General features: G+C 71.6%; 49 protein-coding genes and 5 tRNA genes (2 of these 54 cut by a window edge). 20 read left to right on the forward strand and 34 right to left on the reverse strand.

Translation table 11 applies throughout. From position 1 onward, the window contains the following. Both rsmD and recG read right to left on the reverse strand, forming a co-directional pair. A protein-coding gene (gene rsmD / locus ACFCXS_RS04735) for a 16S rRNA (guanine(966)-N(2))-methyltransferase RsmD (protein ID WP_376641642.1) crosses the window boundary here: on the reverse strand, positions 1 to 398 show its 5' portion. Its footprint begins 190 nt before the window's first position; only the first 398 of its 588 coding nucleotides appear in the window; its start codon is at positions 396 to 398; the stop codon falls past the left edge of the window. A 112-nt stretch (positions 399 to 510) separates the two neighbouring features. Then, the gene (gene recG / locus ACFCXS_RS04740; protein WP_376641643.1) at positions 511 to 2,739 is read right to left on the reverse strand and encodes an ATP-dependent DNA helicase RecG; all 2,229 of its coding nucleotides are present in this window, start codon (positions 2,737 to 2,739) and stop codon (positions 511 to 513) included. Between the two features lie 187 nt (positions 2,740 to 2,926). Here recG and ACFCXS_RS04745 point away from each other — a divergent pair, with 187 nt between their 5' ends. After that, on the forward strand, positions 2,927 to 4,765 hold the full coding sequence (locus ACFCXS_RS04745; RefSeq protein WP_376641988.1) for an HSP90 family protein: 1,839 nt from the start codon (positions 2,927 to 2,929) through the stop codon (positions 4,763 to 4,765). Further along, positions 4,762 to 7,737, forward strand: a complete 2,976-nt coding sequence (locus ACFCXS_RS04750) for a tetratricopeptide repeat protein (protein ID WP_376641644.1) — start codon at positions 4,762 to 4,764, stop codon at positions 7,735 to 7,737. The genes ACFCXS_RS04745 and ACFCXS_RS04750 overlap by 4 nt, the downstream gene beginning before the upstream one ends. A 100-nt stretch (positions 7,738 to 7,837) precedes the next feature. On the opposite strand, the gene ACFCXS_RS04755 is transcribed toward ACFCXS_RS04750, so the two are convergent. After that, complete coding sequence (locus tag ACFCXS_RS04755) at positions 7,838 to 9,673, reverse strand: DAK2 domain-containing protein (RefSeq protein WP_376641645.1); 1,836 nt, start codon at positions 9,671 to 9,673, stop codon at positions 7,838 to 7,840. Between the two features lie 267 nt (positions 9,674 to 9,940). Here ACFCXS_RS04755 and rpmB point away from each other — a divergent pair, with 267 nt between their 5' ends. Further along, a complete protein-coding gene (gene rpmB, locus ACFCXS_RS04760) occupies positions 9,941 to 10,126 on the forward strand; it encodes a 50S ribosomal protein L28 (protein WP_004924906.1) in 186 nt (61 codons plus the stop codon). Positions 10,127 to 10,312: 186 nt separating this feature from the next. Here rpmB and thiD read toward each other — a convergent pair whose 3' ends face one another. Then, positions 10,313 to 11,110, reverse strand: a complete 798-nt coding sequence (gene thiD / locus ACFCXS_RS04765; protein ID WP_376641646.1) for a bifunctional hydroxymethylpyrimidine kinase/phosphomethylpyrimidine kinase — start codon at positions 11,108 to 11,110, stop codon at positions 10,313 to 10,315. Then, positions 11,107 to 12,072, reverse strand: a complete 966-nt coding sequence (locus ACFCXS_RS04770) for a thiamine-phosphate kinase (RefSeq protein ID WP_376641647.1) — start codon at positions 12,070 to 12,072, stop codon at positions 11,107 to 11,109. The genes thiD and ACFCXS_RS04770 overlap by 4 nt, the downstream gene beginning before the upstream one ends. Before the next feature lie 206 nt (positions 12,073 to 12,278). Between ACFCXS_RS04770 and ACFCXS_RS04775 the strand changes: the two genes are divergently transcribed. Then, a complete protein-coding gene (locus ACFCXS_RS04775) occupies positions 12,279 to 12,512 on the forward strand; it encodes an Lrp/AsnC family transcriptional regulator (protein WP_376641648.1) in 234 nt (77 codons plus the stop codon). Positions 12,513 to 12,532: 20 nt separating this feature from the next. After that, positions 12,533 to 13,051, forward strand: coding sequence for a DUF3515 domain-containing protein (locus ACFCXS_RS04780; protein WP_376641649.1), 519 nt, complete (start codon positions 12,533 to 12,535; stop codon positions 13,049 to 13,051). 82 nt (positions 13,052 to 13,133) lie between these two features. Here ACFCXS_RS04780 and ACFCXS_RS04785 read toward each other — a convergent pair whose 3' ends face one another. From ACFCXS_RS04785 to ACFCXS_RS04795, 3 genes are read right to left on the reverse strand one after another with little or no spacing between them, the layout of a single operon-like run. Continuing rightward, complete coding sequence (locus tag ACFCXS_RS04785; RefSeq protein WP_376641650.1) at positions 13,134 to 14,291, reverse strand: D-alanine--D-alanine ligase family protein; 1,158 nt, start codon at positions 14,289 to 14,291, stop codon at positions 13,134 to 13,136. Positions 14,292 to 14,350: 59 nt separating this feature from the next. After that, the gene (locus tag ACFCXS_RS04790) at positions 14,351 to 15,361 is read right to left on the reverse strand and encodes an NAD(P)H-dependent glycerol-3-phosphate dehydrogenase (RefSeq protein WP_376641651.1); all 1,011 of its coding nucleotides are present in this window, start codon (positions 15,359 to 15,361) and stop codon (positions 14,351 to 14,353) included. Further along, a complete protein-coding gene (locus tag ACFCXS_RS04795) occupies positions 15,358 to 16,149 on the reverse strand; it encodes a lysophospholipid acyltransferase family protein (protein ID WP_376641652.1) in 792 nt (263 codons plus the stop codon). Before ACFCXS_RS04795 ends, ACFCXS_RS04790 begins: the two co-directional genes overlap by 4 nt. A gap of 158 nt (positions 16,150 to 16,307) precedes the next feature. On the opposite strand from ACFCXS_RS04795, the gene cofC reads away from it, so the two are divergent. Beyond that, positions 16,308 to 16,946, forward strand: coding sequence for a 2-phospho-L-lactate guanylyltransferase (gene cofC / locus ACFCXS_RS04800; protein WP_376641653.1), 639 nt, complete (start codon positions 16,308 to 16,310; stop codon positions 16,944 to 16,946). A gap of 9 nt (positions 16,947 to 16,955) precedes the next feature. Further along, positions 16,956 to 17,159, forward strand: coding sequence for a hypothetical protein (locus tag ACFCXS_RS04805; RefSeq protein ID WP_104781455.1), 204 nt, complete (start codon positions 16,956 to 16,958; stop codon positions 17,157 to 17,159). 80 nt (positions 17,160 to 17,239) lie between these two features. Here the strand turns inward: ACFCXS_RS04805 and ACFCXS_RS04810 are convergent, their stop codons facing one another. From ACFCXS_RS04810 to leuC, 4 genes are all read right to left on the reverse strand, one after another. After that, positions 17,240 to 17,881 (reverse strand): HU family DNA-binding protein, encoded by a 642-nt coding sequence (locus ACFCXS_RS04810; RefSeq protein WP_030851950.1) that lies wholly within the window; start codon positions 17,879 to 17,881, stop codon positions 17,240 to 17,242. A gap of 136 nt (positions 17,882 to 18,017) precedes the next feature. Continuing rightward, positions 18,018 to 18,248 (reverse strand): hypothetical protein, encoded by a 231-nt coding sequence (locus ACFCXS_RS04815; RefSeq protein ID WP_053668772.1) that lies wholly within the window; start codon positions 18,246 to 18,248, stop codon positions 18,018 to 18,020. 276 nt (positions 18,249 to 18,524) lie between these two features. Beyond that, the gene (gene leuD, locus ACFCXS_RS04820; protein ID WP_376641654.1) at positions 18,525 to 19,118 is read right to left on the reverse strand and encodes a 3-isopropylmalate dehydratase small subunit; all 594 of its coding nucleotides are present in this window, start codon (positions 19,116 to 19,118) and stop codon (positions 18,525 to 18,527) included. Between the two features lie 6 nt (positions 19,119 to 19,124). Then, the gene (gene leuC / locus ACFCXS_RS04825; RefSeq protein WP_376641655.1) at positions 19,125 to 20,549 is read right to left on the reverse strand and encodes a 3-isopropylmalate dehydratase large subunit; all 1,425 of its coding nucleotides are present in this window, start codon (positions 20,547 to 20,549) and stop codon (positions 19,125 to 19,127) included. Positions 20,550 to 20,744: 195 nt separating this feature from the next. On the opposite strand from leuC, the gene ndgR reads away from it, so the two are divergent. Beyond that, complete coding sequence (ndgR, locus tag ACFCXS_RS04830) at positions 20,745 to 21,461, forward strand: IclR family transcriptional regulator NdgR (RefSeq protein WP_003993203.1); 717 nt, start codon at positions 20,745 to 20,747, stop codon at positions 21,459 to 21,461. 178 nt (positions 21,462 to 21,639) lie between these two features. On the opposite strand, the gene ACFCXS_RS04835 is transcribed toward ndgR, so the two are convergent. From ACFCXS_RS04835 to ACFCXS_RS04890, 12 genes are all read right to left on the reverse strand, one after another. Next, positions 21,640 to 21,712, reverse strand: a tRNA-Glu gene (locus ACFCXS_RS04835). A 28-nt stretch (positions 21,713 to 21,740) separates the two neighbouring features. Next, positions 21,741 to 21,812, reverse strand: a tRNA-Gln gene (locus ACFCXS_RS04840). Between the two features lie 20 nt (positions 21,813 to 21,832). Then, positions 21,833 to 21,905: transfer RNA gene (locus ACFCXS_RS04845), tRNA-Glu, on the reverse strand. A 55-nt stretch (positions 21,906 to 21,960) separates the two neighbouring features. Further along, positions 21,961 to 22,033: transfer RNA gene (locus tag ACFCXS_RS04850), tRNA-Glu, on the reverse strand. Positions 22,034 to 22,054: 21 nt separating this feature from the next. After that, positions 22,055 to 22,126, reverse strand: a tRNA-Gln gene (locus ACFCXS_RS04855). Between the two features lie 89 nt (positions 22,127 to 22,215). After that, positions 22,216 to 22,947, reverse strand: coding sequence for an HAD family hydrolase (locus ACFCXS_RS04860; protein ID WP_376641656.1), 732 nt, complete (start codon positions 22,945 to 22,947; stop codon positions 22,216 to 22,218). Positions 22,948 to 22,976: 29 nt separating this feature from the next. Beyond that, positions 22,977 to 23,231, reverse strand: a complete 255-nt coding sequence (locus tag ACFCXS_RS04865; RefSeq protein ID WP_376641657.1) for a hypothetical protein — start codon at positions 23,229 to 23,231, stop codon at positions 22,977 to 22,979. Further along, complete coding sequence (locus tag ACFCXS_RS04870) at positions 23,228 to 23,791, reverse strand: hypothetical protein (RefSeq protein ID WP_376641658.1); 564 nt, start codon at positions 23,789 to 23,791, stop codon at positions 23,228 to 23,230. Before ACFCXS_RS04870 ends, ACFCXS_RS04865 begins: the two co-directional genes overlap by 4 nt. Further along, positions 23,755 to 24,474, reverse strand: a complete 720-nt coding sequence (locus ACFCXS_RS04875) for a hypothetical protein (protein WP_376641659.1) — start codon at positions 24,472 to 24,474, stop codon at positions 23,755 to 23,757. The genes ACFCXS_RS04870 and ACFCXS_RS04875 overlap by 37 nt, the downstream gene beginning before the upstream one ends. A gap of 175 nt (positions 24,475 to 24,649) precedes the next feature. Next, entirely contained in the window at positions 24,650 to 26,134 is a 1,485-nt protein-coding gene (gene gltX, locus ACFCXS_RS04880) for a glutamate--tRNA ligase (RefSeq protein WP_376641660.1), read from the reverse strand. Beyond that, a complete protein-coding gene (locus ACFCXS_RS04885; RefSeq protein ID WP_376641661.1) occupies positions 26,118 to 26,894 on the reverse strand; it encodes a fumarylacetoacetate hydrolase family protein in 777 nt (258 codons plus the stop codon). The genes gltX and ACFCXS_RS04885 overlap by 17 nt, the downstream gene beginning before the upstream one ends. 217 nt (positions 26,895 to 27,111) lie before the next feature. Then, the gene (locus ACFCXS_RS04890) at positions 27,112 to 27,303 is read right to left on the reverse strand and encodes a hypothetical protein (protein WP_376641662.1); all 192 of its coding nucleotides are present in this window, start codon (positions 27,301 to 27,303) and stop codon (positions 27,112 to 27,114) included. 603 nt (positions 27,304 to 27,906) lie between these two features. Here ACFCXS_RS04890 and ACFCXS_RS04895 point away from each other — a divergent pair. From ACFCXS_RS04895 to ACFCXS_RS04930, 8 genes are all read left to right on the forward strand, one after another. Beyond that, on the forward strand, positions 27,907 to 31,809 hold the full coding sequence (locus ACFCXS_RS04895) for a nitrate- and nitrite sensing domain-containing protein (protein WP_376641663.1): 3,903 nt from the start codon (positions 27,907 to 27,909) through the stop codon (positions 31,807 to 31,809). Between the two features lie 9 nt (positions 31,810 to 31,818). Then, positions 31,819 to 32,232: a roadblock/LC7 domain-containing protein gene (locus ACFCXS_RS04900; protein ID WP_031138073.1), complete on the forward strand. Its 414-nt coding sequence runs from the start codon at positions 31,819 to 31,821 to the stop codon at positions 32,230 to 32,232. A 110-nt stretch (positions 32,233 to 32,342) separates the two neighbouring features. Then, positions 32,343 to 32,738 carry a DUF742 domain-containing protein gene (locus tag ACFCXS_RS04905; protein ID WP_030851927.1) on the forward strand — a complete coding sequence of 132 codons (396 nt, stop codon included), beginning with the start codon at positions 32,343 to 32,345 and terminating at the stop codon, positions 32,736 to 32,738. Continuing rightward, positions 32,719 to 33,294 (forward strand): ATP/GTP-binding protein, encoded by a 576-nt coding sequence (locus tag ACFCXS_RS04910; RefSeq protein ID WP_104781463.1) that lies wholly within the window; start codon positions 32,719 to 32,721, stop codon positions 33,292 to 33,294. The genes ACFCXS_RS04905 and ACFCXS_RS04910 overlap by 20 nt, the downstream gene beginning before the upstream one ends. 376 nt (positions 33,295 to 33,670) lie before the next feature. After that, on the forward strand, positions 33,671 to 36,976 hold the full coding sequence (locus ACFCXS_RS04915) for a nitrate- and nitrite sensing domain-containing protein (RefSeq protein WP_376641664.1): 3,306 nt from the start codon (positions 33,671 to 33,673) through the stop codon (positions 36,974 to 36,976). A 10-nt stretch (positions 36,977 to 36,986) separates the two neighbouring features. Further along, entirely contained in the window at positions 36,987 to 37,400 is a 414-nt protein-coding gene (locus ACFCXS_RS04920; RefSeq protein ID WP_003993185.1) for a roadblock/LC7 domain-containing protein, read from the forward strand. Positions 37,401 to 37,494: 94 nt separating this feature from the next. Beyond that, complete coding sequence (locus tag ACFCXS_RS04925; protein ID WP_029181511.1) at positions 37,495 to 38,073, forward strand: DUF742 domain-containing protein; 579 nt, start codon at positions 37,495 to 37,497, stop codon at positions 38,071 to 38,073. After that, complete coding sequence (locus ACFCXS_RS04930) at positions 38,054 to 38,635, forward strand: ATP/GTP-binding protein (protein ID WP_014675207.1); 582 nt, start codon at positions 38,054 to 38,056, stop codon at positions 38,633 to 38,635. The genes ACFCXS_RS04925 and ACFCXS_RS04930 overlap by 20 nt, the downstream gene beginning before the upstream one ends. Positions 38,636 to 38,812: 177 nt before the next feature. Here ACFCXS_RS04930 and ACFCXS_RS04935 read toward each other — a convergent pair whose 3' ends face one another. The 4 genes from ACFCXS_RS04935 to ACFCXS_RS04950 form a co-directional block, all read right to left on the reverse strand. Next, the gene (locus tag ACFCXS_RS04935) at positions 38,813 to 39,007 is read right to left on the reverse strand and encodes an acyl-CoA carboxylase subunit epsilon (protein WP_030851540.1); all 195 of its coding nucleotides are present in this window, start codon (positions 39,005 to 39,007) and stop codon (positions 38,813 to 38,815) included. A gap of 35 nt (positions 39,008 to 39,042) precedes the next feature. Beyond that, a complete protein-coding gene (locus tag ACFCXS_RS04940; protein ID WP_376641665.1) occupies positions 39,043 to 40,626 on the reverse strand; it encodes an acyl-CoA carboxylase subunit beta in 1,584 nt (527 codons plus the stop codon). A 154-nt stretch (positions 40,627 to 40,780) separates the two neighbouring features. After that, positions 40,781 to 43,153: a polysaccharide lyase 8 family protein gene (locus ACFCXS_RS04945; protein WP_376641666.1), complete on the reverse strand. Its 2,373-nt coding sequence runs from the start codon at positions 43,151 to 43,153 to the stop codon at positions 40,781 to 40,783. Positions 43,154 to 43,438: 285 nt separating this feature from the next. After that, positions 43,439 to 44,296, reverse strand: coding sequence for an SDR family NAD(P)-dependent oxidoreductase (locus ACFCXS_RS04950; protein ID WP_376641989.1), 858 nt, complete (start codon positions 44,294 to 44,296; stop codon positions 43,439 to 43,441). A 362-nt stretch (positions 44,297 to 44,658) separates the two neighbouring features. On the opposite strand from ACFCXS_RS04950, the gene ACFCXS_RS04955 reads away from it, so the two are divergent. From ACFCXS_RS04955 to ACFCXS_RS04965, 3 genes are all read left to right on the forward strand, one after another. Continuing rightward, entirely contained in the window at positions 44,659 to 45,261 is a 603-nt protein-coding gene (locus ACFCXS_RS04955) for a YceI family protein (RefSeq protein ID WP_376641667.1), read from the forward strand. A 219-nt stretch (positions 45,262 to 45,480) separates the two neighbouring features. Beyond that, positions 45,481 to 46,266 (forward strand): trypsin-like serine protease, encoded by a 786-nt coding sequence (locus tag ACFCXS_RS04960; protein ID WP_376641668.1) that lies wholly within the window; start codon positions 45,481 to 45,483, stop codon positions 46,264 to 46,266. A 465-nt stretch (positions 46,267 to 46,731) separates the two neighbouring features. Next, positions 46,732 to 47,904: a Cmx/CmrA family chloramphenicol efflux MFS transporter gene (locus ACFCXS_RS04965; RefSeq protein WP_376641669.1), complete on the forward strand. Its 1,173-nt coding sequence runs from the start codon at positions 46,732 to 46,734 to the stop codon at positions 47,902 to 47,904. Positions 47,905 to 48,241: 337 nt separating this feature from the next. Here ACFCXS_RS04965 and ACFCXS_RS04970 read toward each other — a convergent pair whose 3' ends face one another. Further along, positions 48,242 to 49,579, reverse strand: a complete 1,338-nt coding sequence (locus tag ACFCXS_RS04970) for a hypothetical protein (RefSeq protein WP_376641670.1) — start codon at positions 49,577 to 49,579, stop codon at positions 48,242 to 48,244. A gap of 112 nt (positions 49,580 to 49,691) precedes the next feature. On the opposite strand from ACFCXS_RS04970, the gene ACFCXS_RS04975 reads away from it, so the two are divergent. Beyond that, positions 49,692 to 50,378 carry an SLATT domain-containing protein gene (locus ACFCXS_RS04975; protein ID WP_376641671.1) on the forward strand — a complete coding sequence of 229 codons (687 nt, stop codon included), beginning with the start codon at positions 49,692 to 49,694 and terminating at the stop codon, positions 50,376 to 50,378. A 40-nt stretch (positions 50,379 to 50,418) separates the two neighbouring features. Here ACFCXS_RS04975 and cimA read toward each other — a convergent pair whose 3' ends face one another. The 5 genes from cimA to ureA all read right to left on the reverse strand — a co-directional run. Further along, positions 50,419 to 52,023, reverse strand: coding sequence for a citramalate synthase (cimA, locus tag ACFCXS_RS04980; RefSeq protein WP_376641672.1), 1,605 nt, complete (start codon positions 52,021 to 52,023; stop codon positions 50,419 to 50,421). Positions 52,024 to 52,384: 361 nt separating this feature from the next. Then, positions 52,385 to 52,984 (reverse strand): TetR/AcrR family transcriptional regulator, encoded by a 600-nt coding sequence (locus ACFCXS_RS04985; protein ID WP_376641673.1) that lies wholly within the window; start codon positions 52,982 to 52,984, stop codon positions 52,385 to 52,387. Positions 52,985 to 52,993: 9 nt separating this feature from the next. Continuing rightward, positions 52,994 to 54,070 carry an agmatine/peptidylarginine deiminase gene (locus ACFCXS_RS04990; RefSeq protein WP_376641674.1) on the reverse strand — a complete coding sequence of 359 codons (1,077 nt, stop codon included), beginning with the start codon at positions 54,068 to 54,070 and terminating at the stop codon, positions 52,994 to 52,996. 9 nt (positions 54,071 to 54,079) lie between these two features. Further along, positions 54,080 to 55,792, reverse strand: coding sequence for an urease subunit alpha (locus tag ACFCXS_RS04995; protein WP_376641675.1), 1,713 nt, complete (start codon positions 55,790 to 55,792; stop codon positions 54,080 to 54,082). Beyond that, positions 55,789 to 56,119, reverse strand: the final stretch of a protein-coding gene (gene ureA, locus ACFCXS_RS05000; RefSeq protein WP_376641676.1) for an urease subunit gamma. Its footprint extends 374 nt past the window's final position; the window shows 331 of its 705 coding nt (coding positions 375-705); its start codon lies beyond the right edge, outside the window; its stop codon occupies positions 55,789 to 55,791. Before ureA ends, ACFCXS_RS04995 begins: the two co-directional genes overlap by 4 nt.

Below are 56,119 nucleotides of genomic sequence, written 5' to 3' on the forward strand. Positions count from 1 at the left end.
AGATCGTCGTCCGTGACGGCGTAGGGCGGGTCGAGGAAGACGAGGTCGTACGGGTCGCCGGGGGGTGCCGTGCGGATGATCTGTTCCGCTTTGCCCGATCTCACCTCGGCGCCGGGGAGTCCGAGGTTCTTCACGTTCTCGCGGACCGTGCGGACGGCTTTGGCGTCGGCCTCGACGAGGAGGGTGTGGCCGGCGCCCCGGGAGAGGGCTTCCAGGCCCACGGCTCCTGATCCCGCGTAGAGGTCGAGGACGCGTTCGCCGTCCAGGGGGCCGCCGAGGAGGGACTGCCAGGTGGAGAAGAGGCCTTCGCGTGCGCGGTCGGAGGTGGGGCGGGTGCCGGTGCCTGGGGGTACCGCCAGGCGACGTCCACCGGCTACGCCGGCGATCACGCGGGTCATCTTCGGTCCTTGGTCGTGGGCGGCTTCAGGTCCATTGTGGCTGGTCGCGGCCGCGCGGCGGTAGCCGCATATGAGTTAAAGCCCCGCGCCCCTGAAAGAGGGTCAGTCCCCCTCACCCCTTTTCCAGGTACTGCTCCCGCTCCTCGTCCAAGAGGGCGTCCAGAGCCGTGCGGAGAGCGGGAAGACGGGTCAGCTCCGGGTCGGCGGCCACGACAGCCGTCGCCTCCTGCCTCGCCTCCGCGATGATCTCCTCGTCCTCGATGACGGCGAGGACCTTCAGGGAGGTCAGGGCTCCGGACTGGGCCTGGCCCAGGACGTCGCCCTCACGGCGTTGTTCCAGGTCGATGCGGGAGAGTTCGAAGCCGTCGAGGGTGGAAGCCACCGCGCCCAGGCGCTGTCGGGCCGGGCTCGCCTCGGGCATCTCGGTGACCAGGAGGCAGAGGCCGGGGGCCGAGCCTCGGCCCACGCGGCCGCGCAGCTGGTGGAGCTGGGAGACGCCGAAGCGGTCCGCGTCCATGATCACCATGACCGTGGCGTTGGGGACGTTGACGCCGACCTCGATGACCGTCGTGGCGACCAGGACATGGGTCTCACCGGCCGCGAAGCGGCGCATGACGGCGTCCTTGTCGTCGGGGTGCATCCTGCCGTGCAGCACCTCGACCCGAAGGCCCCGGAGGGGGCCCTTGGTGAGCTGGTCGGCCACGTCCAGGACGGCGAGGGGCGGGCGCTTCTCCGCCTCGTCCTCCGGGGACCTCTTCTTGGCGGACTTCTTCGGGTCGTCCTCCTCGTCGCCGATGCGGGGGCAGACCACGTAGGCCTGGTGGCCGCTCTCCACCTCCTCGCGGACCCTTTCCCACGCGCGGGACAGGAAGTGGGGCTTGTCGGCGGCGGGGACCACATGGCTGGCGATCGGCGAGCGGCCGGCCGGGAGCTGGTCGAGGACGGAGGTCTCCAGGTCGCCGAAGACGGTCATGGCGACCGTGCGCGGGATGGGCGTGGCGGTCATGACCAGCAGGTGCGGGGGCTGTTTGCCCTTGCCGCGCAGGGCGTCGCGCTGCTCGACGCCGAAGCGGTGCTGTTCGTCGACCACGACCAGGCCCAGGTCGTGGAACTGCACCTTGTCCTCGATCAGCGCGTGTGTGCCGATGACGACGCCGGCCTCGCCGGTGGTGAGGTCGAGCAGGGCGTGCCGCCGGGCGGCCGCCCCCATGGAGCCGGTGAGCAGCACGACCTTGGTGGCCTGCTCGGCCCCGCCCAGCATGCCGCCCTCGGCCAGCTCGCCCATCATCTCGACGACGGACCGGTGGTGCTGCTGCGCGAGCACTTCGGTGGGCGCGAGCATGGCGGCCTGCCCGCCCGCGTCGACCACGGCGAGCATGGCGCGCAGCGCGACCATTGTCTTCCCGCTTCCGACCTCTCCCTGCAACAGCCGGTGCATCGGATGGTCGGTGGCCAGGTCGTCGAAGATCTCTCTGGAGACGCGCTGCTGGCCGTCGGTGAGGGTGAAGGGGAGGCGGGCGTCGAAAGCGGTGAGGAGACCGTCGGGGGCGGGCTTGCGGGGGACGGCGGGGAGTTGGGCGTCCGCGTGGCGGCGGCGGGCCAGGGCGACCTGGAGGACGAAGGCCTCGTCCCACTTGAGGCGGGAGCGGGCGTCCTCGATGTCGGCTTTGGTGTGCGGGCGGTGGATCTTGAGGAGGGCTTCGGGGAGCGGGACCAGGCCGCGGCCCTGGCGCAGGGAGTCCGGGAGCGGGTCGACGGCCTCCTGGGCGGTGGGCAGGACCGTCTGGATCGCCTTGCCGATCTTCCAGGACTCGAGCTTGGCGGTGGCGGGGTAGATCGGGATCAGTGCGCCCGCCCAGGCCTCGACGGACTCCGCCGGATCGTCGTCGGTGCCGCGGAGCAACTCGTAGGCCGGGTGGGCCAGTTGCAGTCGTCGGTTGAACACGGAGACCTTGCCGGCGAACATCGCGCGGGTGCCCGGCAGGAGTTCCTTGTGGGGCTTGTGGACGCCCGCGCCGAAGAAGACCAGTTGGAGCCGGCCGCTGCCGTCCGTGATCGTGACCTCCAGCCGCTGGCCCTTGCCGCGGGGGGCCTTGGCGGAGGCGAACGTGTGCAGGCGGGCGTCGGCGACCTGCGCGACCACCGTGACGTGCTCGTCCATGGGGAGGTCGGCGAGGTGGGTGAGCTGGCCGCGCTCCTCGTATCTGCGCGGGTAGTGGTGCAGGAGGTCGCCGACGGTGAGCAGGCCGAGGTGCTCGGCCATCACCTTCGCGGTGGCGGGGCCGAGCACCGACTTCAGCGGTTGGCGCAGGGGTTCTTCCAGTGCGGGCACGAGATCCATTGCACACCACGCCACTGACATCGGCTTCCAGGCCCGCGGCCGGATCGTCGTAAAGATCCCGGAAACCCCTGGTCAGGCGGCTCGCCAGGGCCTTAGGATGACGCGCTCCCGGCCCCCTTCGCGGTCACCGCCCCACCGGGACCGCCCGACCCCGCGCCGTCGCGAGTCACCCACCGGCGCCGTGATGATGGACGCCCAGACCTCACAGCCCTCCCCGGCACCCCATTCGCCCCCGCCACCTCATACGTTCCAGGTCGACCTGCGTGGTCTGGTGGACCTGCTCTCCCACCACCTCTACTCCAGCCCCAGGGTGTATCTGCGCGAACTGCTGCAGAACGCCGTGGACGCCGTCACGGCCCGGCTGGTGGACGAGCCGAACGCCCCTGCCCGGATCCGGCTGCACGCCGAGGGCGGGGCCCTGCGCGTCGAGGACACCGGCGTGGGGCTCACCGAGGAGGACGTGCACAGCCTGCTGGCCACCATCGGGCGCAGTTCCAAGCGCGCCGAGGGGCTGGAGGAGGCCCGGTCCGGCTTCCTGGGGCAGTTCGGCATCGGGCTGCTGGCCTGTTTCGTCGTTGCCGAGCGGATCCGGGTCGTCAGCCGCAGCGCCCGTACGCCCGGGGCGCCGCCGGTGGAGTGGACGGCGTCCGACGACGGTTCGTACACCGTGCGGACGCTGCCGGACGCCGAGCGGCCCGAACCGGGCACGACCGTGCATCTGGTGGCCCGGGCCGGTGCCGCGGAGTGGCTGACGCCCGAGCGGGTCGAGAGGCTGGCCCGGGACTTCGGGTCCCTGCTGCCGTACGACGTCCGGGTCGGCGACGAGGCGGTCACCGACCTTCCGGCGCCCTGGGACCGGCCGTACCCGGGTCCGGCCGCGCGCCGGGTCGCCCTCGCCCGGCACTGCCACGACCTGTTCGGCTTCACTCCGCTGGACACCGTCGACCTGTCCGTGCCGCTGGCCGGCGCCCGCGGGGTGGCGTACGTGCTGCCGTCGGCGGTGAGCCCGGCCCGGCGCGCCGGTCACCGGGTGCACCTCAAGGGCATGCTGCTGACCGAGCGGGCCGAACAGCTGCTGCCCGACTGGGCGTTCTTCGTGCGCTGCGTCCTCGACACGGACAGTCTGCGGCCCACGGCGTCACGCGAGTCGCTGTACGAGGACGAGACGCTGGCCGGTGTGCGGGAGGCGCTGGGCGAGCGGATCCGTGCCTGGCTGACGGGGCTGGCGGCCGGTGATCCGGACCGGCTGGCCGCGTTCCTGTCGGTGCACCACCTGGGCGTGAAGTCGCTGGCCCGGCACGACCGGGAGATGCTGCGCACGATGCTGCCGTGGCTGCCGTTCGAGACGACCGACGGGCGGCTTTCCCTGGAGGAGTTCGCGCAGCGGCACCCGATGGTGCACTTCACGCGGACCGTCGAGGAGTACCGGCAGGTCGCGCCGATCGCGTCCGCGCAGGGCATCGGCGTGATCAACGGCGGTTACACGTACGACAGCGAGCTCGTCGAGGCGCTGCCGTCGGTGCGGCCGGGCACCGTGGTCGCCGAGCTGGACGCGGAGACGGTGACCGCGCACCTGGACGCCGTCGACCCGGCCGAGGAGCTGGCCCTGTCGGGCTTCCTGGCTGCGGCCCGGGCCCGGCTCGATCCGCTCGGCTGTGACGTCGTGCTGCGGGCCTTCCACCCGCTGTCCGTGCCCGCGCTGCACCTCGACGACCGGGACGCCCGGCACGAGCAGTCCCGGGCGGACGCCGAGGCGCAGGCCGACGATCTGTGGGCGGGCATCCTCGGCTCCCTGCGCGGCAGCGCACCCCGCGCGCGGCTGGTGCTCAACCATCTCAACCCGCTGGTGCGGCGGATCAGCGCGCTGCCCGACCCGGAGCTGATCGGCACCGCCACCGAGTCGCTGTACGGGCAGGCGCTGCTGATGGCGCAGCGTCCGCTGAGGCCTGCCGACTCGACGCTGCTCAACCGCGCGTTCATCGGCCTCCTGGAGTGGGCCACACACAGCGAGGGCGGTCAGGCATGAGCGAGATCACGGACTTCGACGCCCTGCGCGAGGCGATGGCGGAGAACTCCGGCCGGCCGGAGGGGCCGGCCCGCAACGCCCGCGCGGAGGAGCTGCTGACGGCGGCCGAGAAGCTGGGCACCCCGCTCGCCGTGATCGAGGCACTCGGCCACCAGCTGAAGGTCTACAACTACAGCTCCGAGAAGGGGAAGATGTTCGTCCCCTTCGCGCGGCTGCTGCGGATGTGGGACGAACGGCCCGAGGACTTCGACGAGTACGAGACCCACTCGCTGCACTGGGTCTTCAAGTGGGTCTCGGCGGGCATGCTCGACCAGCCGCACATCCCGCTCGCGTCGATCGAGAAGTGGCTCGGCGAGATGGAGCACCGTTACCGGCTCGCCGGGCACTCCGAGCGGGCCGTGCGCAGCGCCGAGCACAGTGTCGCCGCGCATGTCGGCGACGTGGCGCGGGCCGAGCGGGCGTACGCCGCGTGGCTGGCCGCCGAACCGGACACCATGGCGGACTGCCACGCCTGCGAGTTGCACGGGCAGGGCTGGTGGCAGGCGGAACTGGGCCGGGACGCCGAGGCGCTCCGGCTGTGGCGGCCGGTGCTGGAGGGCGAGTACACCTGCGCCCACGAGCCCCACACGGCCTTCGCGTCCTCCCTGGTGCCGCTGCTGCGACTGGGCCGCCTGGACGAGGCCCGGGCCAACCACCTGCGGGGCTTCCGGCTCGTCCGGGCGATGGAGAGCATGCGCGCTGCGTACGCGGAGCACGTGGAGTTCTGCGCGCTGACCGGCAACGAGGCCCGGGGCCTGGAGCTGCTCGCGGAGCGGCCGGCGTACTTCACCGACGACGGGCATCCGCAGAGCAGACTGGACTTCCTGAGCGTGGTGGCCCTGCTCATGGACCGGCTGACCGTGCTGGGGCTGGGCGAGCGGCAGGTGCCGGGTCCGGCCGGGCGGGAGTGGACCGCCCGCGAACTCGCCGCGCACGCGCGCGGGCAGGCCCTCGCCCTGGCCGCGCGCTTCGACGAGCGCAACGGCACGGCTCACGTGAGCGAGCGGGCACGCGCGCGTATGGCGCGGCAACCGCTCGTGCAACGGCTTCCCCTGGGCGTGCGGTCGGTACGTCCGGCTTCCCCGCCCGTTCCGCCTGCCGCTCCGGTCCACGCCACGGGGCAGCCGGAGCTGCCCGCCCTGCTGGCCGCGGCACGGCGGCTGTCGGACGGCCTGCGGCCGAACGCCGTGGAGGCGTGGGCGGCGGCCGCCGCCGCCGCCGAAGACGCCGAGCTGGGCCCGCGCGACCGTGCCGAGATGGCCGACCACGAGGCGATGTCCCTCGGTCCCGAGGGCACCGGCCTCTTCGAGCGGGCCGCGGACCTCTACGCCGAGGCGGGCGACCCGGGCGAGGCTCTCGCCGCACGCGCGCGTGGAGCGTACGTCCGTGCGCTCGCGGGTGACATGGACGGCGCCGTCGCGGCCGTGGCGGGCCTGTACGACGAGGCCCTCGCGCTGTACGCCGCGCAGGGCACGGGGACGCGGCAGGCGGCGTCCGTCGTGATGAGCCGGGCCCGGATCCTGACGCGCCGGGCGCACGAGGTGGAGGGCGACGGTGCCGCCCTCGACACGGCCGAGGCAGCCGTCCGTGAGGTCCTCGCACTCGTCGACGGCCGGACCGGCGAGGACGTACGGCTGGCCGCGCGGGTCGCCGAGGCGCAGGCGATGCTCGGGGAGCTGGCGGGGCTCGCCGGGGACCTGAGCGGGGCCGCGGAGCTGTTCGCACGGGGCGCGGCGGCGTTCGTCGCGGCGGGGCTGCCGTGGTACGCGGTGGAGTACGAGGCCCGCCTGGCGTCCCTGGCCCACCACCTCGGCGACGCTGCGGAGACCGAGCGGGCGCTGCGGGCGGCCCTGGAGCACGGCGGAGCGCACCTGGAAGCGCCGGGCCGGGCCCAGCTGCACCTCCAGCTCGCCGAGGTCCTCGGCGGCCGGGGGGATGCCGTGGAGGCCGCGCGGCACGCCCTGGAGGCCGCCCACTGGGCCGACGAGGCGGGTGAGTCGGCGACCCTGGGTGCCTGGGCGCGACAGCAGCTCGGCGGGTTCCTGCTGCGGCAGGGGCGGTGGGCCGAGGCCGCGGAGGTGCTGGAGTCGGCGCTGCCCGACCTGACCGCCGAGACGCACGGCGACGGGGCGGTGGTGCAGACGCAGTGGTGGCTCGGCGACTGCCTGAGCGAGCTCGGCGAGCACCGCGCGGCCGCCGAACGCCGTCTGCGGGCCGCCGAGATCGCCCGGCAGTGGCCGGAGCAGCACGACCACGCGACCCTCGCCCACCTGGCCGGGGAGTCCCTGGGGCAGGCCGGGCTGCCCGTCGAGGCGGACCGGGCCTACGCCCGCGCGGGCGACCTGTGGCGCGCGCTGGGCGACACCCCCGGCCTGATCCGCTCCCTGCGCGCCCGCGCCTGGCTGGCGCTGGAGACCGAGGGCGGGCCGGCCGAGGCACGTGCCCTGATGACGGAGGCGGTCCGCGCGTGCGAAACGGCACGGGATACGGCGTCCGGAGAGGAGACCCGGCAGCAGCTCGTCTCCGAACTCGGCGACACCCACCGGCAGTTCGCCGACCTGCTGGTCCGGTCCGTCTCCGAGGGCGCCGAAGGCTCCGTCGTCCGGGCCGTGTTCGAGGAGGCCCTGTCCCGGCTTCAGCGGGCCGCCGAGGTGTTCGCCTCACTCGGGGAGGTCGCCCTGCACAGCCGCACCGGCGCCGAACTCACCGCGGGCCGGCTGGAGATCGAGCTGGACCGCCCGGCCGACGCGAGAGCACGGGCGCGTGCGGTGCTGTCGGCCTATGAGGGCTACGACGACGGTACATCGGGCGATGGCGGCCACGCCGGGACCGACGCCGGCGCGGAGACCGGGACCGAGGTCGAGGACCGCTCTGCGGTGCGGGCCCGGCGGGCGGAGGCGCAGGACATCCTCCGCATCGCGTCACAGGACTGACCGCCGCCGCTCACTCGACGCCGACTCACTCGACGCCGACTCACTCCACGCCGACTCACTCCACGCCGACTCACTCCACGCCGATTCGCTGCACGCCCGTTCACTCCACGCCGATGAGGAGCAGGGCCCCCTGCCGTCCGCCCCGGTACAGCACCGTGTCGACGGCGAGGTACCCCTCGCGGACCCGGCTCTCCAGACGTTCGGCGACGGTGTCGGGGACGTCGTCGCCGAGGACCAGGGTGACCATCTCGCCCCCGGCCGAGAGCATGCGGTCCAGAACGGTCTCGGCGGTCACCGCGACGTCCGAGCCGATCACGGCGACATCCCCGTCGATCAGGCCCAGGACGTCGCCGGCCTGGCAGATGCCGGCCATCGTCCAGGACTGCCGTTCGGCCACGGTGACCTCGGCATAGCGGGTGGCCCCGGCGGCCGAGGTCATGGACACGACGTCCTCGTCGAAGCGGCGGTCCGGTTCGTGGACGGCCAGCGCCGCTATGCCCTGGACCGCCGAGCGGGTCGGGATCAGGGCCACCCGGACGCCCTCCGCACGGACCTGCTCGGCGGCCGCGGCGGCGGTGTGGCGCAGGTCTGCGTCGTTGGGCAGCAGCACGACCTCGCGCGCGTGGGCCCGCCGTACGGCCTGGACGAGCTCGCCGCTCGCGGGCGGCTCCCCGGGGCGGGCGAGCACGGTCGTCGCTCCGGCCTCGGTGTACAGCCCGGCCAGGCCCTCGCCGGGCACGACGGCCACGACCGCCCGCTCGGCCCGTTCCCGAGGCGGCCGCTCGGCGCCGGTGGTGTGCACGTCACCGGCGCCGAAGTGGGTGATGCGGACGCGGTGGGGCCGCCCGGCCTCGATGCCGGCCTCGACGGCCGCGCCCGCGTCGTCGACGTGGACGTGGACGTTCCACAGCCCGTCGCCGCCGACCACGACCAGGGAGTCCCCGAGGGCGTCGAGCCGCCCCCGCAGCCGCTCCACGGCCGCGTCCTCGGCCTCCAGGAGATAGATCACCTCGAAGGCCGGCCCTTCCGGGCCGGGCATCGCGGCGGCATTGTCGGCGCACTCACCCGGTGCGCCGTCGGCCCGGGCGCCGTCGGTCAGGGGGTGGCCGTCAGCATGGACCTCGCCTTCGACGGGGTCCACGCGCGCGTGGGCGCCGGGGCTCGTGCTCCCGGCCACCGCCCGCGGCCTCTCCCCGGTGAGCGTCTCCACCAGCGCCCCGAGCACCGCGACCAGTCCCCGGCCGCCCGCGTCGACCACCCCGGCACGTTCCAGGACGGGCAGCCGGCCCGGGGTCTCGGCGAGTGCCGTGCGGGCTCCGTCGTAGGCAGCCCGGGCCACGGTTCCACAGCAACCCTCCGCGCCGTCGGCCGCTTCGGCGCCGTCGGCGGCTGCCGAGGCGACCGTGAGGACGGTGCCCTCGACGGGGTGGGCGACGGCCCGGCGGGCGGAATCGGCCGCGTGCCGCAGCGCGCGCCGCAGGACCCGGCCGTCGGCCCGGGAGGTGTCCTCGTCGGCCAGCACCTGGGCCATGCCGCGCAGCAGCTGGGCGAGGATCGTCCCGGAGTTCCCGCGAGCGCCGATGAGGGCCCCGTGCGCCATCGCCCGGGCGGCGTCGGCGAGCGTCGGCTCTCCCACACCCCCGGCGTCCGTGCTCCCGGTTCCCGTGCTGCCGGCGTCCGCGTCCCCGGCGCCCACCGCGGCTTCGGCCCGTGCCGCGGCTTCGGCCCCTGCCGCGTGCCCGGCGAAAACCGCCTCGACCGCCGCCACCGCCGACTCGACGGTCAGATACAGATTGGTGCCGGTGTCGCCGTCCGCCACCGGGTAGACGTTGATCGCGTCGATCTCCTCACGCAACCGCCCCAGTGTCTCCAGCGCGAGACCACACCAGGTGCGCACCGCGAGAGCATCGAAGAATGTCTGCGGCACCTGCGCCACTACGCCTCCCTGAGCTGCCGGACGTGGCAGGCAGCGTAGACCCCGGGGCGCTGTTCACCGGAAGTGGGAGGGCACGGGCCCCTGAGCTGCCGTGGTAGTTTCGCTCTACGGGTGCAGCCGTTGTATGCTGCTCCGGTTGCCCGATCTGATCGGGCCTTCCCCCTGGCAACGCCACTCAGATTTCGACCGGCTGTTCACAGCCCGAGAGTCTCGATCCCGGCCTGCCGGGATCAACCGTAAGTGCATCTGAAGTCTTTGGAGTGACCCGTGGCTGCCAACTGCGACGTCTGCGGCAAGGGGCCGGGCTTCGGCAACAACATCTCGCACTCGCACCGCCGTACGCCCCGTCGCTGGAACCCGAACATCCAGCGTGTGCGTACCGTGGTGGGCGGGACGCCGAAGCGCGTGAACGCTTGCACCTCGTGCATCAAGGCCGGCAAGGTCTCGCGCTGACGCTCAGCTAGCGCGCAACCACTGCTGGTTCGCTGCAGAGCCGGTCCACCTCTGGTGGACCGGCTCTTTGCCGTGCCCGATCCTCGCTGCGCCCGATCCTCGCCGTACCTGTCCTCGCCGTGCCCGCTCCGACGATCAGCACCTTCACCGCGTCCGATCACCGGCGTCCTCGGGCCGTCGGCGTCGTCAGCCTCGGGTGCCCGGCCGGAAGCGCCAGCCGTGGTCCACCGGCCCGATGCCCCCGCCGAGCGCGAACCCGGCCGCGACAGCCCCCGTGACGTACTCCTTCGCCGCCGCCACCGCCTCCGGCACGGACCGCCCCTTGGCGAGCCCGGAGGCGATCGCCGAGGCGAGGGTGCAGCCCGTGCCGTGGGTGTGGCGGTTGTCATGCCGCGGCGCCCGCAGCCAGTGCTCCTCGGAGCCGTCGGTGAGCAGGTCGACGGCGTCCCCGGGCAGGTGGCCGCCCTTGATCAGCACCCACCGCGGCCCGTACGCAAGCACCGCCGCGGCGGCCGTGCGCATGTCGCGCTCCGCCTCGACCCGCACACCCGCGATCTGGGCCACCTCGTCGAGATTCGGGGTGGCGACCGTCGCCACCGGCAGCAGCTTCGTACGGACGGAGTCCAGCGCGGAGGCGGCCAGCAGGGCGTCGCCGTGCTTGGAGACGCCCACCGGGTCGACGACCGCCGGGGCGTCCGTCCCGGCGATCAACTCGGCGACCGCCTCCACGAGTTCCGCCGAGGCCAGCATGCCCGTCTTGACCGCCTGGACGCCGATGTCGTCGACGACACTGCGGTACTGGGCCCGCACGGCCTCCACGGGCAGTTCCCAAGCCCCCTGCACGCCGAGGGAGTTCTGCGCGGTCACCGCCGTCACGACGCTCATGCCGTGCACGCCGAACGCGAGCATCGTCTTGAGGTCGGCCTGGATGCCCGCGCCGCCGCCGGAGTCGGAGCCCGCGACCGTCAGAACGCCCGGGATCATGACTCTATGTCCCCGAAGTGGTCCCAGCCGCCCTTGCTGGTCCACGGCGCCCCGTCGACCGTCACCTGGGGCAGAGCCGAGGGGTTGAGGACCTCGCCGATGACCTTCCAGCGGGCGGGCAGCTTCACGTCCTGCGGGAAGGTCGCCACGATCGCGTGGTCCTCTCCCCCGGTCAGCACCCACTGCATGGGGTCGACCCCGACGGCCTGCCCGATGTCGTTCATCTGGGACGGGATGTCGATCGCCCCGGAACGGATGTCGATCCGCACCTTGCTCGCCTCGGCGATGTGCCCGAGGTCCGCGATCAGTCCGTCGCTCACGTCGCACATCGCGGTCGCCCCGAGCCCGGCGGCGGCCGGACCCGCGTGATACGGCGGCTCCGGGCGCCGGTGAGCCTCGACGAACGCCCGCGGTGAGCGGAATCCCCGCGACAGCACCGCGAACCCGGCAGCCGACCAGCCCAGCCAGCCGGTCACCGCGACGCGATCGCCGGGGCGGGCACCCGCCCGCGTCACCGGCTCCTGGTTGCGCAGATCGCCGAGCGCGGTGATCGACACCATGATCGAGTCGCCGCGTACGACGTCACCGCCGACCACGGCGGCGCCCGCCACCTGGCACTCGTCACGCAGACCGTCCATCAGCTCGCTCGGCCACGTCACCGGCAGCTCGGCCGGGACGACCAGGCCGAGCAGCAGTGCGGTCGGCACGGCACCCATGGCGGCGATGTCGGCGAGGTTCTGCGCGGCGGCCTTGCGGCCCACGTCGTAGGCGGTCGACCAGTCGCGCCGGAAGTGCCGGCCCTCCACCAGGATGTCCGTGCTCGCCACGACCCTGCGGTCGGGCGCGGCCACCACGGCGGCGTCGTCGCCGGGGCCGACCCGGACCGCCGGGGTGGTGGTCAGACGGGAGGTGAGCTCCCTGATGAGCCCGAACTCACCGAGCTCACCAACAGTGCCCTTCATTGCCCTTTCTCCCCTTCTGTCCCTGTCCATGCCCGGTCGCGAGGCATCTCGGTCCTCGCTACGGTCGAAGTGGCCATCACGTTCTGCCGGACCCGCACCCCGGCACGCACAAACCGGTCCCCGCAGGTCTCCCCGCGGCAAGCGGCGACGCGATACCGTGGCGTTCCTTTTCCCCACATGATCCTCGTGGCCGCCCTGGAGGTTCCGTGGTACAGGCGTACATCCTGATCCAGACCGAGGTCGGGAAGGCCTCGGTCGTCGCCGAGACCATCGGCAAGATCCCTGGGATCATCCAGGCCGAGGACGTGACGGGACCGTACGACGTGATCGTGCGGGCCCAGGCCGACACCGTCGACGAACTCGGCCGCATGGTGGTCGCCAAGGTTCAGCAGGTGGACGGCATCACCCGCACCCTGACCTGCCCGGTCGTCCATCTGTAGCCCCCGTCTACCCTGTGCCGGTGAACTCTTTCCGTCACCGGCACCGTTGTGTCTTCCGCGTGTTCCGCCTGCCCGCTGTCGCGCTGTTGATCACTGCTGCGGGCTGCTCCTCAGCAGACGACAGCGCGTCGGCGGCGGTTCCCAGTCCGGACGCGAAGGTCGTGGGACTGTGCCGGAACCTGGACAAGGTACTGCCCGCGAAGGTGGACGGTGAGCACCGGGCGGATCCCGAGCCCGCGTCGGCGCTGACGGCGGGCTGGGGCAGCCCGGCGATCATACTGCGCTGCGGTGTGCCGCAGCCGCCGAAGATGGTCGACCCGAAGGTGGCCGAGGGACGGGATCCAGATGCCGTCGCCGGGGGTGTGAACGGGGTCGACTGGCTGATGGAGGAGCAGGACGGCGGGGGGTACGTGTTCACCACCGCCAACCGGGAGGCGTACGTCGAGGTCCGGGCGCCCAAGGGCGCGGACAGCTCGGGTGTGCTGATCGATCTTGCCACGGCAGTGAAGAAGGCGATCCCCAAGGGGATCGCCTCCTGAGCGCCGGGCCGGTGCTCTCGTCCTGAGTCCGCGGACCGTTCGTGGCTGTTCGCGCAGTTCCCCGCGCCCCTTGCGGGCCGGTTCAGCGCAGACCCGTGGACCTGCGCAGTGCCGCCTGCACCAGCAGGTCGATCAGCTCCGGGTAGCTCACTCCGCTCGCCTGCCACATCTGGGGGTACATCGAGATGGGCGTGAAGCCGGGCATCGTGTTGATCTCGTTGATCACGAACTCGCCGTCCTCGGTGAGGAAGAAGTCCGCGCGGACCAGACCCTCGCAGGACGCCGCGTCGAACGCGTCGACCGCCAGGCGCCGGACCTCGGCCGTCTCCTCGGGCGTGAGGGGCGCGGGGACGAGACCCGGGGTGGAGTCGATGTACTTGGCCTCGAAGTCGTAGTACGCCTGCGCCTCGGGCGGCGGGATCTCCGCGGGCAGGGAAGCCCGGGGGCCGTCCTCGAACTCCAGGACGCCGCACTCGATCTCACGACCGCGCAGCGCGGCCTCCACGAGGATCTTGGGGTCGTGCCGCTGGGCCTCGGCGATGGCCTCGTCGAGGCCGGAGAGGTCGTCGACCTTGGTGATGCCGATCGACGAGCCGGCCCGCGAGGGCTTCACGAACAGCGGCCAGCCGTGCTCGCCGGCGAAGTCGACGATCTTCTTGCGGGAAGCGGCCTGATCCTGCTCCCACTCGCGCGGCCGGATCACCACGTACGGGCCGACCTTCAGCCCGAAGGAGGTGAACACCCGCTTCATGTACTCCTTGTCCTGGCCCACGGCCGAGGCGAGCACACCCGAACCCACGTACGGGACACCGGAGAGCTCCAGAAGGCCCTGGAGGGTGCCGTCCTCGCCATAGGGGCCGTGCAGCACCGGGAAGACCACGTCGACTTCGCCGAGCGCCTTGGGGACCGATCCCGGCTCGCTGTAGACGACTTCGCGGTTGGCGGGGTCGACCGGGAGGATCACTCCGCCCTCGGAGGACTCGGCCAACAGGTCGACGCTCGGCGGGCGCCGGTCGACGATCGCCATCCGCTCCGGTTCGTCCGCCGTGAGCGCCCAACGCCCGTCCTGGGTGATGCCGATCGGCAGGACGTCGTACTTCGTCCGGTCGATGGCCTTGAGGACGGCGCCGGCGGTGACCACGGAGATCCCGTGTTCGGAGCTGCGCCCGCCGAACACGACGGCCACACGCGGCTTGCGAGGCGGCTGCTCGGGGCTCTGGGGGAGGTTCTCGGTGCTCATATCGCGTTGAGAGTACCCGTTGGTAGGGCCGCTAGTAAGCGCCGCCGGCCTCGCGTCGCTCAGCGTCGTTCGGGCTTCGCGCTGCGCGACATCAGCTCCTTGAGGGCCACCACCGGGGGCTTGCCCTCGTGCACGATGCCGACGACCGTCTCCGTGATGGGCATGTCGACGCCGTGCCGGCGGGCGAGATCGAGCACCGACTCGCAGGACTTGACGCCCTCCGCCGTCTGCTTGGTGACCGCGATGGTCTCCTGCAGGGTCATGCCCTTGCCGAGGTTGGTGCCGAAGGTGTGGTTGCGCGACAGCGGCGAGGAGCAGGTGGCCACCAGATCGCCCAGGCCCGCGAGTCCGGAGAAGGTCAGCGGGTCGGCGCCGAGGGCCATGCCGAGCCGGGTGGTCTCGGCGAGGCCGCGGGTGATGAGGGAGCCCTTGGCGTTGTCGCCGAGGCCCATGCCGTCCGCGATGCCGACGGCGAGGCCGATGACGTTCTTCACGGCTCCGCCCAGTTCGCAACCCACCACGTCCGTATTGGTGTACGGGCGGAAGTACGGCGTGTGGCAGGCGGCCTGGAGCCGCTGGGCGACGGCCTCGTCGGTGCAGGCCACCACGGCCGCGGCCGGCATCCGAGCGGCGATCTCCCGCGCCAGGTTGGGCCCGGTGACCACGGCGATCCGCTCCGGGCCGACCTTGGCGACGTCGTCGATGACCTCGCTCATCCGCATCGCGGAGCCGAGTTCGACGCCCTTCATCAGCGACACCAGCACGGTGTCGGGGGCCAGCAGCGGGCTCCACTCGGCGAGGTTGCCGCGCAGGGTCTGCGAGGGGACCGACAGCACCGTGAAGTCGGCGTCCGCCGCTGCCTCGGCGGGATCGGTGGTGGCCCGGACGTTCTCCGGGAGCTCGACGCCCGGGAAGTAGTCGGGATTGGCCCGCGTGGAGTTGATCGCCTCCGCGACCTCCGGGCGTCGCGCCCACAGGGTGACCTCGCATCCCGCGTCGGCGAGCACCATGCCGAAGGCCGTGCCCCACGAACCGGCGCTCAGAACCGCCGCCTTGACCGGCTTGCTCACTTGCCCAGCCCCTCTTCCTGCACGGTCTGCCCGGCCTCCTGGTGCGTCTGTGTCTGTGCCTGTGTGCGGCGCCGCTGCTCGATCCGCTCCCGGCGCGGGTCGTACGGCGTCTCGGGTGCCTTCTCCCCGCGGATCAGCTCCAGCTGGGCGGTGACGGCGGCCATGATGACCTCCGTGGCCTCCTTCAGCAGGTCCGCGGTCATCTCCCGGTCGTAGAAGCGCGCGAGGTCCACGGGCGGCCCGGCGAGCACGCGGTGCGTCTTGCGGGGCAGGAGATTCGGCTTCTTCGCGTACGGCGGCAGCAACTCGTTGCAGCCCCACTGGGCGACGGGGATGACCGGGCACCTGGTCTGCAGGGCGACGCGCGCGGCCCCGGTCTTGGCGGTCATGGGCCAGCCGTCCGGGTCGCGCGTGAGGGTGCCCTCGGGATAGAAGGCGACGCATTCCCCCCGGTCCACGGCGTCGATCGCGGCCCGGAAGGCGCTCAGCGCGTCCGTGCTCTCGCGGTAGACGGGGATCTGTCCGGTGCCCCGCATCGCGGCCCCGACGAATCCCTTCCTGAAAAGCCCGCTCTTCGCGAGGAATCGCGGGACGCGGCCGGTGTTGTACTGAAAGTGCGCGTAAGCGAAGGGATCGACGTGCGAATTATGGTTCACCGCGGTGATAAATCCACCCTCGGCCGGAATGTGCTCCATTCCACGCCAGTCCCGCTTGAGCAGAACCACCAGCGGCGGTTTGCAGATCACCGCGGCGAAGCGGTACCAGAAGCCGATTCTGCGGCGGGGCACGCGGACACCTTCCTCTAGGGCCTGAAGCCGGGGCCACGGGGGGCCGCACAAGTGTCGCCCCAGGCCGCCGGTCTGTCGAGAACACCGTACGCCCCGGCACGCCGCCCGCCCGATGCCCCGGGTGACAATGACCGCGACAAGAGGAGGACGGAACGCCCGTGCAGTGGACCTTGGTCGTACCCCTGAAGCCCCTGGCCCAGGCCAAGAGCAGGCTTGCGGACACCGCGGACGACGGGCTGCGGCCGGACCTGGCGCTGGCCTTCGCCCAGGACACGGTGGCGGCCGCGCTGGCCTGCCCGGGGGTGGGAGATGTGGCAGTAGTCACGGACGATCTCCGGGCGGGCCGTGAGCTGGCCGCGCTGGGCGCCGCGATCGTCCCCGACGAGCCTGGCGGCGGTCTCAACGCCGCCCTCGCACACGCGACGCGGGCCGTACGGTCCGCCCGCCCGGCCCGGGCGGTGGCCGCGCTGAACGCAGATCTGCCGGCTTTGCGCCCGGCGGAATTGTCCCGGGTACTAAGTGCGGCCGCTGAATTCCCGCGCGCATTTCTCCCGGACGCGGCCGCAATCGGGACGACGCTGTTGGCCGCCGCCCCGGGCCGGGAATTGCACCCGGCCTTCGGTACGGACTCCCGGGCCCGGCACCGCGCGTCGGGGGCGGTGGAACTGCCTCTCACCGAGGTCGATTCCGTGCGCCAGGACGTGGACACCGGCGACGACCTGCGCAGCGCGCTGGCCCTGGGGGTCGGCCCTCATACGGCCGCGGCCGCCGCGCGGTTGCTGATTCCCGGGCAGTAGGCTGCGGCCATGCAGGCGACCGCGTACACGTACGACCCCGAAAGCCGCAGCGGGCAGGTGCTCCTGGACGACGGCACCCCGGTGCCCTTCGACGCGGCCGCGTTCGACGCGGGAGGCCTCAGACTGCTGCGCCCGGGCCAGCGGGTGCGCATCGAGGTGGAAGGGGCGAGGGACGCGCTCCGGATCACTCTGGTGACCCTGCAGACCCTCTGACCACGACCGACACGTGCTGAACACGCCGCGGGCCGGACTCCGTGCGGAGTCCGGCCCGGCGCGTGAGTACCCCGGTGCCCTTACTTCTTGCGGGCGGTGGTCTTCTTGGCGGTGGTCTTGCGCGCCGTCGACTTCTTGGCGGGCGCCTTCTTGGCGGTGGCCTTCTTCGCCGGGGCCTTCTTCGCGGTGGTCTTCTTCGCGGCGGTGGTCTTGGACGTCGCCGTGGTCTTCTTGGCGGGCGCCTTCTTCGCGGTGGTCTTCTTCGCGGCCGCGGTCTTCGTCGTGGCCTTCTTCGCCGTCGTCTTCTTGGCGGTGGTCTTCTTCGCAGCGGCCGACTTGGTGGTCGCCTTCTTCGCGGCGGCCTTCTTGACCGTCGCGCCGGCACCGCCGGTCAGGCTGCCCTTGGGCGCCTTCTTCACGGAGACCTCACCACCACGCGGGAGCTTCTTCGAGCCGCTGACCAGGTCCTTGAAGCCCTGACCGGCGCGGAAGCGCGGAACGGAGGTCTTCTTGACCCGAACCCTCTCGCCCGTCTGGGGGTTACGGGCGTACCGGGCCGGACGGTCGACCTTCTCGAACGAACCGAAGCCGGTGACCGAGACCCGCTCACCCGAGACGACCGCTCGGACGATGGCGTCCAGTACATGGTCGACAGCGTCGGCGGCCTGCTGGCGGCCGCCCATCTTGTCGGCAATCGCTTCTACGAGCTGCGCCTTGTTCACGTCTTCCCCTTCGGAGACATCGCCAGAACGAAAGTGTTCAAGCTTTTTCGCACGTTAGGCAGATATATACCGCAAATCAAACACGAAACGGGCTTATCACCCTTGTGCCGCAGCGAACTCGGCGGTGTCGACAGGTTCAGCGTTCCTCGACGGGGAGACGTCCCTCGTCGAGGTCCGTATTGAACCGCTCCAGCCGCCTTGCCGCGTCGGCGAGATCGTGCTTGGCCGCGGCCGTAATGACCAGCAGCTTCCGGGTCAGCGCCATCCGTACGCCCTCCGGGACTTGCAGTGCGCGCACCCTTGTGTGCGCTTCCTTGAGTTGGTCCGCGACTGCCGCATAGAGCTCGAGTTGGCCGTCGTGTTCCATGCACAGATTGTGCCATCTGGGGCGAGTTGTCGCCTGCGCAGGGGACAACTGCCGCCTCGAACGGCCTTCCCGGCACATGTGGAAGTCACGGCTGTACCCCTCGCTTACCCCAGCAACCACGGGCTTAACGTGGGAAGTTGGCAGCCGAACCACGGGTGGGCAGGGCCGTTCGGGTGCAGACACAGCTGTACCCCCGATCGGGCTGATCGGGGGTACAGAGGGGATGTTGCTGTGGCCGAAAGTCGACTTGCTCTCAGGCGGCGGACCGTGCCCGGGTCAGACCGGGAGGGTGCGCGGCTTGAAGGAGGGGCGCTTGGCTTCGTAGGCGGCGATGTCGGCCTCGTTCTGCAGGGTGATCGAGATGTCGTCGAGGCCGTTCAGCAGGCGCCAGCGGGAGTTCTCGTCCAGCTCGAAGGCGGCGGTGATGCCCTCGGCGCGCACCTCGCGGCGCTCCAGGTCGACGGTGATCTCGGCCTGCGGGTCCTGTTCGGTCAGCTCCCACAGCGCGTCCACGGTCTGCTGCGGAAGGACGACCGTGAGCAGGCCGTTCTTGAGCGAGTTGCCGCGGAAGATGTCGGCGAAGCGGGAGGAGATCACGGCCTTGAAGCCGTAGTTCTGCAGGGCCCAGACGGCGTGCTCGCGCGAGGAGCCGGTGCCGAAGTCGGGGCCGGCGACCAGAACCGTGGCGCCCTGGCGCTCGCTCTGGTTGAGCACGAACGCCCCGTCCTTGCGCCAGGCCTCGAACAGCCCGTCCTCGAACCCGTCGCGCGTGACCTTCTTGAGCCAGTGAGCAGGGATGATCTGGTCGGTGTCGACGTTGGAGCGGCGCAGCGGCACGGCCCGGCCGGTGTGGGTGGTGAAGGCTTCCATGACTGATCAGACTCCAGCGGCGACAGGGGTGTCGGACAGGTCGGCGGGCGAGGCCAGGTGGCCCAGGACGGCGGTGGCGGCCGCGACCTGCGGGGAGACCAGGTGGGTGCGTCCGCCCTTGCCCTGCCGGCCCTCGAAGTTGCGGTTGGAGGTGGAGGCGGAGCGCTCGCCGGGGGCCAGCTGGTCGGGGTTCATGCCCAGGCACATCGAGCAGCCCGCGTGCCGCCATTCGGCGCCGGCGTCCTTGAACACCACGTCCAGGCCCTCGGAGACGGCCTGCAGACCCACCCGCGCCGAGCCCGGCACGACCAGCATCCGTACCCCGTCGGCGACTTTGCGGCCCTTGACGAGCTCGGCCGCCGCCCGCAGGTCCTCGATACGGCCGTTGGTGCACGAGCCTACGAAGACGGTGTCGACCTTGATGGAACGCAGCGGCTGCCCGGCCTCCAACCCCATGTACTCCAGGGCCTTTTCAGCGGCATAGCGCTCCGATGCGTCTTCGTACGAAGCAGGATCGGGGACCGACGCCGAAAGCGGTGCGCCCTGCCCGGGGTTGGTGCCCCAGGTGACGAACGGCGACAGCGCGGCGGCGTCGATGACGACCTCGGCGTCGAACACCGCGTCCTCGTCCGTGCGCAGCGTCTTCCAGTACTCCACCGCCGCGTCCCACTCGGCGCCCTCGGGGGCGTGCGGGCGGCCCTGGAGGTAGGCGAAGGTGGTCTCGTCCGGGGCGATCATGCCCGCGCGGGCACCGGCCTCGATCGACATGTTGCAGATGGTCATCCGCGCTTCCATCGAGAGCTTCTCGATGGCGGAGCCGCGGTACTCCAGGACATAGCCCTGGCCGCCGCCCGTGCCGATCTTCGCGATGATCGCCAGGATCAGGTCCTTGGCGGTCACACCCTCGGGCAGTTCGCCGTCGACCGTGATCGCCATCGTCTTCGGCCGCGACATCGGCAGCGTCTGGGTGGCCAGCACGTGCTCCACCTGCGAGGTGCCGATGCCGAACGCCAGCGCACCGAAGGCACCGTGCGTGGAGGTGTGCGAGTCACCGCAGACCACGGTCGTGCCCGGCTGGGTCAGACCCAGCTGCGGGCCCACCACGTGCACGACACCCTGCTCGACGTCACCCAGCGGGTGCAGACGCACCCCGAAATCGGCGGCGTTCTTGCGCAGCGTCTCCAGCTGCACCCGCGAGACCGGGTCCGCGATCGGCTTGTCGATGTCCAGGGTCGGGGTGTTGTGGTCCTCGGTCGCGATGGTGAGGTCCAGACGCCGCACCGTGCGGCCGCTCTTGCGCAGGCCGTCGAACGCCTGCGGACTGGTCACCTCGTGCAGCAGGTGCAGATCGATGAAGAGAAGGTCGGGCTCGCCCTCCGCGCGCCGGACGACATGGTCGTCCCAGACTTTCTCCGCGAGTGTCCTACCCATCGCTGTTCCCTCCGGTCGGCGACGGTCCGCCGACCCAACTAGAGATCTTGAGGAGGCAGTGCCCGTACCCCTGATTCCGGGCACACACCGCCAGGCCCTTACGTCACGGGCCGTTGTGACTTCGTGATTCCAGGGTGGCGCGTTCCACGGAAAATTGAACTTGCGTTTCACAGAGTGAGACGCGAGTATCGTTTCATGGACAACAGTAGCGGCGTCGGCGTTCTGGACAAGGCGGCCCTCGTCCTGAGCGCTCTGGAGTCCGGTCCGGCCACCCTCGCGGGATTGGTCGGCGCCACCGGACTGGCACGACCCACGGCCCACCGCCTGGCCGTGGCCCTGGAACACCACCGCATGGTGGCGCGCGACATGCAGGGTCGTTTCATTCTCGGCCCTCGTCTGGCAGAGCTTGCCGCTGCCGCGGGTGAGGACCGTCTCCTCGCCACCGCGGGACCGGTGCTCACACATCTTCGGGACATCACGGGCGAGAGCGCACAGCTCTATCGCCGCCAGGGCGACATGCGTATCTGTGTCGCGGCGGCGGAGCGCCTGTCCGGTCTTCGGGACACGGTCCCGGTCGGTTCCACGCTCACCATGAAGGCCGGCTCCTCGGCGCAGATCCTGATGGCCTGGGAGGAGCCGGAGCGGCTGCACCGCGGCCTGCAGGGGGCGCGCTTCACGGCTACGGCCCTGTCGGGTGTGCGGCGGCGGGGCTGGGCCCAGTCGATCGGTGAGCGGGAGCCGGGCGTCGCCTCCGTGTCCGCGCCGGTGCGGGGGCCTTCGAACCGGGTGGTTGCCGCGGTGTCCGTGTCCGGGCCGATCGAGCGGCTGACCCGGCACCCGGGGCGTATGCATGCGCAGGCTGTGATCGACGCCGCAGGACGCCTCTCCGAGGCGTTGCGGCGTACCGGCTGAACCGACGGAGCGTTTCCGGAGAGGTCGGCCTCAACGCCGCGGCAGACCTTTCCCGACCACGCGCCATGGCACGGCGGTTTGATCGCCGCGTGCGGGCCGGTGGCGGTTGCCCGCGCAGTTCCCCGCGCCCCTGAAAGCCAAGAAGGCCCTCCACCGAAGTGGAGGGCCTTCCCTGTTGTACCCCCGACCGGATTCGAACCGGCGCTACCGCCTTGAGAGGGCGGCGTGCTAGGCCGCTACACAACGGGGGCGTGGAACCTGCGTCTCCGCAGGTCCGAGCTGGTCTACCTGGACTCGAACCAAGACTAACTGAACCAGAATCAGCCGTGCTGCCAATTACACCATAGACCAATGTGGTTTAGACCAGTCAGTACCCCCGACCGGATTCGAACCGGCGCTACCGCCTTGAGAGGGCGGCGTGCTAGGCCGCTACACAACGGGGGCCCTAGCAGTCCCGAGATGATCGTCGATCTGCCGATCTGCCGATCTTCGGAACCAGTACCCCCGACCGGATTCGAACCGGCGCTACTGCCTTGAGAGGGCAGCGTGCTAGGCCGCTACACAACGGGGGCGATGCAGATGAGCTCTGCGAGCTGGCCTACCTGGACTCGAACCAAGACTAACTGAACCAGAATCAGTCGTGCTGCCAATTACACCATAGGCCACTGGAACGCAAGCCCCGGAGGGTTTGTGTCCTAGCTGTGCGCCCGGGATTCCGGCCTTCCGGCCCGTGCCCCGCGGCGCAGGAAGAACATTACCTGAAGGTGGACGGGGCTCCAAAACGACTATCCGAGCCGAGGAGGGACGGCAGTTCGCCCAGGGACGCGATGCGGTGCGGCCCGACGGGCGGGTCGATCGTGGCGTACAGGCCCCCGCGGTCGATCCACACGGACAGCAGTCCCGCGTCCGCGGCACCCCGCCCGTCGATCTCCGGGTGGTCGCCGACGTAGGCGACCTGGTGCGGTGGCAGACCGAGGAAGTCGCAGGCCGCGAGGAACGCCGCGGCCTCCGGCTTGGAGACGCCGAGCTCGGCCGCGCACAGGATGGTCTCGAAACGGTCGTGGACGCCGAGGGCGCGCAGCTTGCGGTCCTGGACGTGGAGGCTGGAGTTGGAGAGCACGGCGTGCCGGTGGCTCGCGGAGAGGGCGTCCAGGACGGGCAGGACGTCCGGGAAGAGGGCCCAGACCGCCTCGTAGTGGGTGACGTACCGCTGGAACCACGCGTCGGCCTCGGCGTCGGTGAGGTCACGGTCCAGGAACACCCGTACGCGCTCGCGCCGCTGGTCCTCGAAGGTGGCCTCGCCGGCCGAGAAGCGGGCCCATTGCAGGTGGGTGATCTCCCGCCAGTGGTCGATGGCCTGCTCGGCACTGTCGTAGCGGTCGAGCAGGCCCTCCGCTGTGAGGTGGGCGCGCATGCCGAGGCGGTCGGCGGTGGTGTAGTCGAAGAGGGTGTCGTCGACGTCCCAGACCACGGCTTGGATGCTCATGCTCCGACCGTACCCACCGCGTCCCGTGCTCAGCCCAGGGTCATGGTGCCGGTGAGGGCGAGGTCCGGACCCTGGTCGTCGCGGGGGTGGGCGGTGAGCTTCCAGGTGTACGTGGTGCCGCCGGTGCCGGTGGTGCCGTCCCAGGCGGGGCGTACGGCGGCTCCGGTGGAGGCGCCGGTCAGCGTGCGGACGGTCGTGCCGAAGGCGTCGGTGAGGGTCAGGGTCCAGGTGGAGGGCTTGTTCAGCTGCCAGACCGGTGCCCAGGGAAAGCCTTTGCCGATCACCGACGGGGAGTGGACCTGGGGTTCATCTGTGCGAGGGGCGAGGTGGGGACGCCGCTGGGGACGATCGAGACCTCGCCGTACGTGGAGGGGCTCAACCCCGGGCTGCGGCGGGTCTGAGGGCCGTCGGGCCGGCCGGTCGCGTCCAGCTGGAAGCCGCTGTAGCGGAGGGAGGCGCCGGGCGTCGCGCCGTAGCGGAACAACTCGCCGCCGGCGACGGCCGGCCCCTGTACGCCGGTCGCAGCCGCCGGGACCTCGGCCACCTCGGTGGTGGTGAGGCCGCCGCTGCCGTCGGGGGTGATGCGGTGGATGTTCCAGTCGAGGCTGGAGGGGCCGGCGGTGGCCAGGGCGCCGCCGTCCAGGGTCGGGCCGATGCCGCCGAACGACGAGGGGAGCACGGTGGCCGAGGCGCCGGTGACCAGGGAGCGGGCGGTGAGCGCGGCCTCGGTGCCGCCCAGCACGAAGGCCGGGTTGCCGATCAGGAGCTGGTCGCCGACGACGGCTTCGAGTTGGGCGTCGGTGCTGGTCAGGGCGGTGGGCTCGGTGCCGGGTGCGGCGTCCACCCGGATCGCCCTCCAGTCGGCGACGAGCCAGCGGTCGTTGAACGCGAGCTGCGGGGTGGCGGTGTCTGTGGTGATGTACGTGCGGAACGCGCCGTCGGAGAGGTCGACAGGCCCACGGACGTCCTGCCGTCCAGGACGTAGACGATCGCGAGGCGGGTGACCGAGCCGCCGGTGCGGTAGAGGACGGGCCGGGCGCCCGTGGGGAAGCCGGTGACCGGGGTGTCCACGGTGAGGGCGCCGTCGACGGTGCGCAGCACGTGCAGGGCGCCGGTGCCGTCCATGGTCAGCACGCTCCAGCCGGCAGCGGCTCGGTAGGCCTGGCCGGTGGGGATCGTGACGGTGGCGGTGACGCCCGTGGAGCGGTGCTTCTGCAGCACCTTCCGGCCGTCGAGGGTGTTCATGACGTCGGTGCCGGTGGCCAGGTCGTCGGGGCCGGCGTCGGCGGGCGGGACCGCGTCGGCGCAGTCCACCGTGGTGACCGAGGTGGTCCCCGGGCGGTACTGGAAGCCGGACGCGCCGGCCCAGGGGTAGTCGACGGTCACGCGTTTCTCGGTGACCAGCCGCACCGTGCCGGCCGGTTCGTCGACTCCTGGCGCGGCCTGCGCGGGTGCGGTCGGCAGGGTGCAGGACAGGGCCACCGCCCCGCCGACTGCCGCGCGGACGAGTCTTCGTGGACGGATCATGCTCTCTCCCCCTGTGTACCTGGGCGCACACGCGCACCGTGCGCACAGGGGGCATCCAACGTCCCTTGCTGAGAAGGGAGTCGGCCGGAAGCGTGAACTCCGGGTGACGGCTGGGCGGACACGGCGAGGGCGGCGCCCGAAGCGGACGCCGCCCTCGTGGTGTGATGCCGTGCGCTTAAGCGGTGAGCTTCGCCAGCGCCGCGTCGATCCGGGCCAGGGTGGTCTCCTGGCCCAGGACCTCCAGGGACTCGAACAGCGGCAGGCCGACCGTGCGGCCGGTGACGGCGACGCGGACGGGGGCCTGGGCCTTGCCGAGCTTGAGGCCGTGGGCCTCACCGGCGGCCAGGACGGCCTCCTTGAGCGACTCGGCGGAGGTCCAGTCGGCGGCCTGAAGCTTCTCGCGGGCCGTGCGCAGCAGGGCGTCCGAGCCCTCCTTCATCGCCTTGGTCCAGGAGGCCTCGTCCTCGACCGGCTCCGGCAGGAACAGGAAGTCGACGTTGTCGGTGATCTCGGAGAGGACCTTGAGGCGGGTCTGCGCGTGCGGCGCGATGGCCTGCCACTTGGCCTCGTCGAAGGCCTCCGGGGCCCAGGGGGCGAACGGCGCCTGGAGCCAGGGGCGGCAGCGCTCCGTGAAGTCCTTCACGTCCAGCAGGCGGATGTGGTCGCCGTTGATGGCCTCGCACTTCTTCAGGTCGAAGCGGGCCGGGTTGGGCTGTACGTCGGAGATCTCGAAGGCCGCGGTCATCTCGTCGATCGAGAAGACGTCCTGGTCGGCCGAGAGGGACCAGCCGAGCAGCGAGAGGTAGTTGAGCAGGCCCTCGGGGAGGAAGCCGCGCTCCCGGTAGAGGTTGAGGGAGGACTGCGGGTCGCGCTTGGAGAGCTTCTTGTTGCCCTCACCCATCACGTACGGCAGGTGGCCGAAGGACGGGATCTCCTTGGCGACGCCCAGCTCGATCAGCGCCTTGTACAGGGCGATCTGGCGCGGGGTGGAGGAGAGCAGGTCCTCGCCGCGCAGGACGTGGGTGATCTCCATCAGGGCGTCGTCGACCGGGTTGACCAGCGTGTACAGCGGGGCGCCGTTGGCGCGGACGATGCCGTAGTCCGGGACGTTCTCCGGGGTGAAGGTCAGCTCGCCGCGGACCAGGTCGGTGAAGGTGATCGTCTCGTCGGGCATCCGGAAGCGGACGATCGGCTCCCGGCCCTGGGCCTTGTACTCCTCGACCTGGGCGTCGGTGAGGTCGCGGCAGTGGCCGTCGTAGCCGGAGGGCTTGCCGGCGGCGCGGGCGGCCTCGCGGCGGGTGTCCAGCTCGTCCTGGGAGCAGTAGCAGCGGTAGGCGTGGCCGGCGTCGAGCAGCTTGGCCGCGACGTCCTTGTAGAGGTCCATGCGCTGCGACTGGCGGTACGGCGCGTGCGGGCCGCCGACCTCGGGGCCCTCGTCCCAGTCGAAGCCCAGCCAGCGCATCGAGTCGAGCAGCTGGGTGTACGACTCCTCGGAGTCGCGGGCGGCGTCGGTGTCCTCGATGCGGAAGACCAGGGTGCCCTGGTGGTGCTTGGCGAACGCCCAGTTGAACAGGGCGGTGCGGACCAGGCCCACGTGGGGGTTACCGGTGGGCGAGGGGCAGAAACGGACGCGAACAGGTGCGCTAGCCACGCTTGACAACCTTGTTGGTGAGAGTGCCGATGCCTTCGATGGTGACGGCGACCTCGTCGCCGACGTTGAGGGGGCCGACCCCAGCCGGGGTGCCCGTGAGGATCACGTCGCCGGGGAGCAGCGTCATGGCCTCTGAGATGTTGACGATCAGGTCCTCGACGGAGTGGATCATCTCGCTGGTGCGGCCCAGCTGACGCTGCAGGCCGTTGACCGTGAGCTGGATGGTGAGGTCGCTCGCGTCGAGGTCCGTCTCCACCCAGGGGCCGAGCGGGCAGGAGCTGTCGAAGCCCTTGGCCCGGGCCCACTGCTTCTCGCGCCGCTGCACGTCACGAGCGGTGATGTCGTTGGCGCAGGTGTAGCCGAAGATCACGTCCTTGACGCGTTCGCGCGGGACCTCGCGGCACATCCGGCCGATCACCACGGCCAGCTCGGCCTCGTGGTGCACCTCCTCGGAGAAGGAGGGGTACTGGATGTCGTCACCGGGGCCGATCACCGAGGTGGACGGCTTGAAGAAGGCGAAGGGGGCGTCGGGGACCTCGTTGCCCAGCTCGCGCGCGTGCTCCGCGTAGTTGCGGCCGAAGGCCACGACCTTGTTGGGGAGCACCGGCGGCAGCAGCCTGACCTTGCTCACGGGCACCTTGGTGCCGGAGAGCTCGAAGTCCGCGAACGGGATGCCCTTGATGATGTTCAGGACGAGTTCGTCCTGCTTGTCGCCCTCGATGGCGCCGAAGGCGACGTTCCCGTCGATGGAGAACCTGGCGATGCGCACGGGTTGCTTGGCCCCTTGACTGAAGCGGCTGGAGTCTGACGGTCCAGGCTAACGCGGGGAGGTGTTCCCGGCCCCGCGCATTGTGGCGGGGCGCCCCGTCACACACGAAGGGGACCTCCTCACATACCGAAGGGGCGCTCCCTCACGGGGGGCGCCCCTCGGAAATCCGGTCCGGTCGCCGTGAGCATCCGGCGGCCGGCGCACGTACTCGCTGGTGTCACTCCGCGGCCGCGGCGGCCGCGACGGGGATCTCCATCAGGATGGTGCGCTTGGGGTTTGCGGTCTGGGCCGGCAGTTCGACGGGGTGCTCCGGCTGCTCCGGCGTCTGCAGTTCGTCGGCGTCGTTCAGGTGTGCCAGCGTCGTGCGTCGCGGGTTGGCGATCTTGTGGAACATCGTCGTCGTCTTCACTGTTTACTTGACCCTGTCCTGTGACGGGCGCCCCGAGGGTGTGTGAACCCCCGTACGGGCGCGGGTTGTCGGTTGTGCCATCGCTGTAAAGCGTCAGGCTAAACATCCGATTCCCCGGCCCCGCCGCGCAGGGGTCATGATCGGCATGTGAGTTTTCTCACGAATCAGAGGGCGAATCGGTCAATCCGGACTCACGCCCCACCCCAACGAAACGGACATTGGCCCACTGAAGCCATCATTCCGCTGCTGATCATGGCGACTGGGACACCCGGCGCGGCCCGCCGACTCGCGGACTTACGCCCGAAATGGGTGAACTCTCTTTCTACGACCGGTGATCCGCCACTCACATGGTGTCACCTACATCACGGCTCGGCCTACGGGCCTTGTTGGAGATCCTGTGCTGTGCTGGAATCTCACGGACCGCCGCAGGATCGAGCCGGCGCACAGGGGGCGCACAGACGCGCCGAGTGGCGGTGAGAAGGGGAAGCCGGCGCCGGTCACTCACGACCACCACGGGGGCGTTTTTCAGGGCGTCCCCAGAACGCCGACACCGTGCCCCGCCGTTCAGGCGACGGGGTGCCTGGTCCAGAGGTTGCGACGCTAGTGCAGGGACGTTTCAAGAGGGATGGCAGCGCTTCGGCGGAGCCGGAGCCGCACGGCGGGACTGGCCCCGTGAAAGGCGGCCCCGCGCCCCAGCACGCCCAGAGCCAGGGCCCGGCCGGTGACGGCGGTGAGCGCTCCGCGCGTGCCGGCACGTCGGCCCCGTCGGGGGCCGCGGGCTCTTCCCCGGCGCTGAAGCCGCCGACGGGCCCGACCGGCCCGGGGTCACGAATAGCCCTGCGCAACTGGCGCATCTCCACGCGACTGGTGTCGCTGCTCGCCCTCCCGGTGGTCGCGGCCACCTCGCTGGGCGCGCTGCGTATCGACCAGTCCATGGACGACATCCAGCAGCTGGACAACATGAAGCTGCTGACGGACATGACCAAGCAGGCCACCGAGCTGTCTGCCGCGCTCCAGGAGGAGCGCGACCAGTCGGCCGGCCCGCTGGCGCACGGCGGCAAGGCGACCGACTTCACGGTCAAGGGCCTTCGCGAGAAGACCGACCGGGCACGGAAGAACTTCCTCGACAGTTCCGAGGAGATCGACGGCGCCAGCAAGGACGGCAACCTCAAGGGCGTCCGCGAGTACCTCGTCCAGCTCGCCGGCGAGCTCGGCGACCTGGAGCAGATCCGCAAGGGCGCCTACGCCTCCGAGGGCAACTCCACGCAGACGATCGAGGCGTACCACCGTCTGATCGAGAACCTGATCGACCTCTCCCAGGACATGGCCGAGGCGACCAGCAACCCGGACATGATCCAGCGCACGCGCGCGCTCGCGGCGTTCTCCTCCGCCAAGGAGTACTCCTCGATCCAGCGCGCGGCCCTCGCGGCGGCACTGCCCGCGAGCAACACCACGGCCGGCAAGCTCTCGCCGAACGACCGGCTCTACGCCGAGTCCGCCCTGGAGAGCCAGAACTCCGAGATCCGCAGCTTCAAGAGCATCTACGGCGAGGACGCCGCCGCCGAGCTGCTGAAGCCGATCGAGGACGGCGGTAACTCCACGATCAAGGCGACCGACACCTACGCCGGTCGTGCCCTGGTCTCCGCGAGCGGTCTCGCCCAGCAGGACAAGCGGTCCTACCGCGACTGGCTGGACGACAGCTCCACCAAGATCCAGCAGATGAAGAACATCGAGCACACGCTGCTCGAGGAGATGGAGCAGAAGGCCCGCGAGCTGCGCAGCGCCACCGAGCGCGACGCGATCATCTCCGGTGTCCTGATCCTGATCGTGCTCGGTGTGTCGCTGGTCGGCGCCTTCGTCGTGGCGCGGTCCATGATCCGCTCGCTGCGCCGCCTGGAGGACACCGCGACCAGGGTCGCCTCCGACCGTCTGCCCGAGCTGGTCAAGCAGCTGTCCGAGTCCGACCCGCAGGACGTCGACACGTCCGTGGAGTCGGTCGGTGTGCACTCCCGGGACGAGATCGGCCGGGTGGCCGCGGCCTTCGACGACGTGCACCGCGAGGCGGTCCGCCTGGCCGCCGAGCAGGCCCTGCTGCGGGGCAACGTCAACGCGATGTTCACCAACCTCTCGCGCCGCTCCCAGGGTCTGATCCAGCGCCAGCTGTCGCTGATCTCCGAGCTGGAGTCCCGCGAGGCCGACCCGGACCAGCTGTCCTCGCTGTTCAAGCTCGACCACCTCGCCACGCGTATGCGCCGTAACGGTGAGAACCTCCTCGTCCTCGCGGGTGAGGAGCCCGGCCGCCGCTGGACCCGCCCCGTCCCGCTGGTCGACGTGCTCCGCGCCGCCGCGTCCGAGGTGGAGCAGTACGAGCGCATCGAGCTGGCCTCGGTGCCGACCACCGAAGTGGCCGGCCGCGTGGTCAACGACCTCGTGCACCTGCTCGCCGAGCTGCTCGAGAACGCGACCTCCTTCTCCTCGCCGCAGACCAAGGTCAAGGTCACCGGTCACGCGCTGCCCGACGGCCGTGTGCTCATCGAGATCCACGACACCGGCATCGGTCTGTCGCCGGAGGACCTGGCGGCGATCAACGAGCGGCTCGCCTCTCCCCCGACGGTGGACGTCTCCGTCTCCCGCCGCATGGGTCTGTTCGTGGTCGGCCGGCTGTCGCAGCGCCACGGCATCCGCATCCAGCTGCGCCCGTCCGACTCCGGTGGTACGACCGCGCTGGTCATGCTGCCCGTCGATGTCGCCCAGGGCGGCAGGAAGCCCCAGCCCAAGCAGCCCGGTCAGCCGTCGGCCGGCGGCGGTCCGGCCGCCGCGCAGGCCGCCGCAGGTGTGGCCGCGGCCCGGCGTACCGCGGGCTCCGGCCAGGGCGGCGGTGCCCTCGGCGCCGGCGCGTCCGGCGGTGCCTTCGGTGGCGGCGCGTCCGGCGGCGCCTTCGGTGGCGGTGCGTCCGGCGGGGGCCGGCTCGCTTCCGGTCAGGGTCCGCGGGCCGCGCTGCCCGGGCGTGACGCGGACGGTGGCCGTCCGGGAACGCCCGGTGGAGCGCGCGGACCGCAGGGTCCCGGGGCCTCGTCGTTCGAGCAGGGTGGTTCTCCGCAGGGCCGTCCCGCTCCCGCGGGTACCGGGTTCGGCCAGCAGGCTCCGGGTGCCCCGCAGGGTCTGCAGGCGGCGGGCACCAACGGGCCCCAGGGCCAGGACGCCTTCGGCGGAGGCCGCAGCCGCAAGAAGCAGGGCGGCGACGCCGAGCAGGGCACGGGCCGCAGGCCGCAGCTGCCGCCGCGCGGCGGACCGCGTGCCGAACTGCCCGGCGGTGACGCGCAGCAGCGCGTGCCGAGCTGGAGCGACGAGAACGCCCAGCCGCCGGCGCCGCGTGCCTCGCTGGACGCCCCGCGCGGGCACGAGGAGCCGGACCTCTCCCGTACGTCTTCGCTGCCGCGTGCCGACGACCGGCAGGGCCCGGGCGCGACGGCCGAGATCCCGGCCGTGCCGCGCGACGAGGACCGGCAGGGCTTCGGCTCCCCGGCCGACTTCGGGGCACCCCAGCAGGCGGACCCGTTCGGCCCCGGCGCGAACACCTCGCAGGGCCAGGGCCAGTTCGTCCGCCCGGACGTCTTCGGCACCCCCGGCGGTCGCCGCGACACCTCGTCCGCGCCGGGCCAGTACCCGGCGCCGCAGTCCTACGACAACGGCTCGACGGGTCAGTACTCCGCGCCCGGTCAGGACAACGGCAGCCAGTACCCGGCCCCGCGCCAGGACAACGGCTCCACCGGCCAGTACCCGGCGCCCCGTCAGGACAACGGCAGCCAGTACCCGGCCCCGCGCCAGGACAACGGCTCCACCGGCCAGTACCCCGCGCCCCGTCAGGACAACGGCTCCGGGCGGCCCACCCTCCCGGGTCCGGCCACGCCGGCCGACCCCGCGGGCACGGGCAGGTTCGAGCGGCCGCAGGCTGACGGCGGCCGGGGTCCGGCCGACTTCGGTGCCCCGCGTCCGCCCGCCCCGCAGGCCCGGCCGGTCCGGCAGGAGCCCGAGGCCCTGCCGCCGGCGTCCGGTCCGGGCGACGGTCGCACGCCGCTGTACGACACGCTGGAGACCAACTGGTTCCACGGCCAGCAGGAGCAGCAGCCGCAGAACAACGGCTCCGCCCCGGCGGCCCCCCAGCAGTCGCCGCAACCGCAGGGACCCACCGGTCCCGAGCGGTCCGCCCCCGCCGGCTGGCGCACCTCGCCGAACGACGACCTCGTCCGCCAGGCCGAGCGAGTCCGCCAGCCCGCCGCGGGTGGTGTCACCACCTCCGGCCTGCCGCGCCGGGTGCCCCGGGCCAACCTCGTCCCGGGCACGGCGCAGCAGCAAACCCACCAGAGCGGTCCGCAGATCTCGCGTGCGCCCGATGACGTGCGCGGCCGGCTGACCAATCTCCGTCGGGGCATCGCACAGGGTCGTCAGGCCGGGTCCACCCAGACCGGCAGCCACCCACGGCCCACTCACCAGCAGGAGCGTTAGTTGAGTCCGATGAGCCAGGCGGCACAGAATCTCAACTGGTTGATCACCAACTTCGTGGACAACACCCCCGGGGTGTCCCACACCGTCGTCGTGTCCGCCGACGGTCTCCTCCTGGCGCTGTCGGAGGGCTTTCCGCGCGACCGCGCCGACCAGCTCGCGGCCGTCGCCTCGGGTCTGACGTCCCTGACGGCAGGCGCTTCCCGGATCTTCGAGGGCGGCGAGGTGGCGCAGACGGTCGTGGAGATGGAGCGGGGATTCCTCTTCCTCATGTCCGTCTCGGACGGCTCGTCCCTCGCGGTACTCGCCCACCCCGAGTGCGACATCGGCCTCGTCGGCTACGAGATGGCACTCCTGGTCGACCGCGCGGGAGCGGTCCTCACTCCAGACCTCAGGGCTGAGCTCCAAGGCAGTCTGCTCCACTGATCGGCCCCGGCACCACCCGTCTCACCACATCACCGTCCGGCCGCCACACACCCCACACAGGCCCCGTCAGACGGCTTGCTGACCGACTTGCTGTCCCGCCCGGAGGACCCATGACCCCGCCCACCGCCTCTCATGATCCGTACGCGGAGCCGTACGAGGACGAGGGCGACCAGCCGCTGGTCCGGCCGTACGCCATGACCGGAGGCCGGACCCGGCCGCGCTACCAGCTGGCGATCGAGGCACTGATCAGTACGACCGCGGACCCCGCGGCGCTCATGGGGCTGCTCCCGGAGCACCAGCGGATCTGCCACCTGTGCCGTGAGGTCAAGTCGGTGGCCGAGGTGTCGGCACTGCTCAACATGCCGCTCGGCGTGGCCCGGATCCTGGTCGCGGACCTCGCCGAGGCCGGTCTCGTCGCGATCCACCAGCCGGGCGGCGACGACGCCACCGGCGCGCCGGACGTGACACTGCTCGAAAGGGTGCTCAGTGGACTTCGCAAGCTCTGACGCGGGGCGGTCCACCACCTCCGCGAAGATAGTGGTGGCCGGCGGTTTCGGCGTGGGCAAGACCACGTTCGTTGGTGCCGTCTCGGAGATCAACCCGCTGCGCACCGAGGCCGTCATGACGTCCGCTTCGGCCGGCATCGACGACCTCACCCACACCGGGGACAAGACCACCACCACGGTGGCCATGGACTTCGGCCGTATCACCCTGGACCAGGACCTGATCCTGTACCTCTTCGGTACGCCCGGTCAGGACCGCTTCTGGTTCATGTGGGACGACCTGGTGCGCGGCGCCATCGGCGCGGTGGTACTCGTGGACACCCGGCGCCTGGCCGACTGTTTCCCGGCCGTCGACTACTTCGAGAACAGCGGCCTGCCGTTCGTCGTCGCGCTGAACGGCTTCGACGGACAACAGCCCTACCAGCCCGAAGAGGTGCGCGAGGCGCTGCAGATCGGCCCCGACACCCCGATCATCACGACGGACGCCCGGCACCGGGCCGATGCGAAGAGTGCCCTGATCACGCTGGTCGAGCACGCCCTGATGGCACGGCTGAGGTAGCACCCAATTCAGATATGCCATACGGCAGTTGTCGTAGATACACCGGAGCCGACTGTGTCCTTTGACACGGTCGGCCAAGGTGTTCATAACGTTTCGGCAGAGGAATCGGGTGGTACGGCCACGCGTCGCGCACATCCGGTCTCGCTGCGCGCACAATCGCCCCGCCTTTTGGCGGGGCTCGCTCTTTATGACCGTTTTATCTGGGGCTTACATCGCCTGCAATCCGCCCACGGGACTGTTTGGAAGAGCGCAGGTCGTCGTGCTGGAATGCCTGAACTGCCCAATAGTCAATGACGCCCTCGTCCGTCGCTGGCGTCTTGGGCTCTGAACACTGCGGCACAACGTTGGTGCCGACCGCCGAGAGGTTGTTGGTCGAGTGAGGCGAAGCAAGAACAGTCCCGAGCCGTCGGCCCGGGGCAACTTCACCCCGCCGCCGCGCACAGCGGCGCCCGCCCCCGTGCCCGGTTCGGAACCGACGGCCGCGCCCGCCGAGAGCGGCGGCCGTCTCTCCCCGCGCAACTGGCGTGTGGCGACCAGGCTGAACGCGATCCTGCTCATACCCGTGGTGGTCGGCCTCGTCATGGGCGGCTTCCAGGTGAAGAGCTCGATCGACACCTGGCAGGAGGCCGAGGACGCGGAGAACACCGCGCGCCTGGTCCGCGCCGCCCTGGCCTACGGCAACGAACTGCTCACCGAGCGCGACGTGACCGCCGCGCCCCTGCTCCAGGGCAAGGGTGTGAAGGACCCGACGGTCGTCAAGGCCCGCGCGAACACCGACAAGGCGGCGGACGCCTTCGACGAGGCCGTCAAGAACATGCCCGACCGGCCGGGCCTGGAGCGGCGCCTGAAGCGCTTCCGCGAGGTGGAGCCGAAGCTGACGCAGCTGCGCGCGGCCGCCTACACCAGCCAGCTCAAGGGCGTGCAGACCGAAGAGGGCTACGTCGAGACCGAGCACCGGCTGCTGGAGTTCGCCAACGAACTCGGCCTGGGCACCGGAAACATCACCAGCTACGGCCGTACCGTCTACGCGATCTCGCTGACCAAGGGCGCGCTCTCCCTCCAGCGCTCCATCGGCATGCACATCCTGATCAAGCCCGGTCCGGACGGCGGCAACCTGGCCAGCCAGCGCATCGCCCTGTCCTCGTACGCCTACCTGGAGCGCATCGCCATCCAGGAGTACGAGAGCGGTGGCACCGAGGCGGACTTCGCCAAGCTGACGACGGCGGAGAAGCAGATCAAGGCCGACGGCGCCAGGATGGCCGCCGAGGCCAAGGCCAAGGACCCGGACTACGTGCCGCCGCCCGCCAGCCCCACCACGATGGTGGCCAATATCGCGGCGCTTCCGTCCACGGACCCCAGCGAGCGCGCCGCCCTCGCTCAGCAGGGCATCACCGCGCAGAACTGGTGGGCCGTCACCACGCTGAAGTACAACGCGTACGACAAGATCGAGACCGAGCTCGCGGACCGCGCGGTGAGCGAGGCCTCCGACATCGCCGGCGACGCCCAGCGTGACGCCTACATCACCGGTGCCGCGGTCGTGGTCGCCCTGCTCCTGGCCTTCATCCTGGCCGGTGCGGTCGCCCGTCAGATGAGCCGCTCGATGCGCCAGCTGCGCAACGCCGCCTTCGGCATCGCCGAGCAGCGCCTGCCGATGCTGGTCGACCAGCTCTCGCGCACCGACCCGGGCCGGGTCGACACCCGCGTCGCCCCGATCCCGATCGCCACGACGGACGAGATCGGCGAGGTCGCCCGGGCCTTCGACCAGGTCCACCGCGAGGCCGTCCGGCTCGCCGCCGAGCAGGCCCTGCTGCGGGGCAACATCAACGCGATCTTCACCAACCTCTCGCGCCGCAACCAGTCGCTGATCGAGGGCCAGCTGACCCTGATCACCGACCTGGAGAACAACGAGGCCGACCCGGACCAGCTGGAGAACCTCTTCCGCCTGGACCACCTCGCGACCCGTATGCGCCGCAACGGCGAGAACCTCCTGGTCCTCGCCGGCGAGGAGCCCGGCCGCCGCTGGGACCAGCCGGTCCCGCTGGTCGACGTGCTGCGCGCCGCCTCCTCCGAGGTGGAGCAGTACGAGCGCATCGAGCTGTCCGGCGTCCCGGAGGCCGAGATCCACGGCCGTGCCGTGACCGACCTCGTGCACCTGCTCGCCGAGCTGCTGGAGAACGCGACGACGTTCTCCTCCCCGCAGACCAAGGTGCGGGTGACCGCCACCCGTCTTCCCGACGGCCGCGTCATGATCGAGATCCACGACAAGGGCATCGGCCTGACCGCCGAGGACTTCGCGGACATCAACCACAAGCTGGCCAACCCGCCGACCGTGGACGCCGCGATCTCGCAGCGCATGGGTCTGTTCGTGGTCGGCCGGCTGTCCGACCGGCACGGCATCCGGGTCCAGCTGCGCCCCTCGGGCGAGCAGGCCGGCACCACCTCGCTGGTCATGCTGCCGGACGCGATCACCCACGGTGGTGGCGGCGAGCAGCACGTGGACCGCGACGAGTTCACCGTCTCGCAGATCATCCCGGAGCAGAACTTCGGCGGCGGCGGCGAGAACTTCAACCAGCAGCCCATGCGCACGGCCGCGGAACTCGGCTTCGACGACAGCCGCTACTCCGAGGTCCCCGACGACATACGCGAGCTGGATCCCGTCGGCCGCTCCCTGATGCGCGAGGAGCGCCGGGCGGCGCTGGAGTCGCAGTCGCACGAGCAGCCCGCGCTGCCCGCGCAGAGCGGCCAGGAGCCCTCCCAGGCGACCGGCTACCGTGACGAGTACAACGGGCGGCAGGGCTACGACACCGGGCAGGCCTACGACACCGGCCAGACCGGCTACCCGGAGCAGCAGCCGTCCGCGTACGACCGTCAGGCGCCGTACGAGCAGCAGCAGCCGGCGTACGACGAGCAGCGGCACACGGCGTACGAGGAGCCGCAGCGGTCTGCTTACGACGAGCAGTACTATGCGCCGAACGGCGGCGTGCCGCACAACGACACCTTCTCGCCGAACGGCGGCTACCCCGAGCCCTCCTATGCGGAGCCGGCCCAGGAGGAGACCCCGGGGCAGGGTGCCGGCGGGGCGGGCGGTTTCGCCGCGTTCGAGCAGCGACGCCACCAGGACGACTGGCCGCAGCAGGACGGTTACCGGAACGGCTACCCGAGCCAGTACCCTTCTCAGGCCCCGGAAACGGAATCTGCGCAGGCCGCTGACGCAAGTGAGCAGGACCGCGTAGGCTTCGACCGTCCGGGATCGAGCCCCTCCGCCGCTCACACGATGACCGACGCCGGGCTTCCCCGCCGTGGACCCACCGCGAGCGGTGCGAACGGTACGGGTGGCGCACGGCATGTGAGCCAGGAGCCGCCGGCCTCCGCACCGGAGGGCAACGGCGACGACTGGCGCTCGGCCAACGACGAGCGGTGGCAGCAGGCCTCGCAGCTCCGGAAGCCCAAGGCGGGCGGGGTCACCTCCTCCGGCCTGCCGAGGCGGGTGCCCAAGGCGAACCTGATCGAGGGTGCCGCCGAAAGCACCCCCCAGGGAGGCCCACAGGTCTCCCGCGCCCCGGAGGACGTCCGGGGCAGGCTGAGCAACCTGCGTCGAGGCGTCCAGCGCGGACGCAGCGCAGGCAGTGAAACGAACGGCCAGGGCTTCGGTCCTGACAGCACCTACAACCAGGAGCGTTAGTGTGAGCCCGATGAGCCAGGCGGCACAGAACCTGAACTGGTTGATCACCAACTTCGTGGACAACACCCCGGGGGTGTCCCACACGGTGGTGGTCTCCGCCGACGGACTCCTTCTGGCGATGTCCGAAGGCTTCCCCCGCGACCGCGCCGACCAGCTCGCGGCCGTCGCCTCCGGTCTGACGTCTCTGACGGCAGGCGCTTCCCGGATCTTCGAGGGAGGCGCGGTGAACCAGACGGTTGTGGAGATGGAGCGGGGATTCCTCTTCATCATGTCCGTATCCGACGGTTCGTCGCTCGCCGTTCTCGCTCATCCCGAGGCGGACATCGGTCTCATCGGGTACGAGATGGCACTGCTGGTGGACCGAGCCGGTACGGTCCTGACACCGGACCTTCGTGCAGAGCTCCAGGGGAGCCTGCTCAACTAGTAGACGGACGGTGCGTTTTGGCGTCCCGGGGCCGTAAGGTTTCGGGACGCGGCTCCACAGCGATGGGTGCCAGGCACAGTCGGAGGAGGAGAAAGTGGCAACACCCCCAGGCGGTTCGTCTTCGGGCAACTGGTCGTACGGCCCTGCCCAGGGCCAGGGCGACGGTGGTCAGAACCCGAACCGTTACAACTTCCCCTCCGCACCGAGCCACCGGCAGCCGTACGCGCCGCAGGGCCCCGGCCCGTCGCCGTACGACCAGCCGCCGGCCCCGCGTATCCAGCCTGTGCAGCCGCAGCGCCGCACCCCCGAGCCGGCGCCCGCCGGGGCGTCGAACAACCCCTTGGTGCGTCCGTACGCCATGACCGGCGGCCGGACCCGCCCGCGTTACCAGCTCGCCATCGAGGCGCTGGTGCACACCACTGCGCAGCCGCACCAGATGCAGGGCCAGTTGCCCGAGCATCAGCGGATCTGCAACCTCTGCCGGGAAATCAAGTCGGTCGCCGAGATCTCGGCGCTCCTCACGATCCCTCTCGGCGTGGCCAGGATCCTCGTCGCCGACTTGGCGGAGGCGGGACTGGTCGCCATCCATCAGCCCGGCGGCGACGAGAACGCCGGCGGCCAGCCAGACGTGACACTGCTCGAAAGGGTGCTCAGTGGACTTCGCAAGCTCTAGCGGAGGGCCTTCCCGCTCCACCACGTCCGCGAAGATCGTGGTGGCTGGCGGCTTCGGCGTGGGCAAGACCACGTTCGTTGGTGCCGTCTCGGAGATCAACCCGCTGCGCACCGAGGCCGTCATGACGTCCGCTTCGGCGGGCATCGACGACCTCACCCACACCGGGGACAAGACCACCACCACGGTGGCCATGGACTTCGGCCGTATCACCCTAGACCAGGACCTGATCCTGTACCTCTTCGGTACGCCCGGTCAGGACCGCTTCTGGTTCATGTGGGACGACCTGGTGCGCGGCGCCATCGGCGCGATCGTGCTGGTCGACACGAGGAGGCTCGCCGACTGCTTCCCGGCCGTCGACTACTTCGAGAACAGCGGCCTGCCGTTCGTCATCGCGCTGAACGGCTTCGACGGACAGCAGCCGTACACGCCGGACGAGGTCCGCGAGGCGCTGCAGATCGGGCCGGACACTCCCATCATCACGACGGACGCGCGGCACCGGGCCGATGCGAAGAGTGCCCTGATCACGCTGGTCGAGCACGCCCTGATGGCTCGACTGCGGTAGCTCTCCTGCTGTGGGACAGCCCCTGGCGGCCTTTGGGCTGCCGGGGGCTGTTGCGTTGCCGGGTGCGGGTTTGTGGGAGTTGATCGCGCAGTTCCCCGCGCCCCTCAGGGCATGCCCTCCCTGGGCGCGACAAGGAAGAGGCCCCTCCAGGCGGAGGGGCCTCTTCCTTCTTGTTGCTCAGCGCCAGCTGTGCGGTGCGCGGAAGCCCGGCTCGCGTTCCAGGCGGCGCCAGCCGGCCTTGATGCGGCCGCGGTGGGCCGGGGTCGGGTCCGTGGGGCGGGCGGCGGCGCGGGCCAGGAGGATGGCCGTGATGGCGGCGACCTCCTCGGGCTCGGCGTGGCCCTTTTCGACGCGGATGTCAGGCGATTCCATGGGTGTCAGTCTCCGTGAGGAAGATGTCCGCCGGGTTACTGCGGCGGGTTGCCGTGCTTGCGGGACGGCAGGTCCGCGTGCTTGGTCTGGAGCATCGCGAGGGACTTGATCAGCACCTCGCGGGTCTCGGCGGGGTCGATGACGTCGTCGACCAGGCCGCGTTCGGCCGCGTAGTACGGGTGCATCAGCTCGGACTTGTACTCCTTGACCATGCGGGCCCGCATGGCCTCGGGGTCCTCGGCCTCGGCGATCTGACGGCGGAAGATGACGTTGGCGGCGCCCTCCGCGCCCATGACCGCGATCTCGTTCGTCGGCCAGGCGTAGGTGAGGTCGGCACCGATGGACTGGCTGTCCATGACGATGTACGCACCTCCGTAGGCCTTGCGCAGGATCAGCGAGATCCTCGGCACGGTCGCGTTGCAGTAGGCGTAGAGGAGCTTCGCGCCGTGGCGGATGATGCCACCGTGCTCCTGGTCGACGCCCGGGAGGAAGCCGGGGACGTCCAGAAGAGTGATGATCGGGATGTTGAAGGCGTCGCACATCTGAACGAAGCGGGCCGCCTTCTCGGAGGCCTCGATGTCCAGCACGCCCGCCAGGGCCTGCGGCTGGTTCGCCACGATGCCGACGACCTGGCCGTCCATCCGGCCCAGCGCGCAGATGATGTTGCGGGCCCAGCGCTCGTGGACCTCCAGGTAGTCGCCGTCGTCGACGATCTCCTCGATGACCTTGGCCATGTCGTACGGCCGGTTGCCGTCCGCCGGGACCAGGTCCAGCAGGACGTCCGAGCGGCGCTCGGCCGGGTCCGAGGACTCCGAGCGGGGCGGGTTCTCGCGGTTGTTCTGCGGGAGCAGCGAGAGCAGGTAGCGGACCTCGGCGATGCAGGTCTCTTCGTCGTCGTAGGCGAAGTGGCAGACACCGGAGGTCTCGGCGTGGACGTCGGCGCCGCCCAGGCCGTTCTGCGTGATCTCCTCGCCCGTGACCGCCTTGACGACGTCGGGGCCGGTGATGAACATCTGCGAGGTCTCGCGGACCATGAAGACGAAGTCGGTGAGGGCGGGGCTGTAGGCCGCGCCGCCGGCGCACGGGCCGAGCATGACCGAGATCTGCGGGATCACGCCCGAGGCCTTGGTGTTGCGCTGGAAGATGCCGCCGTAGCCGGCGAGGGCCGAGACGCCCTCCTGGATACGGGCGCCGGCGCCGTCGTTCAGCGAGACCAGCGGGGCACCGGCCGCGATGGCCATGTCCATGATCTTGTGGATCTTCGTGGCGTGGGCCTCGCCCAGGGCGCCGCCGAAGATGCGGAAGTCGTGCGCGTAGACGAAGACCGTGCGGCCCTCCACCGTGCCCCAGCCGGTGATCACACCGTCGCTGTACGGCTTCTTGGCCTCCAGGCCGAAGCCCGTGGCCCGGTGCCGGCGCAGCTGCTCGACCTCACGGAAGGACTCCGGGTCCAGGAGGAGTTCGATCCGCTCCCGCGCGGTCAGCTTGCCCTTGGCGTGCTGCGCCGCGGTCGCCTTCTCGCTCGGTCCGGCCACCGCCTGCGCACGGATCTCGTGCAGTTCGGCCACGCGTCCGCGCGCGTCGGTCGGCTCACCCGGCGCCTCATCCAAAACGGTCATGTAGCGACCTTACGAAGTCAACCGTGGAATGCGAGCCGTCGACTCCTCACAGTCTCCGGCGTGTTTTCCTGGTACCCCTGAACAGAACCCTGGCGAGGTTGACCCTTTCTGACTGCTCAGGGGGCGTGTCGCTTGTAGGGGTCACACAAAGCGGTCAGGCGAGAGTCACCTCACAGACATGGGTGGCGCATACCGCCCCCGGAGTGACGCGCAGGCGCAGCCCGCGGCCGGCGGACAGCACCTCGACCGTCTCGTCCACGCGACCGACCCGCCGGACCGGTCGGTCCCAGGCGATCTCCAGAGGCTCGCCGGTACGGGGCGGCTCGCTCACGCAGAGCGTAGCGGTGCGGCCCCGGACGACCGTCAGCACGCTCGCGGCGGCGGAGGCGGTGAGGGGGCCCGCGGCGCCGGCCCTCCAGAAGGTCGCGGCCGTGCAGCCGAGGGAAGGCACGGCGACGGCCTGGCGGCCGGGGTCGTTGGCGAGCACCGACATCCAGTGTCGGTCGGCGGCCCGGCGCGCGACCGCCCGGCGGGACGCCCCGGGCATCAGGACGTAGGCGTACGCGGCGTCCTGCGGGTCGGTGCCGTGATCGAGCCAGAGGGTCTGCCAGCGGCGGGTGCGCCGTTCCCGCGTGCCGCCGGTGTTGATGTCGGACCAGGCACCGGTGCGGTCCTCGCGCAGCGCCTTCGGTTCGCGTCCGAACAGCAGCCAGCCGCCGTGGCCCTCCAGGTGGGCCCAGCCGGGGCCTTTGACGAAGCGCGGGGTGCCGGACGCGCCGAGGTTGCGGTTGTCGACGACGGTCTCGACCGGGACACCGTCGGAGCAGGTGATCCCGGCGCCGAGGCAGATCACCGCGTCCTCCACGCAGAACCAGGACTTGCGGGCCTCCAGGGTGGAGCCGAGGCCCTTGAGGTGCTGGCCGAGGGCCGCGTACCTGCCGTCGGTGGTGCCGCCGACCCAGCGCGTGTCCGGGCGGGCCGTGCCCCACTCGCCTCCCTCGCGGTCGGCGAGCCGTCTGGTGGAGACGGTGGTGCCGGGCAGCCGGTACCAGTCGACGGTCGGCCAGAACCAGTCCGTGTACTGGTCGCCGGTGCCCTCGGCCCACCAGCTGACCATGCCCGCGCCGGTGTGCCAGCCGCGGGGGTTCTCGCCGTTGCCGCACTCGTAGTGGGCGATTCGGTCGCTGGCCATGGCGATGTTCACGGTGAAGCCGGGGCCGCGGTGGACGGCACGGTCCATGGCGGGGAAGAGGTGGTGCCCGGCGGGTTCGGGGGCGGCCGGGGCGGGTGAGGCGGCGACGGTGTGCAGCCGGGCCAGGTCGGCGACGCCGAACTGGGGCGCCGTCAGGATCGGGCTCACGGTGTCCCGTTCGATCCAGCCCTTGATGCGGGCGTGCCAGCGGTCCCGTTCCGCCGGGCTCGCGCCGGCCGCGAGGAGGGCGATGGCGGCGATGAGCAGGTGGCCGTGGTAATGGTCGCCGCGCAGGATCTTGCGGTCGTCGGCGGTGAGGTGACCGCGGCTGATGGCGCGGCCGTTGACGCTGTCCATGACCAGTCCGTCGTGGAGGAGCGGGGCGTAGGCACGCTCGACGCTGTCGAGGACGATCTGCCGGTTCGGGTCGGTGACCTCCCAGGCGGATCCGGCGAGCAGGGCGAAGAGCCGGCCGAGTCCGTCGAGCACGACCTGGCCGTACGTGCCCGAGTAGGCGACCCAGGTGTGCTGGACGAACGAGCCGTCGGCGTGGAGGCCGTCGCCCCGGGTGACGTAGGGGAAGACCGGGGAGAGCGCGTCCCGGGCGAGGGCGATCTTGGCCGGTTCCCGGCCGAGGACGCCGCGCAGGGCCACGGAGCGGCACAGGTCGACGCGGTTGGCGCCGGTGGAGGTGCCGCTGTAGTCGCCGAGGGCGGAGTCGGGGACGAAGTGGTCGACGGCGGCGCAGGCCGCACGGACGCGGTCCTCCCCCAGCCGCTCGTACAGGGCGGCCGTGATGTCGGTGAGCAGGCGGGGGCTGCCGATCTGCCACTCCCACCAGTTGCCGTAGGGGGTGGTGGAGGGGTGGTAGACGGTGGCGGAGAGGTGGTCGAGGCCACGCAGGATGCCGGCGAGGAGGGCGGGGTCGGCGGTGGAGCCGGTGCCCTGCTGGACGTACGCCTGGGTCATGGTCCACAACCGGCCGTAGCCGAGGGTGATGCCGGCCGGCGGGTCGAAGGGGTGACCGGGCCAGAGGGAGTGCGCCGTCGGGGCCATGCTCGCGTGCAGGTCGCGGGCGAGTGCGCCGGTCTCGGCGAGCCGGGCCGCGTAGGGCTCGGCGGTCGGGTCGTAGCCGGTCCCGAGGGAGATGCCGAGCCAGCGGCGGCGGAGGGTGTCGTACGGGTCACCGGCCTCGTCGCCGGTCCGACGCCCGGGTGCCGCGCCCCCGGTCGCCGCGAGGGCCGCGGCCGCGAGCAGCAGGACCCGGCGACCGGGCCGGAGCGGAACGGCGGCCCCGACGGTGCGGCGGGGGAAGACGCGACGCTGCGGAGTCATGCCCATGCCCTACCACGGGGGGACGGTCACCTGAACGGTGGATCAGGCCGGAGTGACCGGAACGGAGGAACGGCCGGGCGGACACGGTGCGCGGCTCGGCAGACGGCGTCCGTAGATGAGTCCGTAGGGAACTCGCGGGGCAGCACGGTCTGCCGATGTGCCTCGGCGCGAGCGGTCAGCTGCTCAGCCGAAACGGTTGAGCAGCTCGGTCGTACGGACCCGGTGCGAGGCCCCGGGGGGCACAGTCGCACGGGCCGGCCACCGCGGCTCGGCGGATGCAGCTGCTCAGCCGAAACGGTTGAGCAGGCGGCGGTACAGACCCGGTGCGAGGCCCCGGACCCGGCCGGGGACGGTCAGCCAGGTGGGGACGTAGGCCTCGTCGCGGTTCTGCCGGACGGCCTCCCAGATCGTGCCGGCCACGCAGCCCGGCGAGAGGAGACCGGTGCGGGTGCCGTCGTAGGGCCTGCCGCGGCGGGTGTGGAAGGCCGTGTCGACGGCTCCGGGCACGACGAGGGTGACGCCGACGCCCGTGCCGCGCAGCTCTTGGCGCAGCGCCTCGGCGAATGCGGCGAGCCCTGCCTTGGCGGCGGAGTACACCGCCTCCTCCCGCAGGCCCACGCAGCCCGCGACCGAGCCGAGCAGCACCACACGGCCCCGCCCGGCGGCGATCATGGAGGGCAGCACCTCCCGCACGAGGTGCAGCGTGGCGTTGAGGTCGAGGGTCAGCACCCGGTCGATGTCGGTGTGCGGCATGGAGGTGAAGGGGCCCGTCCAGCCCATGCCCGCCCCGGCGACCAGGACGTCGACGCGGCCGGTGGCGTGCAACGCGGACTGGGCCAGCAGGCGCGGGCCGTCCGGGGCGGCGAGGTCGGCGGGCAGTACGACGGCCGAGGTGCCGGACGCCGTCTGCTCCAGGCGGTGGCGGTCGCGTCCGCTGAGGAGCAGCTGCCAGCCGTCCATCGCGAAACGGCGTGCCGTGGCCGCGCCGATGCCGGACGAGGCGCCGGTGACCAGGGCCACGCGCCGGTCGAGACGTCGCGGTGGCCCGTACTGGTGCACGCGGGCGGGGACGGGGGCCGTGGAGCGGCGCGGGGCGGGGTCCGCCGGTGGGTCGTAGGCCGAGCCGGAGCCGGTGAGTGTCACGAGTCGCTCTCCCCTGCGCTGGGCGTCCGCCGTGGTCTCGTCTGTCTCCATGCGCTCCCTTGACACGGAACCCCCTCTCGCGGGACGCCGCCACCGCACCGGCCGCCGGCCGGGGGGCGGGCGCTCCGGCTGCCCGGGGTCCGCGACCCCTGGGCCGACCGGTGCGCGGCCGCCGCGCACCGCGTCCGGCGGGGCCACCCCGGAGGGCCCCGGAATTGGGCCAAGCGGTGGAACGAGAGGGGTGCCGCAGACGTCAGGCGGAGGAAACCTCCCGAAGATGTTGAACATTGAACGGAATAGGTCTACGGTGGGTCGCGTTGAAGTGGTTAAACGTTCAACATCATGCACAGGAGGCGTACACCATGAGCATCTTCAGCCGCACCGACACCCGGACCGCCGCCGCAGACACCGCCGTGAGCCCCGAGCTGGCCGCCCTGACCGGCGACTACACGATCGACCCCGCGCACTCGACGATCGGCTTCACCGCCCGGCACGCCATGGTCACGAACGTCAAGGGCGGCTTCCAGGACTTCACCGGCACGCTCCGGCTCGACGGCACCGATCCGGCGCGCTCGACGGCCTCCCTCGACGTCGTGATGGACAGCATCGAGACCGGCAACGCCGACCGTGACGGACACCTCAAGAGCGCGGACTTCTTCAGGACGGACGAGTTCCCGGCCATGACCTTCCGCTCCACCGGCGTGGAGGCCCTGGGCGGTGACGACTACCGGATCACCGGCGACCTGACGATCCTCGGCACCACCCGCAAGCTCGCCATCGACCTCGAGTTCAACGGCGCCGCGAAGGACCCGTTCGGCAACGAGCGTGTCGGCTTCGAGGGCAAGGCGGAGATCCTGCGCTCCGAGTGGGGCCTGACCTGGAACGCCGCGCTGGAGACCGGCGGCGTCCTGGTCTCGGACAAGATCAAGCTGAACTTCGACATCTCGGCCATCAGGAACGCGTGAGTCCCGCGGGACCGGCCCGGTGAATCATCGCCCGGGCCGGTCTGGCCGGTTCCGGCCCCTTGTGCGAGGACCGTCGGCGTTCCCATAATCCAGCAGCAATATTTTGACCAGTCCATGCCAGCACATGGACGTTCTTTTTGCCCTTGCTGCTGTCATGCGCTCGTCAATCTGATGCTTCGGTTGCACCTCCCCAGTCAACCCCCCACGGAAGGCATCACGTTGAAGAGACTTCTCACGGCCCTCAAGAGATGCGCGGTCCTCGGCGCCGCCGCGCTCGCGATCGCCAGTCTCCAGCCCGTCTCCGCCGCGCAGGCCGCCCCGTCCCCCGTCGTCGGCGGGACCCGGGCCGCGCAGGGCGAGTTCCCGTTCATGGTCCGGCTCTCCATGGGCTGCGGCGGCGCGCTCTACACCCAGCAGATCGTGCTCACGGCCGCGCACTGCGTGGGCAGTTCCGGCAACAACACCGGCATCACCGCCACCGCGGGGGTCGTCGACCTGCAGTCCGCCAGCGGCCGGGTCCAGGTCCGTTCCACCAAGGTGCTGCGCGCCCCCGGCTACAACGGCACCGGCAAGGACTGGGCGCTGATCAAGCTGGCCCAGCCCATCAACCTGCCGACCCTGAAGATCGCCACCACGACGCAGTACAACACCGGTGACTTCACCGTCGCCGGGTGGGGCGCCAACCGTGAGGGCGGCTCCCAGCAGCGCTACCTCCTCAAGGCGACGGTGCCGTTCGTCAGCGACGCCGCGTGCAAGGCCTACGGCGGCCTCTACAGCGGCCTCGTCGCGAACGAGGAGATCTGTGCCGGCTTCGACGCGGGCGGTGTCGACACCTGCCAGGGCGACTCCGGCGGCCCGATGTTCCGCAAGGACAACGCCGGCAACTTCGTCCAGGTCGGCATCGTGAGCTGGGGCGAGGGCTGCGCCCGGCCCAAGGCTCCGGGCGTCTACACGGAGGTCTCCACCTTCGCCTCCGCCATCGCCTCGGCGGCGTCGACCCTCTGACCCGCGGCTTCCAGGGCCCGGCGCCGGAGGGTGCCGGGCCCGTTCCGCGTGACGGCCTCCGCCCTGCGGACCGGTCGTGCGGACCGGTCGTGCGGACCCGTCGTGCGGACCCGTCGTGCGGACCCGTCGTGCGGACCCGCTCAGCGGATCCGCCTTGGCACGACTGCCGTCTCCGCTGGGCGAGCAGCGGCCGGGCCTGTCCGACGGGGTACAGCCCTGGTCGCCGGAGCCCTCGCGGGGCCACCACCGGGCGCAGTCCCGGGAAAACCGGTGGACCGGGTCCCCCGGGCCCGTCTAGCCTGCCGTCCATGTCCAGCCCCGAGGCGTCCAGAGTGTGGCCACCGGCTCTCCGGTGGCTGTTCGTGACGCCGATGCCGGGCCGCTGAGGCCGCCCGCTCCGCTCCGCTGCCGGTTTGCCGTCCGACCTGTCGTGTCCGACGTCGACCTCCGGTGCGGAGTTCTTTCATGCCGTTCGCTCTTCTTCTGCTGGGCCTTGCCGTGTTCGCGCAAGGCACGTCCGAGTTCATGCTGTCCGGGCTGGTGCCGGACATCGCCCGGGACCTGGGGGTGTCCGTCCCCGCGGCGGGCACGCTGACCTCGGCCTTCGCGGCCGGGATGGTGGTGGGGGCGCCCCTGGTGGCGGGGCTCGCGCGGCGCTGGCCGCGGCGGGGCGCCCTGCTGGCGTTCCTCGTCGTCTTCCTCGCCGTCCATGTCGCCGGTGCGCTCACCGGCAGCTTCGCCGTCCTGTTCGCCACCCGGGTGGTGGGGGCGCTCGCCAACGCCGGGTTCCTGGCGGTCGCCCTGGTCGCCGCCGTGGGCATGGTTCCGTCCGACGAGAAGGGGCGGGCGACGTCCACGCTGCTGGGCGGAGTCACGCTGGCCTGTGTCGCCGGGGTCCCGGCCGGGGCCGTGCTCGGCCAACTGTGGGGCTGGCGCGCCGCGTTCTGGGCCGTGGCGCTGATGTCGCTGCCCGCGCTGTTCGCGGTGGCGCGGTCCGTGCCGGGCGGTACGGCCGGGGGTGAGCCGCCCGCGCTGCGCGGTGAACTGCGCTCGCTGCGCGACCCCCGGCTGCTCGTCACCCTGCTGCTGGGCGCCCTGGTGAACGGCGCGACGTTCTGCACGTTCACCTATCTCGCGCCACTGGCCACCGAGGTCACGGGGCTGGGCAGCGCCTGGGTCCCCGGAGTCCTGGCCCTGTTCGGGGCCGGGGCGTTCCTCGGGGTGACCGCCGCGGGGCGTTTCGCCGACCGGCGTCCCGTGCCGGTCCTCGTCGGCGGGGGCCTGGCGCTGGGCGCGGGCTGGTGCGCCCTGGCCCTCGGGGCCGGGCACCCGGCCGTGGCACTCGCGCTCGTCTTCACCCAGGGTGCCCTGTCCTTCGGCGTCGGCTCCACGCTGATCGCCCGGGCGCTGTACGCGGCGCAGGGCGCGCCGACCCTGGCCGGCGGTTTCGCGACGGCGGCGTTCAACGTGGGCGCGGCGCTGGGCCCTTGGGCCGGAGGCGCGGTGATCGACGCGGGGTTCGGGTACCGGGCGCCGCTGTGGGTCAGCGCGGGTCTGGTGGGGCTGGCGTTCGCGGTCGCCGGGGTGGCCGCCCGCGAACCGGAGCGGGCCGTCGGACAGGAGACGGCACGGCCCTGAGCTCATGCGGTGGGGGCGCGCCGGGGCAGGCCCGGTTCGCCCTCGCGGGCACGGGCGCCCGCCCGCGGCGCCGGGGCGTACGGCTCGCCGCCGCTCGCGCCAGAACCCGAGCCCGCTCAGAACCCGGGCCTGCCCAGAACCCGGGCCCGCTCAGAACCCGGGCCCGCTCAGAACCCGGGCCTGCCCAGAACCCGGGCCTGCCCAGAACCCGAGCCTGCCCAGAACCCGAGCCCGCTCAGAACCCGGGCCTGCCCAGAACCCGAGCCCGCTCAGAACCCGGGCCTGCCCAGAACGCGAGCCCGCTCAGAACCCGGGCCCGCTAAGAACCCGAGCCCGCTCAGAACCCGCCCCCGAAGTCCCCGCCCCCACCGAAGTCACCGCCTCCGAATCCCCCTCCGAAGTCACCGGCGTCGAAGTCCGCGCCGGAGATGTCGCCGCCGTCGTAGCCGCCGAAGTCGCCGTAGCCGGAGCCGTAGTCGGCCGCGTAGGCGGGGCCGGCCATCATGCTGCCGAGCATGGTGCCGACCAGGAGGCCGGGCAGCAGGCCGCCGCCGAAGTAGCCGCCGGCCCAGGGGCCGTACGCCGGTCCGGCCTCCCAGTAGGGGCGGCGGCCGTAGTCGGTGTCGACCTCGCGGATCGCCGGGTCGCGGCCCTCGGCCAGACGCCTGCCGTCGGCCGCGCAGACGGGGACCTCGCGGGCGGTGCCGGCCGGTGGCGTCCAGGTGGCATCGGCCACGGAGGGACCGTGGCGCGGGTCGAAGAAGCAGGGTGGGCGGCGCTCCGGCAGGGCCCCGCCCTCGCGGCGGGCCGCGAGCCGGGCCAAGCAGAAGCGGCCGTCCTCCACGGCCTGGGTGACGGCCCGGACGTCCTCCGGTTTCGTCGCGGCCGCCATCAGGGACTTCGCCTGCTCGTAGGAGTCCAGGGCACGCTCGTAGTCGGTGCGCATCGCGTCGTCGGCGCCGGGCTCCCCGGGATGGAAGTCGAGCCGGTCGAGCTCCTCGCCGAACGCGGTGATGTCCTCGTCGACGACCACCCGCAGCTTCTCCAGCGCGACTCGCTGCTCCTCCTCGCGGCGGCGCCGGTTGCGGCGGGCCACGGCGTAGACGCCCGCGCCGCCGGCCGCCACCAGGGCGCCGACGGTGATCAGGCCGCCGACCGGCACGTCGGTGCCCGAGCCGCCGCTCCAGCTGCTCGGCGCAGAACCGCCCACGTTGCGCAGGGCGTCGTCGACGAAGTCGTTCAGCTGGGCCTTGGTGTCACCCGCGCCCTGCACCGCCGTGACCAGGTTGGACACCGCCTGCCTGCTCATCACGGAGCTGTCGGCCCGGGCGTCGAACCGGTCGCCGAGGTGGACGCCGTACAGGCCGGTGATGCCGGTCTCCGTGCGGAGGTTCCGGAAGAGGTCCTGCGTGGGGAAGCCGGCCGGGAGGACCGCCACGAAGACGGGCTTGCCGGCGTCCTTGATCTTGTCGGCGAGCGCCTGCGCGTCCGACGCCGCGAGCTGCCCGGAGGCGGCCGGATCGACGTAGACGGGACTCTCGCGCAGTCCCTGGGCGACCTGGGAGAGGTCGGTGGCCGCGTGCGCGCCCGGCGCACCGGCCAGCAGCACCGCCAGCACGGCGGCGAACGGCACGATCAGCAGACGTACGACGGTACGCACCAGTGCGGCCCTCATATGTTCGAAAGTACCCGAAACGGCACAGAAAGGGTTATCCGTCGAGGCGGGGACTTGCCGGCGCGGCTGCGCCTAGGATGCCCCTGGCCATCCAGGAGGGCGGGAGCGGGACATGTTCGGACGACGCAGGGCTGCGGACATGACGGTGTCCGAACTGACCGAGCTGGACCGGTCGCGGACGCGCGCCGATCTGTTGTGGGAGCTGTTCCGGCATGCCGAGGCGGAGGTGACGTCGGCGATCGGCTGGTACCTGGCCCGCCGCCGGGGGCCGTCGCTGTGGTCGCGTTCGCTGCGGGCGCTCGCCACACTGCTGGGCATAGTCGGCACGATCACGCCGCTGGTGCACGCGGCCTCGCCCACGACCGTGCAGCCCGAGTGGGGGTTCGTGTTCCTGGCCGGTGGCGCGGGGTGTGTGCTCTTCGACCGGATCTTCGGGTTCTCGGCGTCCTGGACCCGCTACATCCGCGCGGAGATGGCGCTGCAGCAGATCCTGAAGAAGGCGCAGTCCGACTGGGCGCAGGCGTTCCTGAGGACCACCGACTCCCCCAGCGACAAGGAGCAGGCCGCCCTGCTCGGGGTGATCGAGCGGCTGCGGACCGACGCGCAGCGGATCATCGAGGACGAGGGCGCGGCGTGGGTCGGCTATCTCGCCGACGGCGTCGAGGAGCTGACGCGCTCCACCGGCACCACGACCGCCCAGCGCTCCCACACCGCGGGTCTCTTCCGTCTGGACCGGACCCCCGGGCGTGACCGCGGCGGCGAGGTCCCGGGGCCGCGGGCCCGGGACACGGCGATGTGACACGCGCCCCGGCGGGCCACCCGGCCCGCCGGGGCGTCGGCTACTCAACCGGAGCGACGCCCGCCCGCAGCAGCCCGAAGGTGTACGCGTCCTCCAGAGCCTGCCAGCTCGCGGCGATGACGTTCTCGGCGACGCCGACCGTCGACCACTCGCCCGCTCCGTCGGACGTGGAGATCAGCACACGGGTCGTGGAGTTGGTGCCGTGCTTGCCCTCCAGGATGCGGACCTTGTAGTCCACCAGCTCCAGCTTGGCGAGCTGCGGGTAGATCTTCTCCAGGCCCACACGCAGGGACCGGTCGAGGGCGTTGACCGGGCCGTTGCCCTCCGCGGTGGCGACGATGCGCTCGCCCTTGGCCCACAGCTTGACCGTGGCCTCGTTGGCGTGGGAGCCGTCGGGCCGGTCCTCGACGATGGCCCGCCAGGACTCGACCTCGAAGTAGCGCAGCGGCCTGCCCTGGACCTCGGCGCGCAGCAGGAGTTCGAAGCTCGCGTCGGCGGCCTCGTAGGTGTAGCCCTCGAGTTCGCGCTCCTTCACCCGCTCGACCACCCGGCCGACCAGCTCGCGGTCGCCGCCGAGGTCGACGCCGAGCTCCTTGCCCTTGAGCTCGATGGAGGCGCGTCCGGCCATGTCGGAGACCAGCATCCGCATGGTGTTTCCGACCAGCTCGGGGTCGATGTGCTGGTACAGGTCCGGGTCGACCTTGATCGCGGAGGCGTGCAGCCCGGCCTTGTGGGCGAAGGCCGAGAGGCCGACGTAGGGCTGGTGCGTGGAGGGGGTGAGGTTGACGACCTCGGCGATGGCGTGCGAGATGCGGGTCATCTCCCGCAGACGGCTCTCGGGCAGGACCTTCTTGCCGTACTTCAGTTCCAGGGCCGCCACGACCGGGAAGAGGTTGGCGTTGCCGACGCGCTCGCCGTAGCCGTTGGCCGTGCACTGCACGTGCGTCGCGCCGGCGTCGACGGCGGCCAGGGTGTTGGCGACCGCACAGCCCGTGTCGTCCTGGGCGTGGATGCCGAGCCGGGCGCCGGTGTCGGCGAGGACGGTGGAGACGACGGCCTGGATCTGGGCGGGGAGCATGCCGCCGTTGGTGTCGCACAGGACGACGACGTCGGCGCCGGCCTCGGAGGCCGTTCGGACGACCGCCTTGGCGTACTCGGGGTTGGCACGGTAGCCGTCGAAGAAGTGCTCGCAGTCGATGAAGACCCGGCGGCCCTGGTCCTTGAGGTAGGACACGGTGTCGCGGACCATCGCCAGGTTCTCGTCCAGGGTGGTGCGCAGGGCGAGCTCGACGTGGCGGTCGTGCGACTTGGCGACGAGCGTGATCACCGGTGCGCCGGACTCCAGGAGCGCCCTGACCTGAGGGTCCTGGTCGGCTGTGGTGCCGGCGCGGCGGGTGGAGCCGAACGCGACGAGCTGGGCGTGCCGGAAGTCGATCTCCTGCTGGGCGCGGGCGAAGAACTCGGTGTCCCGGGGGTTGGCGCCCGGCCAGCCGCCCTCGATGAAGCCCACGCCGAAGTCGTCCAGGTGCCGTGCGATGGCCAGCTTGTCCGCGACGGTGAGGTTGATGCCCTCCCGCTGGGCGCCGTCGCGCAGGGTGGTGTCGAAGACGTGGAACGAATCGTCGAGCTCGCTGGTTTCGGTCATGGTCTCAAGGCTCCTGAGGATGGGATCTCGGTCGTACCGGAATGACCGGCTCCACCGCCCTCACATACTCCCTCGCGCTCTCGCCTCCGGCTGTGGGTGGGCCAGAAATGCGAAAAACCTCTCGCGGGTGCGAGAGGTCTGCGCGCGGGTCGAGGACGACGGTGTCCACCCGTACCTGGTCGTACGTGATGGTCACTGCGGACCGGCGCGCCTGCTGCCAATAATCATGGCGAACGAGAGCACGAGGGCAGTTTGGCACACCCCCCGCGCTCCGCTCACCGCCGTCTCAGGATGCGGTCGGTCACCTCGGGTGACGGACGCGGACGGGCACAGCCCGGACGGGCACAGCCCGGGAGGGCTCTCAGCCGTCGGTGAGGAGGCTGTCGGTGAGGAACTCGCCCACGTGCCGGAGGATCTGCGCCCGGTCGGTGCCGCGCAGGCCGATCGCCACGTGGATGGCGAAGCCGTCGAGCAGCGCCCGCAGCCGGGCGGCGAAGCGGTCCGGGTCGACGCGGCGGAACTCCCCGCGCGAGATGCCCTCGGCGAGCAGGGCGACCAGGTCGCGGTGCCAGGCGCCCTCGATGGCGGCCTGCCGCTCCCGGGCGTCCTCATCGGCGTTCTGCGAGCGGTTCCAGACCTCCAGCCACAGCGTCCAGTGCGGGTCGCGGTGCCCGTCCGGGACGTACAGGTCGACGTAGGCGTCGAGGCGTTCGCGGGCGGGCGCGGTCCGGGTGAGCAGGCGCCCCCGCTCGGCGCCGAGCCGGCCCTCGCTCCACTCCAGGGTGCGCAGCAGCAGTTCGTCCTTTGAGCCGAAGTAGTAGAGCAGATGCCCGCTGCTCATGCCGACCTCGCGGCCGAGCGCGGCCATGGTGAGCTTCTCCAGGCCGCGCTCGGCGATCATCTCCATGGCCGCGGCGAGGACGTCCTCACGGGGCGGGGCCTGCCGTCGCCCTCCGGCCATGTGCGACTCCTAGATCCTCGGCTGCTGCTGTGTGATGCAGTGGATGCCGCCACCGCCCGCGAAGATCGTACGGGCGTCCACCAGCGTCACGGTGCGCTCGGGGAACAGGCGGCGGAAGACGCCCGCGGCGATCTCGTCGCGCGGGTCGTCGAAACCGCACAGCACCACGCCGCCGTTGCACAGGTAGTGGTTGATGTAGGAGTGGTCGGCCCAGTGGCCGTCGGCCTCCAGGACGGTCGGGGCGGGGACCTCGACGACCTCCAGGCGCCGGCCGCGGGCGTCCGTCTGCGACTTCAGCAGGCCGATGACCTCCCGGGTGACCTCGTGGTCGGGATGGGCGGGGTCGGGCTGGGAGTGGGCCACGACGACGCCCGGGCGGGCGAACGCCGCGACGATGTCGACGTGGCCGAGGGTGCCGAAGACGGGATGAGGGTTCCCCCTGCTCGAGCCGGGCCGGGAGCTCGGGGGAGGGTAGTCGCCGGTCAGGCCGCGCGGCAGCCAGATCGCCTTGCGGGTGCCGAGCTGCGCGTGGATCTCGGCCTCGACCTGCTCGCGGGTCCAGCCCGGGTTGCGCTCCGGGCCGAGCTGGACGGTCTCGGTCAGCAGGACCGTGCCCTCGCCGTCGACGTGGATCGCCCCGCCCTCGTTGACCAGCTCCGAGGGGTACGTCCGCGCCCCGGCGAGGTCGGCGACGTGCCCGGCGATCTTCGCGTCGTGCTCCCAGCGGGCCCACTCCTGGGCGCCCCAGCCGTTGAACGTCCAGTCGACGGCTGCCAGTCCTCCCCTGCCGTCGGTCAGGAAGGTGGGGCCGACGTCGCGCATCCAGGCGTCGTCGAGGTCCCGCTCGACCGTGTCGACGTCCTCCCCCAGCAGGGCGCGCGCCTCGCCCGACTGCCCCGGCCCGCACACCACCGTCACCGGCTCGAAGCGGCGTACGGCCCTGGCGACCGCGGCCCAGGCGCCCCGGGCGGCGGCCAGCTCCCCGGGGTCGTCGAAGGTCTGGTTCCGGCCCGGCCAGGCCATCCAGGTGCGCTCGTGCGGGGCCCATTCGGCGGGCATGCGGAAGCCGTCGGCGGCTGCGGACATCGTTGATCCTCAGAGGAAGTAGAGACGGTTGAGGGAGACGGACTCGGCGGGCTCGGAGCGCAGCGGCTCGCCGTCGAGGGTGACGAGACCGGTGCGCTGGTCGACGTCGACCGTTCCGGTACGGGAGTTGAGGCGCAGGTCGGCCGGGCCGATGCCGCGGGTGCCGCGCACGGCGGCCCTGCGGCGCCGGGTCGGCATGGTGTCGTGCCCCTGGTCGAGCGCGGCCTGCGCGACGAACGCCACCGAGATGTCGGCCGGTGTCGCCCCGTGCGCGCCGAACTGCGGCCCGAGGACGAGGGGTTCGCAGGTGTCGGTCGCCGCGCCCGGGTCGCCCACCACGCCGTACGCCGGGAAGCCGGCCTTCAGCACCAGTTGCGGTTTGGCGCCGAAGTACTCGGGCCGCCACAGCACGATGTCGGCGAGCTTGCCGGTCTCGATGGATCCGACCTCGTGCGCGAGCCCGTGCGCGAGTGCGGGGTTGATGGTCAGCTTGGCCATGTAGCGCAGGACGCGCTCGTTGTCGTGCTCGTCGTCGGGGGCGCCGAACTCGGCCTTCATCTTCCCGGCCATGGCGAACGTTCGGCGGACGGTCTCGCCCGCGCGTCCCATGCCCTGCGCGTCCGACGAGGTGATGCCGATCGCGCCCAGGTCGTGCAGGACGTCCTCGGCGCCCATGGTCCCCGCGCGGATGCGGTCGCGGGCCATGGCGGCGTCGCCGGGCAGATCGGTCTTGAGGTCGTGGACGGAGACGATCATGCCGTAGTGCTCGGCGACGGCGTCCCGGCCGAAGGGCAGGGTGGGGTTGGTGGAGGAGCCGATGACGTTCGGCACGCCCGCCATCTTCAGGACGTTGGGGACGTGCCCGCCGCCGCAGCCCTCGATGTGGAAGGCGTGGATGGTGCGGCCCTCCAGCACGCGCAGGGTGTCCTCCACGGACAGGCACTCGTTCAGCCCGTCGCTGTGCAGGGCGACCTGGACGTCGTGCTCCTCGGCGACGCGCAGGGCGGTGTCCAGCGCGCGGGTGTGGGCGCCCATGTCCTCGTGCACCTTGAACCCGCAGGCGCCGCCCTCGGCGAGGGCCTCGACCAGGGGCGCCTCGTGCGAGGACGATCCCCGGCCCAGGAAGCCGATGTTGACGGGCCAGGCGTCGAAGGCGTTGAACGCGTGCCGCAGCGCCCAGGGCGAGTTGACGCCGACGCCCCACACCGGCCCGAACTCCTGCCCGACGACCGTGGTCACGCCGGAGGCGAGCGACGCCTCCATGATGCGCGGCGACAGCAGGTGGACGTGGGTGTCGACGGCCCCGGCGGTGGCGATGAGGCCCTCGCCGGAGACGATCGAGGTACCCGTGCCGACGACGACGTCGACCCCGTCGAGGGTGTCGGGGTTGCCGGCCCGCCCGATCGCGCGGATGCGGCCCTCGCGGATGCCGATGGACACCTTCCGGACGCCCTGCACGGCGTCGATGACGACGACGTTGCTGATGACGACGTCACAGGTCTCGCGGACCGCCGCCGCCTTCAGGTGCAGTCCGTCGCGGGCGGTCTTGCCGAAACCGGCGAGGAACTCGTCGCCCCGGCGCTGGGAGTCGGACTCGACCTCGACGACCAGACCCGAGTCACCGAGCCGGATGCGGTCGCCGGCGCGGGGGCCGTGCGTGGCGGCGTACTCGTACGGGGTGAGGCGGCGCGCCTCGGCGGGGTGGCCTCCTGGGCGGCTCATCGCCCGACCTCCTGACCGGCTGTTTCCGGTACGCCGAGATAGCCGCAGGCGGCGGCCCGCCTCAGGGCCTCCCCCTTGGCGCCCGGCGCGTCCAGCGGCCCGTCGACGAGCCCGGCGAAACCGATCGCGATCCGCCCGCCCCCGATCGGCACCAGCCCGACCTCGGCGCTCTCCCCCGGCCCGAACCGGACGGACGACCCCGCGGGCACGGCGAGCCGCATGCCGTAGGCCCGTTCGCGGTCGAAGTCGAGCCGCGGGTTGGCCTCGAAGAAGTGGAAGTGGGAGGTCACCGAGACGGGCACGGCCGCGGTGTTGGTGACCGTGAGC

The sequence above is a fragment of the Streptomyces sp. NPDC056373 genome (genome assembly GCF_042262425.1).
In the GTDB taxonomy this organism is placed as follows: domain Bacteria; phylum Actinomycetota; class Actinomycetes; order Streptomycetales; family Streptomycetaceae; genus Streptomyces.

Excerpts from the sequence above, each read along its gene's own strand:
- recG (WP_376641643.1), bottom strand. The coding sequence starts at position 2,739 with ATGGATCTCGTGCCCGCACTGGAAGAACCCCTGCGCCAACCGCTGAAG.
- ACFCXS_RS04745 (WP_376641988.1), top strand. The coding sequence starts at position 2,927 with ATGGACGCCCAGACCTCACAGCCCTCCCCGGCACCCCATTCGCCCCCG.
- ACFCXS_RS04750 (WP_376641644.1), top strand. The coding sequence starts at position 4,762 with ATGAGCGAGATCACGGACTTCGACGCCCTGCGCGAGGCGATGGCGGAG.
- thiD (WP_376641646.1), bottom strand. The coding sequence starts at position 11,110 with ATGATCCCGGGCGTTCTGACGGTCGCGGGCTCCGACTCCGGCGGCGGC.
- ACFCXS_RS04770 (WP_376641647.1), bottom strand. The coding sequence starts at position 12,072 with ATGAAGGGCACTGTTGGTGAGCTCGGTGAGTTCGGGCTCATCAGGGAG.
- ACFCXS_RS04785 (WP_376641650.1), bottom strand. The coding sequence starts at position 14,291 with ATGAGCACCGAGAACCTCCCCCAGAGCCCCGAGCAGCCGCCTCGCAAG.
- ACFCXS_RS04805 (WP_104781455.1), top strand. The coding sequence starts at position 16,956 with ATGCAGGCGACCGCGTACACGTACGACCCCGAAAGCCGCAGCGGGCAG.
- ACFCXS_RS04815 (WP_053668772.1), bottom strand. The coding sequence starts at position 18,248 with ATGGAACACGACGGCCAACTCGAGCTCTATGCGGCAGTCGCGGACCAA.
- leuD (WP_376641654.1), bottom strand. The coding sequence starts at position 19,118 with ATGGAAGCCTTCACCACCCACACCGGCCGGGCCGTGCCGCTGCGCCGC.
- leuC (WP_376641655.1), bottom strand. The coding sequence starts at position 20,549 with ATGGGTAGGACACTCGCGGAGAAAGTCTGGGACGACCATGTCGTCCGG.
- ndgR (WP_003993203.1), top strand. The coding sequence starts at position 20,745 with ATGGACAACAGTAGCGGCGTCGGCGTTCTGGACAAGGCGGCCCTCGTC.
- ACFCXS_RS04860 (WP_376641656.1), bottom strand. The coding sequence starts at position 22,947 with ATGAGCATCCAAGCCGTGGTCTGGGACGTCGACGACACCCTCTTCGAC.
- ACFCXS_RS04875 (WP_376641659.1), bottom strand. The coding sequence starts at position 24,474 with ATGATCCGTCCACGAAGACTCGTCCGCGCGGCAGTCGGCGGGGCGGTG.
- ACFCXS_RS04900 (WP_031138073.1), top strand. The coding sequence starts at position 31,819 with ATGAGCCAGGCGGCACAGAATCTCAACTGGTTGATCACCAACTTCGTG.
- ACFCXS_RS04905 (WP_030851927.1), top strand. The coding sequence starts at position 32,343 with ATGACCCCGCCCACCGCCTCTCATGATCCGTACGCGGAGCCGTACGAG.
- ACFCXS_RS04920 (WP_003993185.1), top strand. The coding sequence starts at position 36,987 with ATGAGCCAGGCGGCACAGAACCTGAACTGGTTGATCACCAACTTCGTG.
- ACFCXS_RS04935 (WP_030851540.1), bottom strand. The coding sequence starts at position 39,007 with ATGGAATCGCCTGACATCCGCGTCGAAAAGGGCCACGCCGAGCCCGAG.
- ACFCXS_RS04940 (WP_376641665.1), bottom strand. The coding sequence starts at position 40,626 with ATGACCGTTTTGGATGAGGCGCCGGGTGAGCCGACCGACGCGCGCGGA.
- ACFCXS_RS04945 (WP_376641666.1), bottom strand. The coding sequence starts at position 43,153 with ATGACTCCGCAGCGTCGCGTCTTCCCCCGCCGCACCGTCGGGGCCGCC.
- ACFCXS_RS04955 (WP_376641667.1), top strand. The coding sequence starts at position 44,659 with ATGAGCATCTTCAGCCGCACCGACACCCGGACCGCCGCCGCAGACACC.
- ACFCXS_RS04965 (WP_376641669.1), top strand. The coding sequence starts at position 46,732 with ATGCCGTTCGCTCTTCTTCTGCTGGGCCTTGCCGTGTTCGCGCAAGGC.
- ACFCXS_RS04970 (WP_376641670.1), bottom strand. The coding sequence starts at position 49,579 with ATGAGGGCCGCACTGGTGCGTACCGTCGTACGTCTGCTGATCGTGCCG.
- ACFCXS_RS04975 (WP_376641671.1), top strand. The coding sequence starts at position 49,692 with ATGTTCGGACGACGCAGGGCTGCGGACATGACGGTGTCCGAACTGACC.
- cimA (WP_376641672.1), bottom strand. The coding sequence starts at position 52,023 with ATGACCGAAACCAGCGAGCTCGACGATTCGTTCCACGTCTTCGACACC.
- ACFCXS_RS04985 (WP_376641673.1), bottom strand. The coding sequence starts at position 52,984 with ATGGCCGGAGGGCGACGGCAGGCCCCGCCCCGTGAGGACGTCCTCGCC.
- ACFCXS_RS04990 (WP_376641674.1), bottom strand. The coding sequence starts at position 54,070 with ATGTCCGCAGCCGCCGACGGCTTCCGCATGCCCGCCGAATGGGCCCCG.
- ACFCXS_RS04995 (WP_376641675.1), bottom strand. The coding sequence starts at position 55,792 with ATGAGCCGCCCAGGAGGCCACCCCGCCGAGGCGCGCCGCCTCACCCCG.